Source organism: Streptomyces sp. NPDC058665 (assembly GCF_042714995.1).
Classification (GTDB): Bacteria; Actinomycetota; Actinomycetes; order Streptomycetales; family Streptomycetaceae; genus Streptomyces.
Window position 1 is genome coordinate 1 of record NZ_JBHXRX010000032.1, and the last position, 57,671, is coordinate 57,671.

Annotated in this window: 45 protein-coding genes and 1 pseudogene; 22 read left to right on the forward strand and 24 right to left on the reverse strand. The window is 70.7% G+C overall.

The features are described 5' to 3' along the window. Window positions 1-92: 92 nt before the first annotated feature. The 3 genes from ACFWV8_RS21570 to ACFWV8_RS21580 all read right to left on the reverse strand — a co-directional run bounded on the left by ACFWV8_RS21570 (window position 93) and on the right by ACFWV8_RS21580 (window position 3,070). Window positions 93-815: a chitinase gene (locus ACFWV8_RS21570; protein WP_329377480.1), complete on the reverse strand. Its 723-nt coding sequence runs from the start codon at window positions 813-815 to the stop codon at window positions 93-95. Between the two features lie 217 nt (window positions 816-1,032). Beyond that, window positions 1,033-1,551, reverse strand: coding sequence for a lytic polysaccharide monooxygenase auxiliary activity family 9 protein (locus ACFWV8_RS21575; RefSeq protein ID WP_329377478.1), 519 nt, complete (start codon window positions 1,549-1,551; stop codon window positions 1,033-1,035). A 352-nt stretch (window positions 1,552-1,903) separates the two neighbouring features. After that, window positions 1,904-3,070: a hypothetical protein gene (locus ACFWV8_RS21580; protein ID WP_384204431.1), complete on the reverse strand. Its 1,167-nt coding sequence runs from the start codon at window positions 3,068-3,070 to the stop codon at window positions 1,904-1,906. Between the two features lie 264 nt (window positions 3,071-3,334). On the opposite strand from ACFWV8_RS21580, the gene ACFWV8_RS21585 reads away from it, so the two are divergent. Continuing rightward, window positions 3,335-4,378, forward strand: a complete 1,044-nt coding sequence (locus ACFWV8_RS21585) for a glutathione S-transferase family protein (RefSeq protein ID WP_384204434.1) — start codon at window positions 3,335-3,337, stop codon at window positions 4,376-4,378. Between the two features lie 108 nt (window positions 4,379-4,486). On the opposite strand, the gene ACFWV8_RS21590 is transcribed toward ACFWV8_RS21585, so the two are convergent. Further along, window positions 4,487-5,209, reverse strand: a complete 723-nt coding sequence (locus ACFWV8_RS21590; protein WP_384204437.1) for a Clp protease N-terminal domain-containing protein — start codon at window positions 5,207-5,209, stop codon at window positions 4,487-4,489. 158 nt (window positions 5,210-5,367) lie between these two features. After that, entirely contained in the window at window positions 5,368-6,144 is a 777-nt protein-coding gene (locus tag ACFWV8_RS21595; protein WP_384204440.1) for an SDR family NAD(P)-dependent oxidoreductase, read from the reverse strand. Window positions 6,145-6,258: 114 nt separating this feature from the next. Between ACFWV8_RS21595 and ACFWV8_RS21600 the strand changes: the two genes are divergently transcribed. After that, complete coding sequence (locus ACFWV8_RS21600; protein ID WP_384204443.1) at window positions 6,259-6,849, forward strand: TetR/AcrR family transcriptional regulator; 591 nt, start codon at window positions 6,259-6,261, stop codon at window positions 6,847-6,849. Between the two features lie 36 nt (window positions 6,850-6,885). On the opposite strand, the pseudogene ACFWV8_RS21605 reads toward ACFWV8_RS21600, so the two are convergent. Together ACFWV8_RS21605 and ACFWV8_RS21610 are read right to left on the reverse strand one after the other, a co-directional pair. Then, a pseudogene (locus ACFWV8_RS21605) lies at window positions 6,886-7,771 on the reverse strand (sigma factor). 236 nt (window positions 7,772-8,007) lie between these two features. After that, the gene (locus tag ACFWV8_RS21610; RefSeq protein WP_384204446.1) at window positions 8,008-9,213 is read right to left on the reverse strand and encodes a Cmx/CmrA family chloramphenicol efflux MFS transporter; all 1,206 of its coding nucleotides are present in this window, start codon (window positions 9,211-9,213) and stop codon (window positions 8,008-8,010) included. 665 nt (window positions 9,214-9,878) lie between these two features. Here ACFWV8_RS21610 and ACFWV8_RS21615 point away from each other — a divergent pair. From ACFWV8_RS21615 to ACFWV8_RS21625, 3 genes are all read left to right on the forward strand, one after another. After that, the gene (locus ACFWV8_RS21615) at window positions 9,879-10,247 is read left to right on the forward strand and encodes a DUF952 domain-containing protein (protein WP_384204449.1); all 369 of its coding nucleotides are present in this window, start codon (window positions 9,879-9,881) and stop codon (window positions 10,245-10,247) included. An 85-nt stretch (window positions 10,248-10,332) separates the two neighbouring features. Further along, complete coding sequence (locus tag ACFWV8_RS21620; protein ID WP_384204451.1) at window positions 10,333-14,760, forward strand: HEAT repeat domain-containing protein; 4,428 nt, start codon at window positions 10,333-10,335, stop codon at window positions 14,758-14,760. Further along, entirely contained in the window at window positions 14,757-15,302 is a 546-nt protein-coding gene (locus ACFWV8_RS21625) for an AAA family ATPase (RefSeq protein ID WP_384204454.1), read from the forward strand. The genes ACFWV8_RS21620 and ACFWV8_RS21625 overlap by 4 nt, the downstream gene beginning before the upstream one ends. Before the next feature lie 34 nt (window positions 15,303-15,336). Here the strand turns inward: ACFWV8_RS21625 and ACFWV8_RS21630 are convergent, their stop codons facing one another. From ACFWV8_RS21630 to ACFWV8_RS21640, 3 genes are all read right to left on the reverse strand, one after another. Beyond that, the gene (locus tag ACFWV8_RS21630) at window positions 15,337-16,176 is read right to left on the reverse strand and encodes an alpha/beta fold hydrolase (protein WP_384204457.1); all 840 of its coding nucleotides are present in this window, start codon (window positions 16,174-16,176) and stop codon (window positions 15,337-15,339) included. A gap of 129 nt (window positions 16,177-16,305) precedes the next feature. Beyond that, window positions 16,306-17,544 carry a D-mannonate dehydratase ManD gene (gene manD / locus ACFWV8_RS21635; protein ID WP_384204460.1) on the reverse strand — a complete coding sequence of 413 codons (1,239 nt, stop codon included), beginning with the start codon at window positions 17,542-17,544 and terminating at the stop codon, window positions 16,306-16,308. A gap of 268 nt (window positions 17,545-17,812) precedes the next feature. Continuing rightward, a complete protein-coding gene (locus tag ACFWV8_RS21640) occupies window positions 17,813-18,841 on the reverse strand; it encodes a LacI family DNA-binding transcriptional regulator (protein ID WP_384204463.1) in 1,029 nt (342 codons plus the stop codon). A 272-nt stretch (window positions 18,842-19,113) separates the two neighbouring features. Here ACFWV8_RS21640 and ACFWV8_RS21645 point away from each other — a divergent pair, with 272 nt between their 5' ends. From ACFWV8_RS21645 to tpg, 6 genes are all read left to right on the forward strand, one after another. Next, window positions 19,114-20,478, forward strand: coding sequence for an ABC transporter substrate-binding protein (locus ACFWV8_RS21645; protein WP_384204465.1), 1,365 nt, complete (start codon window positions 19,114-19,116; stop codon window positions 20,476-20,478). Window positions 20,479-20,598: 120 nt separating this feature from the next. Beyond that, window positions 20,599-21,669: a carbohydrate ABC transporter permease gene (locus ACFWV8_RS21650; protein ID WP_384204468.1), complete on the forward strand. Its 1,071-nt coding sequence runs from the start codon at window positions 20,599-20,601 to the stop codon at window positions 21,667-21,669. Window positions 21,670-21,687: 18 nt separating this feature from the next. Then, complete coding sequence (locus ACFWV8_RS21655) at window positions 21,688-22,617, forward strand: carbohydrate ABC transporter permease (RefSeq protein ID WP_384204471.1); 930 nt, start codon at window positions 21,688-21,690, stop codon at window positions 22,615-22,617. A gap of 144 nt (window positions 22,618-22,761) precedes the next feature. After that, entirely contained in the window at window positions 22,762-24,207 is a 1,446-nt protein-coding gene (locus tag ACFWV8_RS21660; protein WP_384204474.1) for a GH1 family beta-glucosidase, read from the forward strand. A 115-nt stretch (window positions 24,208-24,322) separates the two neighbouring features. Beyond that, a complete protein-coding gene (tap, locus tag ACFWV8_RS21665) occupies window positions 24,323-26,479 on the forward strand; it encodes a telomere-associated protein Tap (protein ID WP_384204477.1) in 2,157 nt (718 codons plus the stop codon). Window positions 26,480-26,482: 3 nt separating this feature from the next. Then, window positions 26,483-27,040: a telomere-protecting terminal protein Tpg gene (gene tpg, locus ACFWV8_RS21670; RefSeq protein ID WP_384204480.1), complete on the forward strand. Its 558-nt coding sequence runs from the start codon at window positions 26,483-26,485 to the stop codon at window positions 27,038-27,040. A 31-nt stretch (window positions 27,041-27,071) separates the two neighbouring features. Here the strand turns inward: tpg and ACFWV8_RS21675 are convergent, their stop codons facing one another. Together ACFWV8_RS21675 and ACFWV8_RS21680 are read right to left on the reverse strand one after the other, a co-directional pair. Next, on the reverse strand, window positions 27,072-28,370 hold the full coding sequence (locus tag ACFWV8_RS21675) for an MFS transporter (RefSeq protein ID WP_384204483.1): 1,299 nt from the start codon (window positions 28,368-28,370) through the stop codon (window positions 27,072-27,074). Further along, window positions 28,367-28,855: a MarR family winged helix-turn-helix transcriptional regulator gene (locus ACFWV8_RS21680; protein ID WP_384204486.1), complete on the reverse strand. Its 489-nt coding sequence runs from the start codon at window positions 28,853-28,855 to the stop codon at window positions 28,367-28,369. The genes ACFWV8_RS21675 and ACFWV8_RS21680 overlap by 4 nt, the downstream gene beginning before the upstream one ends. A gap of 263 nt (window positions 28,856-29,118) precedes the next feature. Here ACFWV8_RS21680 and ACFWV8_RS21685 point away from each other — a divergent pair, with 263 nt between their 5' ends. Continuing rightward, window positions 29,119-29,766 carry an HAD family hydrolase gene (locus tag ACFWV8_RS21685; protein ID WP_384204489.1) on the forward strand — a complete coding sequence of 216 codons (648 nt, stop codon included), beginning with the start codon at window positions 29,119-29,121 and terminating at the stop codon, window positions 29,764-29,766. 28 nt (window positions 29,767-29,794) lie between these two features. Here ACFWV8_RS21685 and ACFWV8_RS21690 read toward each other — a convergent pair whose 3' ends face one another. Next, window positions 29,795-31,471: an FAD-dependent oxidoreductase gene (locus tag ACFWV8_RS21690; RefSeq protein ID WP_384204492.1), complete on the reverse strand. Its 1,677-nt coding sequence runs from the start codon at window positions 31,469-31,471 to the stop codon at window positions 29,795-29,797. A gap of 82 nt (window positions 31,472-31,553) precedes the next feature. Here ACFWV8_RS21690 and ACFWV8_RS21695 point away from each other — a divergent pair, with 82 nt between their 5' ends. After that, complete coding sequence (locus ACFWV8_RS21695) at window positions 31,554-32,144, forward strand: XRE family transcriptional regulator (RefSeq protein ID WP_329377427.1); 591 nt, start codon at window positions 31,554-31,556, stop codon at window positions 32,142-32,144. 23 nt (window positions 32,145-32,167) lie between these two features. Here ACFWV8_RS21695 and ACFWV8_RS21700 read toward each other — a convergent pair whose 3' ends face one another. Then, a complete protein-coding gene (locus ACFWV8_RS21700) occupies window positions 32,168-32,824 on the reverse strand; it encodes a TetR family transcriptional regulator C-terminal domain-containing protein (RefSeq protein WP_384204495.1) in 657 nt (218 codons plus the stop codon). A gap of 204 nt (window positions 32,825-33,028) precedes the next feature. Here ACFWV8_RS21700 and ACFWV8_RS21705 point away from each other — a divergent pair, with 204 nt between their 5' ends. Beyond that, window positions 33,029-34,930, forward strand: coding sequence for an RICIN domain-containing protein (locus ACFWV8_RS21705; RefSeq protein WP_384204498.1), 1,902 nt, complete (start codon window positions 33,029-33,031; stop codon window positions 34,928-34,930). A 51-nt stretch (window positions 34,931-34,981) separates the two neighbouring features. Here ACFWV8_RS21705 and ACFWV8_RS21710 read toward each other — a convergent pair whose 3' ends face one another. After that, on the reverse strand, window positions 34,982-35,278 hold the full coding sequence (locus tag ACFWV8_RS21710; protein WP_329377423.1) for a hypothetical protein: 297 nt from the start codon (window positions 35,276-35,278) through the stop codon (window positions 34,982-34,984). Next, entirely contained in the window at window positions 35,275-35,466 is a 192-nt protein-coding gene (locus ACFWV8_RS21715; protein WP_229701224.1) for a toxin-antitoxin system HicB family antitoxin, read from the reverse strand. The genes ACFWV8_RS21710 and ACFWV8_RS21715 overlap by 4 nt, the downstream gene beginning before the upstream one ends. A 190-nt stretch (window positions 35,467-35,656) precedes the next feature. Between ACFWV8_RS21715 and ACFWV8_RS21720 the strand changes: the two genes are divergently transcribed. Together ACFWV8_RS21720 and ACFWV8_RS21725 are read left to right on the forward strand one after the other, a co-directional pair. Then, window positions 35,657-36,673, forward strand: a complete 1,017-nt coding sequence (locus ACFWV8_RS21720) for an alpha/beta fold hydrolase (RefSeq protein ID WP_384204501.1) — start codon at window positions 35,657-35,659, stop codon at window positions 36,671-36,673. Window positions 36,674-36,970: 297 nt separating this feature from the next. Further along, window positions 36,971-37,981 carry an iron-containing redox enzyme family protein gene (locus ACFWV8_RS21725; protein WP_384204504.1) on the forward strand — a complete coding sequence of 337 codons (1,011 nt, stop codon included), beginning with the start codon at window positions 36,971-36,973 and terminating at the stop codon, window positions 37,979-37,981. Between the two features lie 59 nt (window positions 37,982-38,040). On the opposite strand, the gene ACFWV8_RS21730 is transcribed toward ACFWV8_RS21725, so the two are convergent. The 7 genes from ACFWV8_RS21730 to ACFWV8_RS21760 form a co-directional block, all read right to left on the reverse strand. Continuing rightward, window positions 38,041-38,310: a DUF6296 family protein gene (locus ACFWV8_RS21730; RefSeq protein ID WP_329377417.1), complete on the reverse strand. Its 270-nt coding sequence runs from the start codon at window positions 38,308-38,310 to the stop codon at window positions 38,041-38,043. A 98-nt stretch (window positions 38,311-38,408) separates the two neighbouring features. Further along, complete coding sequence (locus tag ACFWV8_RS21735) at window positions 38,409-39,275, reverse strand: helix-turn-helix domain-containing protein (protein ID WP_384204508.1); 867 nt, start codon at window positions 39,273-39,275, stop codon at window positions 38,409-38,411. A gap of 325 nt (window positions 39,276-39,600) precedes the next feature. Then, window positions 39,601-41,223: an alkaline phosphatase D family protein gene (locus ACFWV8_RS21740; RefSeq protein ID WP_384204511.1), complete on the reverse strand. Its 1,623-nt coding sequence runs from the start codon at window positions 41,221-41,223 to the stop codon at window positions 39,601-39,603. Window positions 41,224-41,278: 55 nt separating this feature from the next. Beyond that, on the reverse strand, window positions 41,279-43,654 hold the full coding sequence (locus tag ACFWV8_RS21745; protein WP_384204514.1) for a glycoside hydrolase family 3 N-terminal domain-containing protein: 2,376 nt from the start codon (window positions 43,652-43,654) through the stop codon (window positions 41,279-41,281). After that, window positions 43,651-44,469 carry a carbohydrate ABC transporter permease gene (locus tag ACFWV8_RS21750; RefSeq protein ID WP_384204517.1) on the reverse strand — a complete coding sequence of 273 codons (819 nt, stop codon included), beginning with the start codon at window positions 44,467-44,469 and terminating at the stop codon, window positions 43,651-43,653. Before ACFWV8_RS21750 ends, ACFWV8_RS21745 begins: the two co-directional genes overlap by 4 nt. Then, complete coding sequence (locus tag ACFWV8_RS21755; protein WP_384204520.1) at window positions 44,469-45,422, reverse strand: carbohydrate ABC transporter permease; 954 nt, start codon at window positions 45,420-45,422, stop codon at window positions 44,469-44,471. Before ACFWV8_RS21755 ends, ACFWV8_RS21750 begins: the two co-directional genes overlap by 1 nt. 14 nt (window positions 45,423-45,436) lie before the next feature. Then, a complete protein-coding gene (locus ACFWV8_RS21760; protein ID WP_384204522.1) occupies window positions 45,437-46,735 on the reverse strand; it encodes an ABC transporter substrate-binding protein in 1,299 nt (432 codons plus the stop codon). Window positions 46,736-46,877: 142 nt separating this feature from the next. On the opposite strand from ACFWV8_RS21760, the gene ACFWV8_RS21765 reads away from it, so the two are divergent. Together ACFWV8_RS21765 and ACFWV8_RS21770 are read left to right on the forward strand one after the other, a co-directional pair. After that, window positions 46,878-47,939: a LacI family DNA-binding transcriptional regulator gene (locus ACFWV8_RS21765; RefSeq protein WP_384204525.1), complete on the forward strand. Its 1,062-nt coding sequence runs from the start codon at window positions 46,878-46,880 to the stop codon at window positions 47,937-47,939. A 73-nt stretch (window positions 47,940-48,012) separates the two neighbouring features. Beyond that, window positions 48,013-49,374, forward strand: coding sequence for an NAD(P)/FAD-dependent oxidoreductase (locus ACFWV8_RS21770; RefSeq protein WP_384204528.1), 1,362 nt, complete (start codon window positions 48,013-48,015; stop codon window positions 49,372-49,374). An 80-nt stretch (window positions 49,375-49,454) separates the two neighbouring features. On the opposite strand, the gene ACFWV8_RS21775 is transcribed toward ACFWV8_RS21770, so the two are convergent. Beyond that, the gene (locus tag ACFWV8_RS21775; protein ID WP_384204530.1) at window positions 49,455-52,676 is read right to left on the reverse strand and encodes an alpha-L-rhamnosidase; all 3,222 of its coding nucleotides are present in this window, start codon (window positions 52,674-52,676) and stop codon (window positions 49,455-49,457) included. Window positions 52,677-52,887: 211 nt separating this feature from the next. On the opposite strand from ACFWV8_RS21775, the gene ACFWV8_RS21780 reads away from it, so the two are divergent. The 4 genes from ACFWV8_RS21780 to ACFWV8_RS21795 all read left to right on the forward strand — a co-directional run bounded on the left by ACFWV8_RS21780 (window position 52,888) and on the right by ACFWV8_RS21795 (window position 57,663). Beyond that, on the forward strand, window positions 52,888-54,009 hold the full coding sequence (locus tag ACFWV8_RS21780; RefSeq protein WP_384204533.1) for an ABC transporter permease: 1,122 nt from the start codon (window positions 52,888-52,890) through the stop codon (window positions 54,007-54,009). A 37-nt stretch (window positions 54,010-54,046) separates the two neighbouring features. Further along, on the forward strand, window positions 54,047-55,201 hold the full coding sequence (locus tag ACFWV8_RS21785) for a DUF475 domain-containing protein (protein WP_384204536.1): 1,155 nt from the start codon (window positions 54,047-54,049) through the stop codon (window positions 55,199-55,201). A 22-nt stretch (window positions 55,202-55,223) separates the two neighbouring features. Then, complete coding sequence (locus ACFWV8_RS21790) at window positions 55,224-56,759, forward strand: SDR family oxidoreductase (protein ID WP_384204539.1); 1,536 nt, start codon at window positions 55,224-55,226, stop codon at window positions 56,757-56,759. Between the two features lie 85 nt (window positions 56,760-56,844). Further along, on the forward strand, window positions 56,845-57,663 hold the full coding sequence (locus tag ACFWV8_RS21795; protein ID WP_384204714.1) for a nucleotidyltransferase domain-containing protein: 819 nt from the start codon (window positions 56,845-56,847) through the stop codon (window positions 57,661-57,663). The last annotated feature ends 8 nt before the right edge of the window (window positions 57,664-57,671 follow it).

Here is a 57,671-nt window from a genome sequence, read left to right on the forward strand (position 1 = left end):
CTTATGTTTTTTTTACGCCCCCGGCCCCGGCCGGTGGGGGGCCCCCGCCCCCCCGGGCGGGCCCACCCCTCGTACGCGTCCCAAGGGCCGCGTCAGCAGCTGAGGTTGCCACCCGGCTCCACACCGAGGATTCCGGTGAACTGGGTGTACTTGTCGATACGGCTCTGCACCTGGGCGGGGTTTCCGCCGTTGCATTCGATACTGCCGTTGATGCTGCGGATGGTCTCGCCGAATCCGGCGCCGTTCACGATCGCGTTGTGGGGGGTCATGGTGCCGGGGCCGGTCTGGGTGTTCCAGTACCAGAGGCCGGTCTTCCACGCGACGGCGGAATCGTTCTGCACGAGGTCGGGGTTGTTGAGCAGATCGATGCCCAACGCGTCCCCGGCCGCCTTGTAGTTGAAGTTCCAGCTGAGCTGGATCGGTCCGCGGCCGTAGTACTTGTCGGTGCCGGCCGGGCAGCCGTAAGGCTGTGAAGCGTCGCAGTAGTGCGGGTAGTTGGCGGTGTTCTGCTCGACCACATGGACAAGTCCACCGGTCTCGTGACTGACGTTCGCCAGGAATGCCGCGGCTTCCTGCTTGCGTACGGTGTCACTGCCCGTTCCCGTGAATCCCGGATACGCGCTCAGCGCGGCGTTCAGCCCGCCGTAGGTGTAGAAGGGATTCTTGTTCGGGAACATCTGGTTGAACTGCGACTCGCTGACGATGAAGTCGGCGGCGCCCTCCTCGGCGGCGGACGAGAGAGGGGCGAGCGACGTCAGGGAGAGAGCGGCGGCCGACGCGGTCGCGGCGAACAGGCCGATAAGGCGCTTACGCAAGGGATTCACTCCTTGAAAGGGCCTCGGAGACATGCCGCGGCCCAGGTGTGTGGGGGGTGGGTCGAGCGGCACCGGTGAGCCCCTTCTCGCAGATCAGGGGCTCACCGGCGCGGGGATCGGGCACCGTCCGGCACAGGGAGGGGCACCGGGGGAACGCCCGGCGGTCAGTGCTTCTTCGGCGGAGGGATCGTGGTTACCGGCTCCGCGGGAGAATTCGTCAGCCGCCGATGTTCACGTCGATGCACGCGTAGAACGCGTTCGCGGTGTCGGCGATGTTCCAGACCGCGAGAATCTCCTGCTTGCCCGACAGGCCGCCGAAGTTGACGTTGTGGGTGACCGTCGCTCCGGGCTGCGCACCGCCGTCGTTGAATTCCGCGACCTTCTGGCCGCCGACGAAGTACTGCCAGGTGCTGGTGGAGTGCCGCGCGGTGATCTTCCAGTTGAAGTTCTGGCTGGAGCCGATCGGGGTCACCGCCCAGCCCTTGCCGTCGTCGTCCAGTTCGCTGAAGCGGGAGTTCCCGCCGCTGCAACTGGTCAGGCCCTTGGGGCCTTCCACGCTCTGGGGCTCGTACTTGACGTCACCGCAGCTGACGGTTCCGGCGGCACACTGGGCCTGCCTGCTCGGCGGGTCGGAGATATAACCGTGGGCGCTCGCGGAACCGGCGGGAAGGCTTATCGCGACGATCGGCGCGATCACCGCACCGAGGGCGACGGCCATCTTCCTCTTCGAATGCATACGTACTCCTTCACATCAGGTCTTCCCGCTCCCTACCGGTCCGTGGGGGGACATGAGTACGGTGCGGGCGGGCCTCTCAGGTGTGGGGCCAAGAGGCGCGAAGGGCGGTGGCGTACGGCCTTTCCCGAAGGCACTCATCCACGCGTGCATTCGGCAAAGGTCTTTACCACTTGGCCTAGACCATACAGGCAGTCGCGTGCACGTCAAGAGGCTTGTGTGAACGATCAGTTGGACCGCCGCAGGGCCCGGTCACGGCCGGTCGGGCGGCTGTTCGAGCGTCGCGACGCGACCGTCCCCCGCTCGTGGCCGGTGACAGACCGCGAACGGGGGACGGGGTGTGAGGTGGGGATTCTCAGGCGTCGTAGGGGCTGCCCGCCGCCGGCGACCGCATGGGCACCTCCTCCGTTGTCTTCTGGCGGAGCATCAGGGCGAAGCCGGCGAGCGCCAGTGTGACCCCCGCGCAGCCCACCGCCGCGAGACTCGCCCAGCCGAACTCCGCGCCCAGACTGCTCTGGAGGAGATCGGTGGTGCCGAGGCCCGACAGGGTGTGAACCGCGATGACCCCGACGGCCGTGGCCGCGCTCGCCGACCAGATCCGCGCGGTGTCGGCCACCGCGAGCCAGGCGCCGAACATCAGGCAGAGCACGGTGACGACGAGGGAGACGGCGTCCGCGTAGCCGCCGGACCGAAGACCGGCGAAGTCGGTGGGGAGATGGATCACACCGCACGCGAGCAGCGCGACGGCGGCGGGCCGGCGCAGCCGCGAGCGCAGAGGGGAACGCAGGGCGGACGGGGCCGTACGGTCCCGGTCCCAGTCGCGGGGACCGGCCGGCGGGGCGAGGCGCGGGACCTCGGTCGGGGGGCCGGCCGGGGCGCTCGTCCATGGCGCGACGTGTTCGGGCTCGGGCTCATGCTCCGCCTCGGGGAGGCGAGAGGTGTGGGCCATGGGGTCGGCGAGGCTGACGAGGTTGATGGGGGCAGGGCTCTCGCGACGGTCGTCGTGGTCGTCGCGAGTGCCGGGCTCGCCGGACCAGGCTTCCTCGTCGGGCCGCTCGAACGCTCTGGGCGCCGGCCTCCGGTGGTCCGCGTTCTGAGGGGCGGTCGCGAAGGGTGGCTCGTTCTCGTGGGTGCCGAGGAACGAGACCAGCTGCGCCACCTCCTCGATCGGCCGCCCCACGGCCGCGGCGCGCAGCGTCGTGTCGGCCTCGTCGAACTCGTGCGGCGGCTCGTTGAGCATGGCGACGAGCTGCATGACCTCGTCTATCGGACGCGCCACGGCGGCGACCCGCAGGGCCTCGTCACCGGGGTTGGGCACCTCACCCGTCCGCTTGAGGAGCATCACCAGCGCTGCCACTTCCTCCAGCGGGCGGCACGTGGCGGCAGTCCAGAGCAGCGTGCGTATGGGCTCCTCGCCGGGCTCCGCGAGCGGGTCCCGTGGTCCGGCGGGCCCATGGGCGTCCGGGTCGGGCAGTTCGTCGAAGTGGTGTTCGTTGTTGGCGGGGGTGGGGTCGAGCGGCATGGCGCGGCTCCCTTGCGTCGAACTTCACGGGTACGCACACACCGTGTTGGTCACGGTGCGTGAATAGCACGCACGCGTCGCTACAACAAACCCACACCTGTCCGTGCTGCGCCATCCGGGACGTACTTATGTGCGGCATAAGAGGGTCCGCGCTGCCCGTACCTGTGTTTCCGCGCATGCTGGACACCGTGGGGGAGAGCGGCCGGCCGATGGTCGATGGCCGGCCCCGGGCTCTCCTCAGGGGTCCACCGGGGAAGGATGGTCATGAGCGACGCAACCGGAGCCAGGGAAGCCAAGGGCAGCGAAGGGAACGCGGCGCACGCCAAGAAGCCCTTCAAGCGCTCCAGGAGTCACTTCACCGACCGCATCACGGCCGACGGCCGGGACGGCTGGCCAGTGGAGGCCGGCCGCTACCGGCTGGTGGTGAGCCGCGCGTGCCCGTGGGCGAGCCGCGCCCTCGTCTCCCGGCGGCTCCTCGGGCTGGAGGACGCCCTCTCGCTCGCCATCGCCGATCCGATCCAGGACGAGCGCAGTTGGCGCTTCACCCTCGACCCCGACGACCGGGACCCCGTGCTGGGCATCCGCTTCCTCAGCGAGGCGTACGACGCGCGCGAGACGGACTACCCCGGTGGTGTCAGCGTGCCGGCGATCGTGGACGTACCGAGCGGGAAGCTCGTCACCAACGATTACCAGCGGATCACGCTCGACCTCGCGACCGAGTGGACGGCGCTGCACCGGCCCGGCGCGCCCGATCTGTACCCGGAGTCACTGCGCGACGAGATCGACGAGGTGATGGAGGGCATCTACCTGGACGTCAACAACGGTGTGTACCGGGCGGGTTTCGCGACGAAGCAGAGTGACTACGAGCGCGCGTACCGCGATGTCTTCCGCCGGCTCGACCTGGTGTCGGAGCGGCTGGCCGGTCAGCGGTATCTGGTGGGGGACAGCCTCACCGACGCCGACATCAGGCTGTTCACCACGCTGGTGCGCTTCGACGCCGTCTACCACGGGCACTTCAAGTGCAACCGCAACAAACTGACCGAGGACCCGGTGCTCCAGGCGTATGTGAAGGACCTCTACCAGACGCCCGGCTTCGGCGACACGGTCGATTTCGACCACATCAAGCGGCACTACTACATGGTGCACACGGGCGTGAATCCCACCGGCATCGTCCCGCTGGGACCCGATCTCTCCGGCTGGCTGACACCGCACCACCGCGAGGAGTTGGGCGGCCGGCCCTTCGGGGACGGCACCCCGCCCGGTCCGGTGCCGGCGGACGAGGAGGTCCCGGCGGCCGGACGACCTTGAGGATGACGCCGGTACGCCGCCGGCCCCGGCGCGCTCGCGAGGAGGCGCGCCGGGGCCGGGACGTACCGCTCGGGAATGCCGGGCGGGCACAGCCGGAGCCGGGTCGGATCAGGCGTTCTCCTGTGCGGCGACGATCGCGGCCAGCGCCTCGGAGACGTAGGACTCGGTGGCCGGCTTGTCGATACCGAGCCCACTGAGCACCCCCTTGCCGTCCTCCTGTTCGAGAAGGGCGAGCAGGATGTGCTCCGTGCCGATGTAGTTGTGCCCCAGGCGCAGGGCCTCGCGGAAGGTGAGTTCCAGGGCCTTCTTCCCGCCCGCGTCGTACGGAATGAGGTCGGGCACCTCGCCTACGGCCGGGGGCAGGACGGCCTCGACCGCGTCACGCAGGGCTTCCGCCGTCACGCCCTGCGCGAAGACGGCCAGCGCGCCGATTCCCTTGGGCTCGCTCAGCAGGCCAAGCGCGAGGTGCTCCGTCCTGATCTGGTCGTTGCCGGCGGCGCGGGCCTCCTCCTGGGAGGTCATCACCACCTTCCTGGCCCGGTCGGTGAAGCGGCTGAACCCCTGGCTGGCGTCGAGGTCGGTCCCCTCGTCCTGGGCCTTCGCGACGAACCGCTTCTGGGCCGCCTGCCGGGTGACCCCCATGCTGCGGCCGATGTCCGTCCAGGAGGCGCCGGAGCGTCGTGCCTGATCGACGAAGTGACCGATCAGGTGATCCGCCACATCGCCGAGGTGATCCGCGGCGATGACCGCGTCGGAGAGCTGGTCGAGAGCGTCGGTGTGAACCTTCTTGATGGCGTCGATCAGATCGTCGAGCCGGATGGGATGCGTCATGTGTCAACGGTGGGTTGACAGGACTGAGAGTGTCAACTCGATGTTGACATCTTATCGGCGAGTCCTTCAGCTCGTCGATCCACCGGTTGTGGGCGTCGTCGCCGTTTGCTTGCCGGTGTCCGGGGCTGCCCAGGGTCGCGCCGGTCCGCGACCAGGGCTCACGCGGCGGCGATGACCGCCACGCCCACCCGTCCGCCGTCCACGTCGATCACCGTGCCGTGCACGAACGCGGCCTCGTCCCCGGCGAGATAGACGGCGGCCTGGGCCACCGCGTCCGGCATCCCTATGGTTCCGGCGGGCGTGCCGTTCATCATGGCGGCGGCCGGGTGCGGCCCCGTGTCGCCCGGCTCGGGGGCGCGCACCACCCCGGGTGAGATGCCGTTGACGCGCACCCCGCGCGGCCCGAACTCGGCGGACCAGGCCCGCGTCAGGGTCTCCAGCGCCCCCTTGGTGGCGGCGTATCCGCTGCCCACCGGGATGCCGAGGCGGGCCACCCATGACCCGAGGTTGATGACGGCGCCGCCGCCCGCCGCCGCCATGGCGGGAGCGATCTCCGCGGTGAGGAAGAACGGTGCCTTCACGTTCACCGCGTACACCAGGTCGAGGTCCGCCTCGGTGGTGTCCGGCGTGCTCGCGCCGCCCGTGGTGACGCCGACGTTGTTGACGAGGATGTCGATCCGCCCGCCGAGCGCGCGCGTCGCCTCCTCCGCGAGCGCGCGGCTCGCCCGGGACGTCCCGTCGAGATCGGCGGCGACGAAGTCGGCGCGTCCGCCGGCCGACCTGATCTCCTCGACGACCTGGGCGCCGCGCTCCGCGCTGCGGCCGGAGACGACTACATGCGCCCCCTCGGCTCCGAGGGTGACGGCGATCGCCCGGCCGATATTGCTGGTGGATCCCGTGACGAGAGCTGTCTTGTTCCGCAGGCGTGTGCCCATGACTGTGCGCTTCTCCTTTGGGAGTCGGACCGGGCCAGACTGAGACTGGACCGCTTGGTCCACAATGTAACACGTGAATGGACTGTGCGGTCCAGAGTTGGTAGCCTCGGCGATGTGTTGACAGCCAGAGGTGCCCGCACCAGACAGCGGATCGTGGAGGGCGCGGCCGGTCTGCTGCGCGAGCGGGGCGTCGCCAACGTCAATCTGGACGACATCCGGGCGGTGACGGCCACCAGCAAGAGCCAGCTCTTCCACTACTTCCCCGCCGGCAAGTCCGACCTGCTGCTCGCCGTGGCCGAGTACGAGGCCGAGCAGGTACTGGCGGACCAGCAGCCGATGCTCGGCGATCTCACGTCCTGGGATGCCTGGGATGCCTGGCACCGGCGGATTATCGAGAGGTACGACGCGCAGCGGCAGCGCTGCCCGCTCTCGGCGCTGACCAGCCAGCTCGGCATGGCGGACCCGGCGACGCGCACCATCGTCACCGGGCTGTACGACCGTTGGCACGCCCATCTCGTCGCCGGGGTGCGGGCACTCAAGGACGCGGGAGAGATCGACGCGTCCGTCGACGCCGAGGAGTCGGCGACCGCGATCCTGACCGCCGTCTCGGGCGGCGCGGGCATGCTGATGGCGACCGATCGGATCGACTACCTGGAAGTGGCGCTCGCCCAGGCCCTCGAAGGGCTCCGACGGCGCCCTGCCTGACCGGCCCGCTCACTGCCATGAGCTGACATCCCTCGCTCAGCCGTCCAGGACCGTCAGATCGAGCCGGCCCAGCCGCTCGGGGTCGTTGAGGATGTCGATGGAGGCGATCCTTCCCCCGGAGATCGTGAACGCCATGACCGAGACCGGCTGGCCCGTCCGTGGTCGCGACCACCCCCGCCGCGCCGTTGACGAGCGCCGGCCGCGACACCTCGGCGAACCGGGCCGCGAAGATCGCCCCGCCCGCGACGGCCGCAGCACCGCGCACCAGCCCGCCAGGACGCAGCGTCCCGCCGTCCGAACGCACCACGATGTCCGGGTCGAGCAGCGCGACCAGCCCGTCGAAGTCACCGTCCCGCGCCGCCGTGAGGAACGCGTCCACGACCTCTCGCTGCTTGGCGACATCCGGGTCGGGGGCCGGAGCCGCCCCCCGCACCCGCCGCCTGGCACGGCTGGCGAGCTGTCGCGCGGCGGCCGGGGTGCGGCCGACGACCGGGGCGATCTCGTCGAACGGCACCGCGAACATGTCGTGCAGGACGAAGGCCAGCCGCTCGGCCGGCGCCAGCGCTTCGAGTACGACGAGCAGGGCCAGCCCGACCGAGTCCGCGAGCAGCACCTCGTGTTCCGGGTCCACGCCCGCCGCGCCGCTGATGATCGGGTCGGGCAGCCGTACGGGCTCCTCCAACGGGTCCTCACGCCGTGAGCTACGCGAGCGGAGCATGTCCAGGCAGACGCGGCCCACGACCGTCGTCAGCCAGCCGCCGAGATTCTCGACCTCGCTCGTGTCGGAGCGGTGCGGCTTGAACCACGCCTCCTGGACGGCGTCGTCCGCCTTGCTCAGCGAACCGAGCATCCGATAGGCCACCGCCCGCAGATGGGTGCGGTGCCCCTCGAAGCGCCGCGCCAGGAATTCGTTGTCGTCCATCGCCGTACCTCTCGACCCAACCCGGCGGTGCGTTTCTTCACCGTGTTGACGTGTGGGACACGGCGGGTGTGACGAGCGGCGGCCGATCACCTCACCGATCCCCTCACCGGTCGCCCGCGTGCCCCAGCCGCACCACCTCGGCGGGCGCCGCGGGATCCCACCTCCCGAGCGGCGTGTCCGGGCTGGAGGTGTCTTTGCCGACCGGCACAGGAGCGGCCTTTCGTTACTGAGAGGGTCTAGCTTTTCACCGCGACTGAAGCTGTCGCGAGTTCTGGTGAGCAAACGAGACGGGTGACACCGACCGCGATCAGAGCGAGAACCATCAGCGTCGCGCTCACCCACACCGGTGACCGGAAGCCCAGGCCCGCGTCGATGGTGAGCCCGCCGAGCCAGGGACCGGCCGCCGCGCCGATGTTGAAGGCCGCCGTCGCGAAGGAACCGGCCAGAGTCGGTGCGCCGGGAGCCAGTTGGAACACCTGGGAGATCATCGCCGAACCGGTGCCGAACGCGAGCATCCCCTGGACGAGGACGAGCGCCACCACCGCCACCGGACTTACCGCGCTCAGCGCCAGCGCGCTCCAGCCGAGCGCGAGAGACACCATCCCGGCCAGGACGAAGGCGCTCCGCCGTGCGTCGGCGACACGGCCGGAGACGGTGACGCCGACGAACGAGCCCACACCGAACAGCGCCAGCAGGGCGGGCACCCATCCGTCGCCGAGTCCGGTGACGTGGGTGGCCAGCGGTTCGAGGTAGGAGAAGGCGCCGAACGTCGCGCCCTGGACGAGCGCCATCGTCAGCAGCGTAAGCAGCACGCGCCGGCCGGTGAGGGCGCGCAACTCCGCCCGTAGGGTGGGAGTTTCGGTGCTCGCGACCGAGGAGTTCATGGTCGTCGCGGGCCGTTCGTCCGGCACCGAGGTCACGATCGCGACGAGTGCGGGCAGCGACACGAGAGCCACCGCCCAGAACGCCGCCCGCCACCCCAGGTGTTCACCCAGCAGCGCCCCGGCGGGCACGCCCACCACACAGGCGACGGTGACACCGCCGACCACGACCGACGTGGCACGCGCCCGCGCCGCCGGCTCGACCATCGCGAGCGCGGCGACCAGGGCGACCGCCCAGAATCCCGCGTTGGCCAGCGCGCCGACGATCCGGGTCGCGAGCAGCAGTTCGTAACTGGGCGTCACCGCTCCGATCACATGCGCGGCGACGAAGGTGGCGAGGAAGATCAGCAGCGCGTGGCGGCGCGGCCACTTACGACTGAAGAGCGCCATCAACGGCGCGCCGATCACCATCCCCACGGCGAACGCCGAGGTCAGGAGCCCGGCGGCGGGGATGGACACATGCAGGTCCTCGGCGATGTCCGAGACGAGCCCGGACAGCATGAACTCGGAGGTGCCCTGGGCGAAGACGGCGAGCCCGAGCACGTAGACAGCGAATGGCATGAAGGAACCCCAAGGGAGGCAGCGGAATTGACGTCCTGTCAGGTGATGCGGGGGAGGTGGGCCGCGCCCGTGAGGCGGCATGACGGCGTGTCACGGCGCAGGGGCAACGCGGCGGAGTTCTGCCAACCGCCGGGCAGGCCCTGGGAGTTCACCGAGGGTGGCCGGGACGGACCGGACAGAGCAGGAGACGCGGAAAGGCAGGACTCCGCGAGTGCCGACGTTCAGAGGCGGCCCACACGACGGCGGACCGGCGGCAACAGCCGTACCGAGCACTCACGCACGACCCTCACGGTCGTACTGGTGCCAACTCGACAGCGGATCAGCCACCGGGCGACCGGTGGCTAGAGTCTGTCGGCCTCGGGGCTGGTCATGATCGGCAAACTACCAGCCGCGCCGTGTGGTCTCCACCCGAATAACGATGTGCGGGTACGGCGGCCGGCCACCACCTTCACGCGCGAGCGGCGATGGTTCGTACGTCGTGGCACCGGTACGGAGCGCCGCAGGCGAGACGGCACGGAGACTGGGGCGCACCCCGGCAAGGTGCTCCTGCCTCCTCCGCGCACCGCACGAACGGACCGCGGACACCGAACAGGCGCGGCTGGTCCGTTCCGGTGAGTGCGGCGGTGCGGACGCTCCGGTCCCGTCCGGACAGCTATAACCGCCCCATGCTCTATCACTTCGCGGTACTGGAAAACTGGCTGGCCGATCCGGACCGGCCCTACGCGCCGCCGTCACTCGCCCGCGACGGCACGGTCCACTGCTCCCCGACCGAGGAGGCAGTGCTCATGGCGGTCGCGCGCTTCAACCACGACACGGCCGGAGTCGTCCTGGCCATCGACGAGACACGGGTGGACGTCCCGGTCGACCGGGTGGCACCGCCCGCCCGGTCACCGCTCGCCCAGCGCCCCGGATTCCGGATGGCCCGGCTCCGGGGACCCCTCAACCGTGACGCCGTGGTCCAGGTCATGGACATCGTCCGCGGCCAGGACGGCGAGGGCTGGGCACTGGTCGCGCGGGACAGCTCCGTCACATAGCTGACACCGGCGGACGCCGGGGCCGGTTCCCGGCGGCCGAATCTCCCTGGTGGGGCGATCGACGCCGCGCCTAGGATCGATCGCGATGACCCCGGTGGACGAAGCCCTCGACGAAGCCTTCGACGACGCGCTCCGGCGGGCCGACGTGCGTCGGCTGTCCGTGCTCGTGGACGCTGCCTGCTGCCCGCCCGTCGTCTTCGAGCGGCTGCTCCGGCACGAGGACGCCCCCGTACGGTCGCTGGGGCTGGTGCTCCTCGGAGAGCGGACCGCCTGCGGTGACCCGGCCGAACTCGGTGCTCTGCTGCCCACGGCACTGTCCGTCGCCGGGACCTGGCCGGCGGAGGACGCTCTCGTCCTGGCGGAGCTGTACGCGCGGCTCGGCCCGTACGTGCCGACGCCGTACGCGGTCGCGGGCCGCGCCCCGGCGTGGCGTACGGCCCGGCACCCCGTACGCGTACAGATCGCCTGGCTGCGCGCCGAGATCGCGGGCGACCCGACGACCGTCCGCCGGGAGCCCACGGGCGAGCTGCTTCACCACGCCGTACACGGGACGGACATCGCCGGGGCTCGCCGGCCCCGGCAACTGATCGCGGAGCTGCTGGACAGCGGCGATCCGGTGCTGGTCGGCGAGTCGCTGAGGCTGGCCCGGGAAGGCCTGCACGCCGGAGTCCTGTCGGCCGCGTTCGTACGGGCCCATCTGGCGCGCCTGCTCGACGTCGACGCGGCGCCCGCGACCGTCGCCGCCGCGCTGTCCGAACTCGCCGAGCCCTGGGCGGTGTTGGAGCCCCTGCCGCGCGGTCGCCTGTCCGCCGTGTCCACCCTGTTGAGCGGCGCCGAAGCGACCGTACGACCCGAGGTGGCCGAAGCCGCGCTCACCACACTCGCCCGCTACGGCGAGAGCGGCGCACTGCGCCGGGCCGTCGACGACCCGGACCTGCCGCCCCGGCTGCGCCGCCGCGCCCTGGAACTGCTCGGCTCCCTCGCGACACGCGACGACATCCGCGAGCTGACGGCCGTCGCCACCCGTGATCCGCTGCTCTTCGGCGAGCCCGCCATCGCCTGTCTGCGCGGGCTCCACCGGCGCGGACACTTCGTGACCGCCCCCGATGTCCCCGCCGTGATCGCACTCGTGCTGGCCGACCACGCCATCGCACCGCGCGATGTCGCCACCATCCTGTTCACCTGCCGTCAGGACCTGTTCCGGTTGCTGACCAACGCCCCGGCCGACGATCCGCAGTGGCCGCGCCGTCTCGACCTGCTGGTCGCGCTGGCCGGACAGGGCATGGGGGAGTCCGGTGATGTCCCGGTCGGCGACGCCATCGCCAGGATGCTGGTGGCGACTTCGGTCCCTCGGCCGTTCCTCGACGCGCTGCGCGCGCTGCGGCGCACAGCCGCCGAAGAGGCGGTGCTGACGCGGCTTGAGACGGAGCCCGGGGCCGCTCTCGACACCCTGGAGGCGATCGGGGGAGCCCGGACCGTCGCCGTGCTGCGGGACGGACTCGGGCTCGCGGCGAGCGACGGCGGGGGCGGGGGCGGGGCCGGGGGCGTCATCGCACCCCACCTGCGCGCCGTACGGCACCGGGCACTTGAGCTGCTCTGGCAGCTCACCGAGGACGCGGTGGAGCGCCGAGCCCTCCTCGTACGTCTCGACCCCGCGGACCTCCCCGCGCGGATCGCCGCCGATCTCGGCGGTCCCGACGAGGGCGAACTGGCGCTCCTGGCAGCCCGCGTGGACCGGGCCGACCCGGTGACGGCGCTGTGCGGACTCGCCGCCCACGGCGGCGCGATTACGATCCCGGTCATCGCCGAACTCCTCCTGGACGTGGTGACCGAACTGACGTTGCGGGAGCGCGTGTTGACCGAGCGTCGCCGCGACCGGTCCCCGCAGCCGGACGGTCCGGCCGCAGGAGAGGCGGTCGTGCCCGGTGAAGTCCTTGAAGCCGTACGGGAGTTGGGTCGACGGCTGCACGCCAGGCGCAGGATCCGGCCGATCTGCCTGCTCGACGCCTCCGACGCCGACGCGGCCGGCGACGCGCTCGCCGCGACCATCGTTCTCGATCTGCTCGACCGCCCCGGGCCGACCGACGACGAGCGGGTGATCCTCCTCGAACTGCTCACCAGAATCCCGTATCCGCACACCCGGCCCCGCGTGCATCGGATGCTCCGCCACCGCAGCCCCCATGTGCGCAAACACGTGATCGCGCTGCTCGCCCAGGACACCGAAGGCGACGACGCGCAGGCGCTCTCGGCGAGCCTCATCACCCTGACCACGGCCGACGACATTCAGACCGTACGGCAGGCGCTGCTCGCCCTCGGCCACGCACGCGCGCGCTGGGCGTCAGGCGCCATCGCCGACTGCCTCGACCACCCGAACATGAACATCAAGAAGACCGCGGCGGGAGTGCTGGCCCGAGCCGGCACCGCGGTCGCCGTGCCTCAGCTTCTCAACCGGCTTGCCCGGCACGACAATCCAGGATTCAGGACCGCACTCGTCGAGGCGCTGCGGTCCATACTCGGTGCCGCCTACGAGGCGACAGTGCGCGCCGCCATGGACCGCGCGGAGGAGCCGCGCGCCCGCAATCTGCTGAGCGACTGCCTCGCGGAGTGCTCGGCGGGCGGGGCGGTGCTCTCCGACGTCGACGCACTGGTGACCGGCGGCTGGCAGCCCGCTAGCGCGTTGCGGATCGCCGGACGCCGGGAGCTGCCCCCGCGCCACCTGCTGCACGCTCTGCGGCCGACGCACGCGGACTGGCTCGCCCTTGCCGACTCGCTGCCGGACTCGATGTCCGGCACGCGGCTGGGACTGGTCAGGGTGGCGGTCGGAATCCGGCCGAGCCGGCTGTCCGACGACGAGCGGCGGACCTACGCACGGCACCTCGGGCTTCTGCTCATGTGCCTGACGGACAAGACGACTTCGAGTGCTTCAGGTGCTTCGGGTGACGACGGACGGGACGTCGTGTCCGTCCTCGAAGAAGTGGCACCCACCCTGCGGACGGTGGAGAAGCGGGCCGTCGCCGCGACGGTACGTGCGCTGCCCGGCACCGCGCCCGCGCCGACGTTGCGCCTGCTGCGAGGCTGCGGCGCCGTGCTGGTGCGCGCGGACCTGGACCAGGCGCTCGCCGCGGCGGCCACCGCCCGAGCCGAGGAAGCCGTACTGCGCGAGGCGTTCGGGATCCCGGACGCACCCGCCTCCCCGACCAACTCCCGTGCGGAACTCGCCGCGTTGGCCGACGCATATCCGACCGCCGATCCCGCGACCCGGCCCGCTCTGCTCGACCGGATGACGGCTCTCCAACCCTTGGACGTACCGCCCTGCACCCTCGGGGAGACCGACGCCGACACCTCGACCACGCGGAGACCGAACCGGACGGTGCGCGCGGACGATCTGGATCAGCCACGCTCGGCGGCCCTGCGCGCACGTCTGCTGGACATGCTCGACGCGCCCGATCCGGACCGGCGTCGCACCGCGGCTCTCGCACTGCTCAAGTGGCCGGATCCCGACGTCCGTTCGGCGGTTCTGCGCGCGTACCTCCACGGTCGCGTCGACGTCGAGATCCCGCCCGGCGCCGTACCGGTGGGCGCGCTCGTCGCACTGCTGGGGGAAACGGAGCCGGGCGGGATCCGGTACGAGCGGCTGACCCGCGTGGCCGTACGACTCGGCCCGTCGGCCCTGGAACCGCTCGTACCCGCGCTTCTGGAGCTGTGGCAGCGGGCCCCGGAAGCGGTTCGTCCCGTCCTGGCCGCCGTCCCGGCGGACACGCTCGCCGTGACCATCGCCGATCGCGTCATGGCGGGCGCGTGGGGGTTCCTGGACCTTCTCGCCGGTCGTCCGGTGCTCCGTACCCTCGAGCTCACCGAGATCCGCCGCCGGCTGCGCGCCGATGGCCGGGACCGTGTCGCCGACAGCCTCGTCCTCGTCGAAGGACCGCTGCCCGACCCGGCCGCCGATCGTCAACACACCAACGCACGGGCGCGGTTGACGGAACGGGGAGGATCCACGGGCGGGCCCTCCCGCCCGGATCTGCTGCGTCTGGCCCGTACCGGCAGCCCCGATCGGATTCGCCAGGCGCTCACCCTTCTCGCCGCGGACCGCTCCGGCTCGACAGGCTCCGACGACCCCGAACTGCGCGAGCTGATCGGCGAGTTGCTGCACCACCCCCGGCCTCGTGTCCGGCTCCACGCCCACCGCACATCCCGAGCGCTGTTCGACCGGGCGACGTACCTCGGCCACACGTCGTCGCTCCTGAACGATCCGCAGCCGGACGTGGTGCGCTCGGCGGTCCGCACCCTCGCCCACGCGGGCTGGGAGCCCGCCGTCCCCGCGATCGTCGCCCTGCTCGACCATCCCCACCCGGCCGTACGGGGCGCGGCGGCCGACGGTCTGAAGCACCTGGGCCGTCGGGTGATCCCCGCGCTCCGGCACACGGCCGACCACGCGCGGCCGGACAGGCGCTCCCTCTACACGTCCTTGCTCGACCGGATCACGGCAGCGGAAGAGGAGAGAACAACATGATCGTCTGGGTGAACGGTTCTTTCGGCGCGGGCAAGACGACACTGGTCGCGGAGCTGTCGAGCCGTTGGCCCGACGCGCTGGTGTACGACCCTGAGCAGGTCGGCCTCGTTCTGCGGGACATCGTGGACGTCCCGACCGGGGACTTCCAGGATCTGCCGCTGTGGCGAAGCCAGTTGGTCTCGCTGGCGCTGGGGCTTCTCAGGGAGTACGAGCGGCCGGTCCTCGTGCCGATGACGCTCGTGCACCCGCTCTATGTGAGCGAGGTCTTCGGCGCGCTGGAGGCGGCCGGGGTCACCATGCACCACTTCTTCCTCAAGGTCCCGGCGGACGTGCTGGAGCGCCGCCTCAGGGCCCGGGTGGTCACACACGGTGGCGGCGACCCGGAGCGCGACGCCGCCGGCCTCGAATGGGCCATGGAGAGGATGGTGCGCTGCGTGGCGGCGGTGGACACCATGCCCACCGGGACGATCTTCCTGGACGGCGAGCGGCCGACGGCGGACCTCGCGGACGACCTGCTGAAGCGGGTCGGCGCCGAGATCTGACCCCGGCCCCGACTCCCCGTCGCCCGGCGGGAGTTCAGGACAGGAATGCCGCCGTCGCCGCCACGAACCGCTCGGGATCGTCACGCCAGGGGAAGTGCCCCGCGCCGGGCTGCACGACGAGTTCGGCGTTCGGGAAGAGTCCGGCGAACTCGGTCACGACGGCCGGCGGTGCTCCCGGATCGACCTCGCCCGCGAGCAGCAGCACCGGCCGCTCGAACCGGCCGAGTGCCTGGCGCGTGGACTGAGGGTCGAAAGCACCCTCTCCGGCGAAGACGCCCGCGGCCTCGTCGTTGCGCTGAGCCTCCCCGGCGCTCTCGTAGGCCCGCGCCTCCTCGTCCCAACGGCCGTAGGAGAAGGGCGTAATGGCCTGCCAGGTGTCGGCGGTCGCACGGCCCCGCGTGATCGCCTCCAGCGCCGCGTACGCCTCGGGGAACCACGGTTCGTCGTGGCGGGGCCGTACCGTCTCGCGCCGCACCTCGCCCGGGATCGGGATACCGACCGCCCAGACACTGGGGGTGATCAGCGCGAGCCTGCCGACGCGATCCGGGTGTCGGCCCACGTACAGCGCCGCCAGATTCACGCCGCCGGAGTGACCCAGCAGTTCCATCCGGTCGAGTCCGAGATGCTCGCGCAGCGCGTCCACGTCGGCCACCAGCCGGTCGCACCGGTAGGACGCGGGGTCCGCCGGCACGGCGGACCCGCCCGTGCCACGAGGATCCAGCATGATCAGCCGCCGGTGCGCCGAGAGGCCGCCCAACTCGCCGAGGTAGTCGGACGACTGCATCGGCCCGCCGGGCAGGCAGACCAGGGGAGGGCCATCGCCGTACACGTGGTAGGCGAGCTGCGTGGTGTCAGGTGCGGAGAAGGTAGGCATCGCGCAGACCCTGGCAGCGGCGCCGACCGGCGGCAACCGGGTTTTCGCCGGCCGGGCCCGCTGCGGACACCGTGGCGCAGGCGCCGCTGCGCCCACCCGACTGCGCCCACCCCCCTCCGGTCACCCCGCTCACCAGTCGTGCACCGTGCCGTCCAGCAGCCGGTTCACCGGCAGATACGCGGGGGAGTACGGGAAGCGGGCGGCGGCCTCCAGGTCCAGCTCGACCCCGAGGCCCGGAGCCTCCGAGGGATTCAGCAGTCCGCCGTCGAAGGTGTACGAGGGCCGGAAGACCTCCAGCGTGTCGGCCGAGTGGCGGGTGTACTCCTGGATACCGAAGTTGTGGATCGCCACGTCGAGATGGATCGCGGCGGCCATCCCCACCGGTGAGATGTCGGCCGGACCGTGGATCCCGGACTTGGCGCCGTGCACCGCCGCCAGGTCGAGGAGTTTGCGCAGGGCCGTGATGCCTCCGGCGTGGGTGACCGCGGAGCGCACGTAATCGATCAGCCGCTCGCCGAGCAGCGTCGTGTAGTCGTTCACATGATTGAAGACCTCGCCGATGGCGAGCGGGGTCGTGGTGTGCTGCCGTACGAGCCGCAGCGCCGTCTGGTCCTCCGCCGGGGTGCAGTCCTCCAGCCAGAACAGACCGTACGGCTCAAGGGACTTGCCGAGCCGCGCCGCCTCGATCGGAGTCATCCGGTGGTGGCCGTCGTGGAGCAGGGGGAGTTCGGGGCCGAACTCGTGGCGCACCGCGTCGAAGACCGCCGGGATATGGCGGAGGTAGGCGGCCGTGTCCCACACCTCCTCGAACGGCAGCGGGTGGTCGCCCGCCCCGCTCCCCCCGCCGGTCCGCAGCCCGACCCCGGTCGCGGCGTCGCCGCCGTCCACCCCGTACACCGCGTCCAGGCCCGGTACACCGGTCTGGATCCGGACCGCCCGGTAGCCCTGAGCCAGAACGGCGCGCACGGAGTCCAGCAGCTCGGGGATGTCGCGGCCCGCCGCGTGCCCGTACGCGAGAGCACCGCGCCGGCTCCGCCCGCCGAGCAGTTGGTAGAGCGGCATCCCCGCGGTCTTGGCCTTGATGTCCCACAGGGCCATGTCGACGGCGGCGACCGCGGCCATGGTGACCGGGCCGCGCCGCCAGTAGGCGCCCCGGTACAGGTACTGCCAGGTGTCCTCGATCGCGCCCGCGTCACGGCCGAGCAGGAGCGGGGTGATGTGCTCGCGCAGATAGGCGTCGACGGCCAGTTCGCGGCCGTTGAGGGTGGCGTCGCCGAGCCCGACGACACCCTCGGACGTGGTCACCCGCAGGGTCACGAAGTTGCGGCCCGGGCTGGTGACGACCGTTTCGACGGACTGGATCTTCATGGGCGGTGGCCTTCCTCGGACGGCGGACGGACGGCGGACGGACGGCGAACTGACAGCGAACGGACGGCGGGCACAAGGGGTTTCGGCTCGTCGAGGGTACGGGGCGAGGGCCTTTCGATCTTTTACGGCTCCGACTCCCGCCGGCCCCGGCCCGCCGGGGCGCGGTCGCGGCGGTCGACCACCGCGCCGGCCCCTGCCCGCGCCGGCCCCGGCCCGCCCCGCGCCGGACCGTCCCACCTCGCCCCGCCCCCGTCACGCGGACCCCCCCTCACGCGGAGTCGCGCAGGATCAACGTCGTTGGCAGCACGAGCTGTTGGTGGGCCGTGGTGGGCTCCGCGATCTCCTCCAGGAGCAGCCTCGTGATCGAGCGGCCGATCGCCTCGATGGGCTGCCGCACGCTCGTCAGCGCCGGTGTCGTATGCCGGGCGATGACCGAGTCGTCGAAGCCGATCACCGCCACGTCCTCGGGCACCCGCCGCCCCCGCTCACGCAGTTCGGTCAGCGCGCCCACCGCCATCACGTCCGACGCCGCGAACACGGCGTCGATGCCCGGGGCGCGGTCGAGCAGGTCGCTCATCGCCGTACGCCCGCCCTCCTCGGTGAAGTCCGAGACCGCGACAAGGCGTTCGTCCACCGGCAGGCCCCGCTCCGCCAGGGCCTCGCGCCAGCCCCGGAGCCTGCTGTTGCCGACGTCCATGTCGAGCGGTCCGGTGATCGTCGCGATCGTGGTGCGCCCGCCGTCGATCAGGTGCCGTACGGCCGTCGCGGCGCCGCCGACGTTGTCGGAGTGGACATGGCTCAGGGACTCCTCGGGCGAGCGCCGGCCCGCGAGGACCGTCGGCATCCGCATCTCTTCGAGCAGGCCCGGCAGCGGGTCGTCGTCGTGGATCGACACCAGCAGCACACCGTCCACCCGGCGGGCCGCGGCGAAGCGAGTGAGCCGGTCGAGTTCGCGCCGGTCGCGGACCAGGATGAGCAGCAACTGCATCTCGGTGTCGGCCAGTTCCGTACTCACGCCGCGGATCACCGACGAGAAGTACGGCTCCGCCGCCAGCCGGCTCTCCGACTCGGGTATCACCAGCGCGAGGCAGTCCGTCCGGCTGGTGACCAGGCTGCGCGCGGCCGGGTTGGGTATGTAGTTCAGCTGCGAGATGGCCGTCTCGACCGCGGCGCGGGCCTTCGCGCTGACGCCGGGCGAACCGTTGACGACCCGTGAAACGGTCCCACGGCCCACCCCCGCAAGCTCGGCGACGGCTTCAAGAGTTGGCCGCTGACCTTGCTGTTTACGGCTGCTCATCGCTTCTCCTGACTTCTGCCCGCGAGGGCGGTCCGGTTCCTTTCCACGCAGGGCACTCGGCCCGCGACGTACCGTCCCGCCCCACTCGGTGCCGGACATCTCCGGGCAACGGAAATGTCTTCAACTCTTGACACGGTGCGACGTACTCCGCAGAGTCTTCCACAACCGACTGGGAGCGCTCCCACTCACTTGTTCGCCGGATGACGGGCCCGCGTCCGGTGTGTTCACCGAGTCACTTTTCGGCGCGTCGAGCGCCCGCAAGGAGGAAGCACATGGGCACCGCCCGTCATCGCTTCGGATCCGAAATCTCCGCTCTTCCCTCCCGTGTTCCGTCCCGTTCTCCGAACCGCTTCCCCTCGCTCGCCGCCGTCGCGGCGGCCGGTCTCTCGCTCGTGCTCGTGGCCGGTTGCGGAGGAGGCGGCGACACCGGCGAGGCGAAGACGAAGGACGGCAAGACCGTCATCAGCGTGGGCCTCTTCGGCGTCATGGGGTTCAAGGAGGCCGGGCTCCTCGACCAGTACATGGACGAGAATCCCGACATCCTCATCGAGGCCGACGTGGCCGGCGACGAGCAGACGTACTACACGGCGCTCCAGACGCATCTGGCCGCCGGCAGTGGCCTCAAGGACATCCAGGGCATAGAGATAGGCCGGGCCAAGGAGCTGGTCGACACCCGGGCGGACAAGTTCGCCGACCTGTCCAAGACGCCCGGTCTCGACCACTACCTGCCGTGGAAGTCGAGCCAGGTCACCACGGAGGACGGCAAGTTGCTCGGGCTCGGCACGGACATCGGTCCGATGGCGGTCTGTTACCGCAAGGACATGTTCGAGCAGGCGGGGCTGCCGACCGAGCGCGCCGAGGTCGAGAAGCTGTGGGCGGGTGACTGGTCCAAGTACGTGGACGTCGGCCGGGACTTCAAGAAGGGCACCAAGAACAAGAAGCTCGCCTTCATGGACAGCTCCAGCGGGCTGTTCAACGCGATGATCTACGGCGACGAGCAGCAGTTCTACGACAAGAGCGGCAAGCTCATCTACAAGGACAACCCCGTGGTCACGGACGCCTGGGGGCTCGCGGCCGACGCCGCGGAGTCCGGACTGACCGCCAAACTGCGGCAGTTCCAGCCCGGCTGGGACCCGGGACTGGCCAACAGCACGTTCGCCACGACCGTCTGTCCCGCCTGGATGCTCGCGCACATCAGTGAGAAGGCGGGACCGGCGAACAAGGGCAAGTGGGATGTCGCCAAGGCGCCCAAGGGAGCCAACTGGGGCGGCGCGTTCCTCGGGGTGATGGAGAACAGCCCCGTGAAGAAGGAGGCGACCGATCTCATCGCCTGGCTGACCGCACCCGAACAGCAGGCGACCATCTTCGAGAAGCTCGGCAACTTCCCGTCCTCGAAGACGGCGCTGGACATTCCGGCCGTGGCCAACGGCAAGTCCGAGTACTTCAGCGGCGCGCCGATCGGCCAGATCTTCGGCGACGCGGCGAAGGAGATCCCGGACGAGCAGGTACTCGGGCGCAAGGACGGCACGATCAAGGACGCGTTCTCGGCAGGCCTCCAGCTGATCGAGGCGCAGGGCAAGAGCCCGGACGAGGCATGGAAGACGACGGACGAGCGCATCGAGAAGGCCACGCGCTGACCCGTGGGGCCGTCCCGGCAGCCGGTCCGGAGTGACCGGCCCGGCCGCCGGGACGCGCCCCCCCCGCGCGCCCCTGTTCCACCGAACCGCCCCACACAGACCTCATGGAAGGACGCCCGCGTGGCCACCTCCACCCCGGCAGCCCGCACCGACGGGCAGCCGCCCCCGCCCCCGGACGGCTCCGCAGGGAAGGGCGCCGGCCGCGACGGAGCCGCCGGCCAGTCGCGACGCAACATCCTGCACCGGCTGGACGTGCGAGCGGTGCCGTACGCCTTCATCGCCCCGTTCTTCGTGATCTTCGGGGCCTTCGGCCTCTACCCGCTCATCTACACCTTCTGGATCTCGCTGCACCGCGTCGAGCTGTCCACCATGGACATGATGGAGTGGCGAGGACTCGCCAACTTCACCGAACTCATCGACGACGACCGGTTCTGGAACGCGCTGACCAACACCTTCACCATCGGTGTCATCTCCACCGTCCCACAGCTGCTGATGGCGCTCGGTCTCGCCCATCTCCTCAACTACCGGCTCCGTGGCTCGACGTTCTTCCGGGTCGCGGTCCTCACCCCGTATGCCACCTCCATCGCCGCCGCCGCGCTCGTCTTCACCATGCTCTTCGAGCGTGACTTCGGCATGATCAACTGGGGACTCAGCTTCTTCGGGATCGACAATGTCGACTGGGAGAACCAGAAGTGGCCCGCCCAGTTCGCCATCTCCGCCATCGTCATCTGGCGCTGGACCGGCTACAACGCCCTGCTCTATCTGGCGGCCATGCAGGCCGTACCGAGGGATCTGTACGAGGCGGCGGCCATCGACGGCGCCTCACGCTGGCAGCAGTTCCGCCAGGTGACCATCCCCGGCATCAGCGCCACGATCGTCTTCACCATCGTGCTGTCCACGATCGGCGCGACCCAGCTCTTCGGCGAGCCGCTGATCTTCGGCCAGGGTCCGAACGGCATCAGCGGGGGAGCGGACAACCAGTACCAGACACTCGGGCTGCTCCTCTACGAAGAGGGCTGGAAGAACTACCAGATGGGCCGCGCCGCGACGATCGCCTGGGCGATGTTCCTGATCCTCGTCCTCGTCTTCGTCCTCCAGCGTGTCGTCAACGGAATCAGGACGCGCCGAGCGGCAGGGGCTCCCAAGGGCCCGCAGAAGAAGGCCAAGTCCACGCCGTCCGCGACGTCCTGAGCAGGGAGCAGCAGCCGCATGACCATCGACACCGCACCCGTCCTGGCGGACGCACGCGACCGGGCCCCCGAGGCCCCGCCGCCCTCCGGCCGCTTCCGGCTCCGCCGCGCACTGCGCCCCGGCGCCGGCCGTACGCACCATGCCGGACCACTCGCCTACCTTCTGCTCGGCATCGCCGCGCTCATCTCCCTCTTCCCGCTCTACTGGACGGTGGTGGCGGCCTCCACCGACAACACCCGCGTCGCGCAGACCCCGCCTCCGTTCCTGCCGGGGCCGAACCTGCTCAAGAACCTCGGGATCGCCTGGCAGGACGCGGCGATGGGCAAGGCGATGGTCAACAGCCTGATCGTCGCCGGCGTCATCGCGCTGTCCACGGTCTTCTTCGCCACCCTGGCGGGCTTCGCGTTCGCCAAACTGCGCTTCAGGGGGCGCAACCTTCTCCTGCTGCTGGTCATCGGGACGATGCTGGTGCCGCCGCAGCTCGGAGTCGTACCGCTGTTCATGATGATGGCCGAGCTGGGCTGGGGGCAGACGCTCCCTTCGGTCATCTTCCCGACGCTGGTCAGCGCCGTCGGGGTGTTCTTCATGCGGCAGTACCTCAAGGAGGCGCTGCCCGACGAACTCATCGAGGCGGGGCGCCTGGACGGCGCGCACTCGCTCCGTATCTTCTGGAGCATCGTGCTGCCGATCGCCCGGCCGCCGATGGCCGTCCTCTTCATGATCACGTTCGTGCACGCGTGGAACGACTTCTTCTGGCCGTTCATCGCGCTCGACATGACCAACCCCACCGTCCCCGTCGCGCTCACCCAGCTCAGTGCCGGCTACGTGCGCGACCAGTCCGTGATCATGGCGGGGGCGCTGCTGGGCACCCTGCCGCTGCTGGCGATGTTCGTCGTCTTCGGCCGCCAGATAGTCGGCGGGATCATGCAGGGAGCGGTCAAGGGCTGATCTCTGCCCGCACTCCTCCGGCGATTCCCCCTCGCCCCCGCAGGGCCCGAGCCCGTACCCCGGGTTCCGCCCCCGCGCGCCTCGGCGCGCGAAGGCCCAACCCTCCGCACACGGAACACAGTTCAACTCCTGAAAGGGACCCTCGTGGCCACATCCCCCTCCGTACGAGTCTTTCCGCCCGAGTTCCTCTGGGGCACCGCGACAGCCGCCTACCAGATCGAGGGCGCCGCACGGGAAGCCGGCCGCACCCCCTCCATCTGGGACGTCTACTCCCGCACCCCCGGCAAGGTCCGCAACGGCGACACCGGTGACATCGCCGCCGACCACTACAACCGCTGGCGCGAGGACACCGCCATCATGGCCGACCTCGGAGTCGGCGCGTACCGCTTCTCGGTCTCCTGGCCGCGCGTACAGCCCACCGGCAGCGGACCCGCGTCCCAGGAGGGCCTCGACTTCTACCGCCGGCTCACCGACGACCTGCTCGCCAAGGGCATCGAACCGGTCGTCACCCTCTACCACTGGGACCTTCCCCAGCATCTGGAGGACGCGGGAGGCTGGCCCGAGCGCCGTACGGCCGAGCACTTCGCCGAGTACGCGGCCCTCGTCGCCGACGCGCTCGGCGACCGCGTCAAGACGTGGACCACACTCAACGAACCGTGGTGCAGCTCGTTCCTGGGCTACGGCTCCGGGGTGCACGCCCCCGGCCGTACCGACCCCGTCGACGCCCTGCGCGCCGCGCACCACCTCAACCTCGGCCACGGGCTCGCGGTCCAGGTCCTGCGCGACCGGCTCCCGGCGGACGCCCGGCTGTCCGTCACGCTCAACCTCCACCACGTACGGCCCCTGACCGACAGCGCCGCAGATGTGGACGCGGCCCGCCGGATCGACGGACTCGCCAACCGTGTCTTCACCGGGCCCATGCTCGACGGCGCGTACCCCGAGGACGTCATGGCCGACACCTCGTCCCTCACCGACTGGTCCTTCGTCCAGGACGGCGACACCGCGCTCATCCATCAGCCGCTGGACTTCCTCGGTGTCAACTACTACTCACCCACGCTCGTCTCCCACCACGAGGGACCGGCCGCCCACGGGTCGGACGGCCACGGCGCGAGCGACCACAGTCCGTGGCCGGCCGCCGACAACGTCGCCTTCCACCAGACGCCGGGACCCCGGACCGCCATGGGCTGGACGATCGACCCGGACGGCCTCTACGAGCTGCTGATGCGGGTGCGGCGGGACCACCCGGAGCTGCCGGTGATGATCACCGAGAACGGCGCGGCGTTCGACGACTACGCCAACCCCGACGGCGAGGTCCACGACCCGGAGCGCATCGACTATCTGCGCGACCACCTCGCCGCCGTACACAGCGCGATCGAGTCGGGGGCCGATGTGCGGGGCTACTTCCTGTGGTCGCTGCTCGACAACTACGAGTGGGGGTACGGCTACAGCAGGCGCTTCGGCGCGGTGTACGTGGACTACGCGACCCAGCGGCGTATCCCCAAGGCAAGCGCCCACTGGTACGCCAAACTCACCCGCAGTGGCAGTCTGTCCCCGCTCACCTCACCGGACGCGGTGACCGACGGACGGTAGAACCTCCGCACGCGCGCTACGATCCGGTTCATGTACCGGATCGTCATGGCCCCGCGGCACCGCGTCACCCGCGTCGACAGGCCCCAGGGCTGACGCGCGAAGGAGCGAGTGCCGCATGCCCAGGAAGCCCGACCCCGTCGACGCCCTCCTCAAGTCGGGGCCGCGCCGCACACATCTGCCGGAACCGGCGGAACGGGCGAGGCTGCGCGGCGGCTACGGCCTCACCCGGGCCGAGGTCGCCGCGGCGCTCGGCGTGACCCGGACGACGGTCGCGGGGTGGGAGACGGGCCGCAGCGAACCACAGGGCGCGACACGCGCCGCGTACGCGAAGCTCCTGGAGGGCATCGCGGCCCAACTGGCGTCAGCGGAGCCGGAGGCGGAGACGGTCCCGCAGTCGGCTCAGGCTCCGGCTCCGGCGCGAGAGCCTGAGCCGACACCGGAATCGGCGCCCTCCCGCCCGGCGGTCGCCGACCGGCCGTCGGGCCGGCCGAGGCCCGCACCCCGGAAGCACGCCCCCGCCGCCCAACTCGCCGCACCCGAACCCCAGTTCGCCAACGGCCCCCTCGCCGTGCTCGACGGCGACGGCAACGCCTACTGCGTCGGCGGCCTCGTCCTGGAATGCCCGGCCAAGGACATCCCCGCGCTCGTCGAATGGGCCCTCACCGACGCCCGGCTCGGCGCGCCCCGACTGCACCGCAACGGCAGGGACTCCGACCCGCTGATCGTCCTCACCGAGTCCGCCGCGCTGCGCCTCGGTCTGCCCGCCGTACTCGAAGACCGGCGCGGGCTGCGCCTGCCCGACGACCACAAGGTCAACAAGCAGATCACCAGGGCGAAGTGGACCCTGACCAAGCGGGGCTTCGGCCCGTGGGCCCGTATCTACCGCCCGGCCCGCGAAGGACGCCGCCAGTGCGTGCAACTGGCCGTCCTCCCGTGGGACGCGCTCGATCCCCGCAGCTGGTCGGGCACCGCGACCCTGCCGCCCGCCGAACTGGCCCACGTCCTCGGCACGTACGCCGCCCGGGTCATCACCCCGTGCGGCTCCACCGCGGTCTCCGGCCTGGAACTGATGACCGCCCTGCGCCCGCCCACCCGGCCGGTGAAGGACGCGGCCGGCGACACCTGGGTGGCGGGTCCGGTGCCCGGCTCCCTCACCCGGGCCGTGGACCCCGCGCCGGCCGAGGCGCCGGACGAGCATCCCGTCGTCGCCGCGCTGTACCCGCGCGGCCACCGGCGCACCCCCGACGAGGTCATCGACGAGGAGGCCCACGACTGGATCCGCGACCCGCAGTTGCTCACCGACGCCGAGTGCGCCAGGAAGTACGCGGTCGGCATCGACGTGAACACCGCGTTCCTCGCCGCGGCGAACCGCCTGCCCGTCGGCCTCGGGGAGCCAGTCCACCTCGCCGCGCCGGACTTCGACAAGTCGCTGCCGGGCAGCTGGCTGATCGACCTGTCGGGCATCGAGATGGACCCCCGCCTGCCGTCCCCGTTCACCGCGCGCGGCAGCCGCCCGACCGGACCGGCCTGGTATGCCACGCCGACGGTCGCGTACGCGCACGAACTGGTCACCACCTACGGTCTGCCCGTCACGCTGAGCCCCGTCGAAGCGTGGGTGCGGCCGGAGAACGGCCCGTACCTGGACCCCTGGTACAAGCGCCTCGCCGACGCCTACAAGACGACGATGGCCGAACTGGGCGTCACCGCCGACCTGGACGAGCACGCCTTCCTCGCCGCGATGGAGAACCACAAGGGAGCCGATCCCGCCCTGGCCGCCGTCCTCTCCGCGATCAAGTCGACCGTCAAGGGCGGTATCGGCAAACTCCGCGAGCGACCGCAGGGCGCCGCCTACCGGCCCGGAGAGCGCTGGCCCGCACTCGAACGCCCCACCTGGCGGCCCGACATCCGCGCCGCCGTCATCGCCACCGCGCGCGTCAACATGCACCGCAAACTCCTCAGGACCGCTGCGGCCGGCGAGTCCGGACCGCCGCCCGCCGGCCGTCTGTACTTCGCGGACGACGCGCTCCTGCCGATCGCGCTGCTCTCGGACGGCGTCGTCTTCCTGTCCGACAGCCCCGGCCCGCTCGACCTGCTGCCGCGCACCGCCGAAGGGCGGCCGGCCCCGGGCGCGTTCCGGCTCGGCGTCAGCCCCGGCATGGTGAAGCACGAAGGCACCAAACCGCTTCTCTGGGCAGCCCAGTTGCTGGACGAGGGCCTCAACCCGGCCCGGCACATCAAGGACGGCGTCGACGCCGTCGCCGAGGGGGAGTGAGCCGTGGGCATCGTCGGCGACAGCATCACCAAGGCAGCGGAGAACACCGCGACCCGCCCGATCCCGAAGACGGCGGGGGCGCGGATGAGGTTCCTCGTGAAGAAGGAGAAGGGCTCGACCCGCGCGGTCGCCCGCAGGCTCGGCTGCACCCAGCGCACGGTCGAGCGTTACGTCAGGGGGGACCTCAAGCGCCCCCGGCCCGCGCTCGCCGAACGGCTGGCGGCAGAGGTACGGAAGGACTGGCAGCCCCGCGTCCGTAAGGAGGCGATGACAAAGGCCGCCACACAAACGGGGATCGTGGTCGAGACCCGCGCCCGCTTCGGCTTCACGGCGGCGGTGGGGTCCACCGACGACCCCAGGATGCGGCGCGTCACGGAACTGCTGCCGCCCCAGATCGCGGCCCGGCTGCTGGCCGCGCGGGAGACGGGGGCGAACGAGGGGGACCTGCGCGCCATCGTGGCCGAGGGGCTCCAGGAGCGGTACTTCAAGGACAACGGCCGCCGCGCGACCGGCCTTCAGGTCGAGTTCACCGATCTGGACTACATCGAGATGAGCCTCTGAGCTCCGGCCTTTCCCTGATCCGCGTGCTCGGTCAGAGTGCGGAGCCGGTCGGTTCGGTGGCGGACGATGCGGGTGCTTCAACTGGTGCTGGTGGTACGGGGGATGGTGGGCGGTAGGCGCGCAGGGGTGCGTTGACCGCTGCCACGAGGGCGACCAGCAGGGTGGCGAACAGGCCGCCGGCCACCAGGGAGAAGGAGGCGGAGGTGGCCGACGCCACAAGGCCGCCGCGGAAGTTGCCGAGTTCGGGGCCCGCGACGCCGATGACATGTTCCACGGAGGAGACCCGCCCCCGGTACGCGTCCGGGGTCTCCAACTGGACCAGGGTGCTTCGGGTGATCACCGACACGGTGTCGGCGGCCCCGGCCAGAGCCAGACAGCAGAGTGCCGACCAGAGCGGCCCGGCCAGGCCGAAGCCGGCCAGTGCCAGGCCCCAGACCCCGGCCGCGATCAGTTGGACCAGGCCGCCGCCACGCCGTCGGGTCAGCGTGCCGGAGAGTAGACCGGCCATGATCCCGCCGACCGCGACGGCCGAGAGGAACAGGCCGAGGGTCCGCGGATCACCGCCGAAGCGCGCCTCGTTGACCAGAGGGAAGAGCGCGACCGGCATGGCGAACACCGTCGCGGCCAGATCGGTGGCCAGCGACCCCCAGAGTGTCGGACGCCGCAGAACGACCCCCCAGCCGCCGCGTTCGGCCCGGCGCCGGCCACTCGCCGTGCCGGCGCCCTCGGGGCGCATGGGCGGCAGACGTATCACCGCGAGCGCCGAGATCGCGACGGCCACGGCCTGGGCGGCGTAGGCGCCGGCGAAGTCCCACCGGGCGATGATCAGCCCGGCCAGCGCGGGCCCCGCGAGCATCCCCGCCTGGAAGGAGACGTTGGTCAGCGCGAGCCCGGCCGCGACCTGGTCGGGTGGCAGGAGCCGGACCGGGAGAGTACGGCGCGCGGGCGCCCCGAGCCCGGCGCAGGCGGCTCCCGCGGCGACCAGGGTGAGCAGCAGCAGGACGTTCCGGTTGTCCGCCAGGGCCTGGGCGCACAGCCCGGCGGCAGCGAGCAGTTGGCCGCCGGTCGTGGCCCGTACGACCGTACGGCGGTCGACCGCGTCGGCCAGCGTGCCGCCGAGCAGCCCGAACAGCAGCGTCGCCAGACCGGAGACGAGCCCGATGGCGCCGGTGCCCAGCGGGCTGCCGGTCAGATCCCAGACCTGGGCCAGAACCGCCACCGTGGACATCTGGCTGCCGAGTTGGGAGGCCGCGGTGCCGATCCACAGGTCGCGGAACGGCCCGCCGCCGCGAAGCGGGCGGGTGTCGAGGAACCGGCCGCGCCCCTTCACCGCCGCGGCTCGACGAGGTGGTCGAGCACCCGCTGCCGCATCGACCGGCGCTCCAGCGCCCGCCGAAGCTCCTCGACGGCGGTCGTCAGCGCGTAGGGGATCTCGGCGTCCAGCTCGGCGACCGTCGCATGTGTCGCCCGCCACTCCGCCTCCAGGAACGGCACGAGCGACCGGCCCCGCTCGGTCAGATCGATCCGCCGGGTACGGGCGTCGGCCCCCGGCTCGGAGGTCACCAGACCTTCCTTGCGCATGGCGTTGAGGGTCTGGCTGATGGCCGAGTGCGAGCGGTCCAGGGACGCCGCGAGCTCGCGGATGGTGAGCGGCCCGGTATGGGCGAGGCGGATGAGCGGATACGCGAACCGGGGCCGTACGCCCTCGATGCCGCGCGCGACATAGACCTGCTCGATCTCGGCGTCCATGGCGGCCAGCAGCTTGTGCAGCGGCTGCCAGGGATCGGGCACCGCCGTGGGGTCGGAGGATGTCATAGCGCTAATATAACAGCGCGGTGATAATTCGGGTACGGGCCCGCCCGCCGTACGCCCCGGCCGTCTTGACCATGTGCCGCACGGGGCCGACAGTGGCCGGATACGCGTCGATCAGCCCCGTAGAGAACGCGCCCGGCTCCAGGGCACTACCAGTGGATCGTGATGGCCGAGGAGACCCAACTCGCCCTGGCCTGGCGGGCGGACGACCACCGCCCCTTCACCCGCGCGTATGTGGAGGCGGCACGCTCGACGAGGCCCGCCGCATGACGGCGAACACGCCCGGGACCCGGTCCCGGCCCTTCGGTGCCGTGCTGTGCGACCTCGACGGCGTCATCCGCCACTACGACCACTCCGAGGTGACGCGCCTTGAACGGGCGGCGGGCCTGCCGGAGGGCACCACGGCGTCCGTCGGATTCGCCCCGGAGAACGACCTGCCGCTGCTCCTCGGGCGGATCACCCGCGAGGAGTGGGCCGACTCCATCGTCAAGGGGCTCCTGCCGCGCGTGTCGCCGCACGAGGCCGAGGCCCTGGCGCACGCGTTCAGCTGGGCCGGCTTCCGTGCCGACGAGGCGGTCGTGGATCTGCTCCGGCGCGTCCGCGAGCACTGCCCGCTCGTGCTCGTCACGAACGCGACGTCCTGGCTGGACGACGACCTCGCCCGGCTCGGGCTGACCGGGCTCGCCCACAGTGTCGTCAACAGCGCACGTGTGGGCGTGGCCAAGCCGGACCGTCGTATCTACGAGATCGCCGCCGAGCGCGCCGGCGTGTCCCCGGACCGCTGCCTCTTCGTGGACGACAGGCAGGAGAACGTGGACGCCGCCGTCGCGCTCGGCATGACCGGAGTGCTTCACCGCGGCGCCGCCGATCTGCGGACGGCGCTGGGCGGGCAGGACCGACAACATCGCCCTTGACAGGACCCGAGCGGTCGGCCCGGCGCCCTCACACGCGGCGGCGGACCTTCACGGCGTTGTCCGTACGCGTGGCCGGCTGCCCGTCCGGAGCGGTCTGGATCCGCTCGTGCTCCTCGCTGAGCAGCAACTCCCACTCCCCGTCAGGCAGTTCGAGGGACTCCACGACCTCGTCCGGCGTCGGGAGATGCACCTCCGGGTGGGGGTTGGTCTCCCACGGCGGGAAACCGGCGTGCCCGACGATCAGAATCACCCCGCCCGGCGCGACAGCGGACGCGGCGGCCCGCAGGATCTTCTCGCGCGGCATGTCGTCCGGTGAGTGCAGGAACTGCGCCGAGACCAGGTCGTACGTCCCGGTGGGGAACGACGCCCCGAAATCGTGCCGCTGCCAGTCGATGCGCTCGGCGACACCCTCGTCCGCCGTCGCGGCGTGCCGCCGTGCCTTGGCGAGGGCGACCCCTGAGATGTCACAGGCGGTCACCTGCCATCCCCGGCCCGCGAGCCAGATCGCGTCGGCCCCTTCGCCGCAGCCCAGATCCAGAGCCCGGCCGGGCTTCAGCTCGGCGACCTCCCGGACAAGGACCGTGTTCGGGTTCCCGCTCCAGATGCGTTCGCTCTCTCCGTAACGCGAGTCCCAGAACTCCTCACTCGTACCGCCTTCGGCGTCGTTCTCCGCCGGGGTCCGACCGTGGGCCATCGATGTGTCTCCTTCACCAAGTCGGTCTCGCGTGTTGTCACCGCCCTGCCTCGCCGCCACCGCGCGCCGCGTCTCCTCGGCGATCAGGTCCGCGTTGATCGCCGCAGCCGCCCGAAGCCCGGCCGCCGCCGAGCCGATCACGTTCTCCGTCGGATCGGCGACATTGCCCGCCGCCCACACGCCGGGCACGGATGTCGCGCCCGCCGGGTCGGTGGGGATGGCGCTGCCGACCACCTGGCCGGCCATCTCCCGGTCGACCGCCGTGATCCCCAGCCCCGCGAGGACGCCCCCACGCGCCGTGAACAGCGGCGGAACCACCACCGCGCGGACCGGAATCACCCGCCCACCCGCCAGCGTGACCCCGCTGAGTCTGTCGTCCGTCACCTCCAGGGCGGTGACCTCGCCGTCCACGACGGCGATGCCGCGCGCGGCCAACTGCTCGTACTGTTCGTCGTCGAATTCGGGCGCCGTGTGCCGGAACAGCGTCACGTCGTCGCTCCACTGCCGCCACATCTGCGCCTGGTGCACGGCGAGCGGACCGGTCGCCAGGACGCCGATGGGCGCGTCGCGCACCTCCCACCCGTGGCAGTACGGGCAGTGCAGCACCTCGCGCCCCCAGCGCTCGGCGATGCCCGGGACGGGCGGCAGTTCGTCGACCAGCCCCGTCGTCACCAGCAGCCTGCTCGCCCTCAACTCGGCCACCGCCGCGCCCTCTTCGAGGACGAGACGGAACCCTTCGGCCACCGAGCCCTTGACCGCCGTCACCCTGGCGGACATGAACTCGCCTCCGTAGCCCGCCACTTCCTCGCGTCCCACGGCCACCAGCTCGGCCGGGGCGATGCCTTCACGTCCCAGATAGCCGTGGACATGGGACGCCGGGGCGTTGCGCGGCTCGCCGGAGTCGATCACCAGCACCGAACGGCGTGCCCGCGCGAGGGTCAGCCCCGCGCTCAGCCCGGCGGGCCCGCCACCGATCACCACAACATCGAAATCTACTTTTTGTGCCTTCATGCGAAGCACCTCCATCTGCCGGAGATGGTCCGTCCACGCCCACCGTTTGACAAACTTCCTTGCCGAGGTGGCAAATGGGACCATGGCTGACGACGACCTCTCGACCGTCCTGAAGGGTGTGGGACCGCGCCTTCGCGCCCTGCGCCGCGACCGCGGTACGACCCTGACCTCGCTGAGCGAGTCGACCGGGATCTCGGTCAGCACGCTGTCCCGGCTGGAGTCCGGCGGCCGTAAACCGACCCTGGAGCTGCTCCTGCCGCTCGCCAAGGCGTACGGCGTGCAGCTCGACGAGCTGGTGGACGCGCCCCCGACCGGCGATCCCCGGGTCCACTTGCGGTCCTTCACGCGCTACGGCATGACCTTCGTACCCCTGACCCGCCATCTCGGCGGACTCCAGGCGTACAAGCAGATCATGCCGGCCGGCCCGCCGCACACCGGCGAACTGGAACAGCGGACGCACGAGGGCTACGAATGGCTCTACGTCCTGGCCGGCCGGCTCCGGCTGCGGCTTGGCGAGCACGATCTGGTGCTGGGCGTCGGGGAGGCCGCCGAGTTCGACACCCGCACCCCGCACGGATGGGCCAACGCGAGCCCGGAAGGGGTCGAGTTCCTCACGATCTTCGGCCGGCAGGGGGAGAAGATGCACGTACGCGCCCGGCCCGCAGAGAAGTGAACCCGGACCTGCCTGACTGAGCGTCAGTTCTTCGCGGGCGCGATGGACGCCAGCAGCGACGACACCACGCGCTCGGTCGACGCCGCCATGTCCACCGACCCCGGCGAGAGCAGCCACTGCACCTGGAGCCCGTCCATCACGGCGATGATCGCGTTCGCCACGTTCTCGACATCCAGGTCCTCGCGGGCCTCGCCCACCTCGGCCGCTTCGCGCAGCGCGTCCACCACGAAGGCCCGCAGCCCGGTGTACCGGTCGCGGAAGTACTCCTGCGCGGGGTGGTTCTCGGTGACGCTCTCCGCGGAGAGCACCGCGTACAGCCGTACGATCCCCTCCCGTTCGGCGTTGCGGCGCGAGGTGTCGATCAGATGGCGCAGGAAGGCGAGACCACGGGGGCGGTCGGGGCCGAGCTGTTCTATGTCGGTCTGGTCCCGCAGTTCGAGGACGCTCGTGAGCAGCAGCTCCTTGGACCGGAAGTAGTGCAGTACGCCCGCCTGTGTGAGGCCCGCGCGATCCGCGATCTCCGCCAGCGACGCGTTGTTGTAGCCGCGCGCGGCGAACGTCTCCATGGCGATACGCAGGATCTCCTCGCGCCGCTGCCGCGCCCCCGGACTGCGGGGTGTCCGCGGCTGGGCAGGCCCGGCCGCCGCGCCGCCCCGTTCCCCCGCTCGTCTGTTGCTCACCGGGCGCAGTCTACGGCTCTCCCGATCACGCCCACGGTCCTGGCCCCCGTCCGTTGGCCCGCGTGAAACAAGTTCGGCGCGATGACTTACTAAGTACTTAGTAAGCGTGCTTTCATTTCGCCGATGCGCCACCCGGCCGCGGCACGGGACGCCCCGGGCCGCAGGCGATTCGTTCGACACACGAACCGGCAGGAGCCCCCACGCATGCGAAGAACCCTGCACAGAAGCGTCGTTCGCAGAGCCGTCGCCGCCCTCAGCGTGCTCACGCTGGGCGGAAGCCTCGGACTGACCGCGTCCGGTACGGCGCAGGCCGCCGACCCCACCGCCCAGGTGTGGATCACCACCGCCGACGGAAGCCGCAAGCTGGCATCGGACGGCCAGATCACCTTCAACTCCACGCCGCAGGCCATCGACATCAACGTCAACCAAGGTCAGCGCGAACAGCAGTTCACCGGTGCGGGCGCCTCCGTCACCGGTGCGGCCGGACATCTGATCAACCAGCTTCCGGCGGCGCAGAAGAACGCCCTGATGAACTCGCTCTTCTCCGCCCAGGGCGACGGCATCGGCATCAACTATCTGCGCCAGCCACTGGGCGCCACCGACTTCAACCAGGGCGCGGCCTACACCTACGAGGACAACCAGGGGGACTTCAATCTCGGCCGTGACCACGAGGCGATCATCCCCGTGCTCAAGCAGGCCGTCTCGATCAACCCCGGCATCCGCTTCATGGGCAGCCCCTGGTCACCGCCCGCGTGGATGAAGACCAACAACAGCCTCAACGGCGGCAGTCTGCGCACCGACCGCTACCAGCAGTACGCCGACTACCTGGTCAAGGCGATCCAGGGATACCAGCAGCAGGGCCTCCGACTCAGCGACCTCACGGTCCAGAACGAGCCCGAGTTCGCGACGAGTTACCCCTCGATGAGCATGACCGCGTCCGAGCAGGCGGCGTTCTTCAAGGTGCTCGACCGTACGCTCACGGCGGCGAACCTGCCGACCAACCTCCTCGCGTACGACCACAACTGGGACCACCCGAACTACCCGCTCCAGGTCTTCTCCGAGACCCCGGGCATGAACCGCGTGATCGGCGCGGCGTTCCACTGCTACGGCGGCCAGCCCACCAGCCAGTCGCAGATCAGGCAGGCCGGCAAGCGGGTCTTCTTCACCGAGTGCTCGGGAACCGACAGCGACAACCCGGCCACCACCTTCGCCGACACGCTGAAGTGGCACGCAGAGAACCTCGTCGTGGCCAACATGCGCAACGGCGGCGAGACCACGATCATGTGGAACCTCGCCCTGAACCAGAGCGGCGGCCCTCACCAGGGCCACTGCACCACCCGCTGCAACGGCGTGGTCGAGATCAACGGCAGCACGGTCACGCGCAACGCCGAGTACTACGTCCTCGGCCATCTCACCAAGTTCGTCAGGCCCGGCGCCACGCGCATCGGCTCCACCAGCCAGGGCACGGGCGGCGTGCAGAACGTCGTCTGGCAGAACCCGGACGGCGGCAAGGCGGCGTACGTCGTGAACGGCGCGGGCGCGGCCCGCACGTTCTCCGTCACGGACGCCGGACGCTCCGCCACGTACACGCTGCCCGCGGGCGCCGTCGCCACCCTCGTGTGGACCGGCACCGACACCGGCAACCCGGGCGACGGCTCCATCGACCCGGCGAAGTGGTACCAGGTGGTCAACAGCGGCACCAACGCCTGCCTCGACGCGACCGGTTGGGGCACGGCTGACGGCACAGGACTCCAGCAGTGGTCCTGCTCGGCGCCCGTGGCGAACAACCAGACCTGGCAGTTCCGGCCCACCAGCGACGGCTACTACCAGGTGGTCAACCGGCACGCCGGCAAGGTGTGGGACATCGACGGGGGCGTCGGCGCCACCGGCGACGGGGCCCGCGCGCATCTGTGGAGCTACACCGGCGGCACCAACCAGCAGTGGCAGCCGCAGCGGATCGGGACCACCGACCGCTACCGGTTCGCCGCGAGACACAGCAACAAGTGCCTGACCGTCAGCGGCGGTACGGCCAACGGCGCCACGCTCACGCAGCAGCCCTGCACGGAGGCGGCCAACCAGACCTTCCGGCTGGCGGCGCAGGCGTAGCACTCCATATAAGCGAGAGCCGGTGAGCCCTGACTGAGGGCCCGCCGGCTCTCAGAGATCCAGCACCGCGCGCAGGGCCTGGCTGATGCGCTCCATCACCGCCGTGTCGACAGGGCCGAGCAGCTTCGCGCCGTCGAAGCGCGTGACCCTCAACTGCTGGAGGTTGACCGCCACGGCCGTGGACGGCAGCGGGTCGTCGATCACCACGGACATCGCGGTGTCGGGGTAGCGCCCGGCATCGTGCAGGACGACCGTGAGCACCGCTCCGTACGCCTCTTCCAGACCGTCGAGGGAGACGATCAGGACATTGCGCCCGTCGCCGAGCGTCCAGATCTCGCCACGTTTCACAGGGCGTCGCCCTCGCCGCCCAGGTCCTCGCCCAGGCCGAGCGAGGCGAGCCTGCGGGCGGAGTCGAGTACGGCCTGCCGCTGGGCGGCGCGCACGATGTAGGCGTTGAGGGACAGACCGGCAGCGGCCGCCCCCGCCTTGATCGATGCGTTGATCTCGTCCGGGATACGGAGCGTCATGGCGGTCATGCGACCGACCATAGCAACCGGACGGTGGTTGCACCATGTGGTGTCACTTTCCGGGCCGGGGGCGAAGCGTCCAGGATCTTCGCGGGGCACCACGGTGACCGGGTGATTTGCCGGTCCGGCAAGTTCTCTTGGCGGGCCCGTGGCGGTCGCCGAATGATGGTGGCGGAAACGATCACCCCGAGGAGGAGCCATGCCGGACCCCGTCACCCCGCCCGCCGCAGCCACCACACCCACCACGCCGGGCGCCGAACACCGTCTGGTGGACGTCCCCGGTGGCCGTATCCACCTGGTGGAACAGGGCACCGGCCCGCTCGTCCTGCTGGTCCACGGCTTCCCCGAGTCCTGGTACTCCTGGCGCCACCAGCTTCCCGCCATCGCCGCCGCCGGGTATCGCGCGGTGGCCATCGACGTACGCGGCTACGGACGCTCGTCGAAGCCGTCGGCCGTCGAGGACTACCGGATGCTCGCCCTCGTCGCCGACAACGTCGCGGTCGTACACGCGCTGGGGGAGGAGACGGCGACGATCGTCGGCCACGACTGGGGGTCGAACATCGCCGCCGACTCCGCCCTCCTGCGCCCCGACGTCTTCACCGCCGCCGCGCTGCTCAGCGTCCCGTTCGCGCCTCGCGGCGGCCCCCGCCCGTCCGAGGTGTTCGCGGGGATCGGCGGCGACGAGGAGTTCTACGTCAGCTACTTCCAGACGCCCGGCCGCGCGGAGGCGGAGATCGAGCCCGACATCCGCGGCTGGCTGGCCGGCTTCTACGCCGGGATCTCGGGCGACACCATGGCGCCGGAGTCCGAGGGGAGCCTCTACTTCGTGGCGCGGGGCGGCAGACTCCGCGACCGGTTCCCCACAGGGCCCATGCCGACTTGGCTCTCGGAGGCCGAACTCGACCACTACGCGGGCGAGTTCGAGCGGACGGGACTGACCGGAGCGCTCAACCGCTACCGCAACATCGACCGGGACTGGGCGGACCTGGCCGCCTGGCACGGCGCCCCCCTCACCCAGCCCTCGCTCTTCATCGGCGGCGAGCGCGACGCCTCGCTCGCGTGGATGTCGGACGCCGTCAAGGCCTACCCCACCACCCTGCCCGGCCTGGTCTCGTCGCACATTCTCGAAGGCTGCGGGCACTGGGTGCAGCAGGAGCGCGCCGACCAGGTCAACCGCCTCCTCACCGAGTGGCTGGACGCCCTGTCGGCGCGCTGACCCCCGCGACGGGCGGTGAGCGCCCGGGGTGGTCCAGGCCGACGGGGCCGGCCCGGTCGGTGCGGATCACCCGAACGGCCGCATCCCCGCGCGGCGCCGGGCCCGCGTGGCGTGGGCCGTCCGGCGGACCGGAACGGGCGCCGCCGACGGCCGGGTGCGAGGCACGGCCGGGCGTTACCCACGGTCCGGGGGCAGTCACCGATGGGGTGTCCACGAAAGGGGACAGATCAGTCAAAAGGGCGAGAATGATGGGACCGAGCACGCTGATCAGTCCGATCAGGTCAAGGAGTGAAGTCAGTGGAGAACGCCGACGTCCGGCCGACCGGGCCCGCTCTGCCGACGGGCCGTGGTGACCTCAGTTACGGAGTCGTACGTGCCCTGCGTGGCCGCCCCGGATCCGGGACCCCCCTGCCGCCGACCGGAACAGCCGACGATGCCGCCCCTTACGGCGAGGACCTGCACCTCGCGCTCTATCTCTGTTACGAACTGCATTACCGCGGATTCTGCGGTGTCGACCCCGCCTGGGAATGGGATCCGGCTCTCCTCGCCTTCCGCGCCGACCTCGAACGCCGATTCCTCGACGCGCTGCGCACGGACACCAAGCGCCGCACCGACGTCGACGAGGCCCTCGCCGACCTCCTGGTCGAACCGCCGGACGGGACAAGCGCGTCCCACTACCTCAAGGACGAGGGCGAGTTGTGGCATCTGCGCGAGTACGCCGCCCAGCGCTCCGTCTACCACCTCAAGGAGGCCGACCCCCACGCCTGGGTGATCCCCCGGCTCCGGGGCCGGGCCAAAGCGGCGATGGCCACGATCGAGTGCGCCGAGTTCGGCGGGGGGAGGGCGGATCGAATACATTCCCGCCTCTTCGCCGGACTCATGACGGACCTCGGTCTGGACACGACCTACGGCCGGTACGTCGACGTGGCGACGGGGGAGATGCTGGCGAGCGTCAACCTCATGTCGATGTTCGGCCTCCACCGCGCGCTCCGCGGCGCGCTCGTGGGGCACTTCGCCGCCGTCGAAGTGGCCGCGTCGCCCGCGTCGCGCCGGCTGGCGGAGGCGATGCGGCGTGTCGGGGCGGGGGAGGCCGCCGCGCGTTTCTACGACGAGCATGTGGCGGGCGACGGAACGCACGAACAGCTGGTCCGCCGCGAGGTCGTCGGCGGGCTCCTGGACGAGGAGCCCTGGCTGGAGACGGATGTGGCCTTCGGCGCCGACGCCACGGGCGTACTCGACGCCCGCCTCGCCGAGAAACTGCTCTCAGCCTGGGGCGACGGCCTCTCCGCCCTGCGTACGCCCCGCTGAACAGCTCCGCGAAAGCCCCTGGCCCCTCAGTGATCCGTGAGGGGGCGGGGGCTCGTCCTCTAGCCGAGTGACCGCGCCGTCACCGGCGTGCTGGGCGCCTGCTGGCCGCCGCTGGCCAGCATCCGCACCTCGCCCCGGTCGCTGATCTCCGCGCGCACGATGCCCGTCTCGTCCTCGTAGACGGGAAAACCCCCCGCCCCCGCCCTGGACGTGCGCCTGACCGTCACCACGTCCCGTTCCGGGGTGTCCGGCCCTGGGGCCGTGAGATCGGCCGGGTCGGTGGGGGCGGTCTCGTCGAACACCAGCTCATAGCGTTCCGGGTAAGCCATGGGGGCCTCCTCCCGCGATAGGCACCACCACCCATCGTCACCCCGTCGGCCGATCCCCGCCTCTGCTCCGGAGGCCATGGCGCCGGGGTCACACAGGGTCACAGCCCGGCGCGGAACTCGGACAGCAGCTGCCTCGTACGGCTCGCGGACTCCGCGTGGGCCACCATCCGGTCCATGGCCTCCATGTGCTCGGAGACCTCACCGTCCTCGTCCAGATAGAGCGCGCCGGTCAGATACTCGATGTAGACCATGTCCCGCACCTCGGGGACACCGAAGCGGAACAGCACGAAGGGGCTGTACGTGCCCGGGTGATGCCCCGCGCTGAACTCGGCGATCTGCAGCGTCACGTTCGGCAGCTCGGTGGCTTCGAGCAGCCGGTCGATCTGCGCGCGCATCACATCCGCGGAACCGACATGCCTGCGCAGCACCGTCTCGTCCATCACGGCCCAGAAGACAGGCGCGTCCGCGCGGGTCAGCAGCGACTGGCGCTCCAGCCGGAGTGCGACCTGCCGCTCCACCCGGGCCGGGTCGGAGAACTGCTGCCCCAGGGCGCCGGCGGTCAGGATGCGCCGCGCGTAGTCCTCGGTCTGGAGCAGTCCGGGCACGAAGTGCGGCTCGTAGCAGCGCATGGTCTTCGCGGCCTCTTCGAGACTGACGTAACCGCTGAACCAGTCGGGGAGCACATCATGGAACCGCTGCCACCAGCCGGGCTTGTTGGCCTCGTCGGCCAGCCGCAGAAAGACGTCTATCTCGTCGTCCGGGACGTTGTACGCGGGCAACAGGATCTGCAGATACGGAACCTTGAGCCCGACCTCCGCCATCTCCATCCGGCGGACGGTCGCCGCCGTCACCCGCAGCAGCTGACCGGACTGTTCCCGGCTGAGCCCCGCCTTCTCGCGCAGGGCCAACAGCTGTCTGCTCAGCACGATCTGTCCGATCGTCGGAGCCGACCGTGGCTCGCTCATCGCGCACCCCCGAGCACTGCCGCAGCCATGACCGACAGTCTGCCACAGCAACTCACCGCTACGGCAGGTCTGTTGATCTTTCGCGGTCTTCGGGCGGCCGGGGTGACCGTCGTGCTCCTTGGTCTCAACGTCCTCAGCTCGTTCCGGGATCTTGGCCGCGCGGGCGGCCGGGTGGGGCTCGCGGACGTTCGCGTGCGTTCGCGTACGTCCGTGTGTGTGTCCGTGCGTACGCCCTGGCCGACGACGCGGTGCGGGCATGCGTGACAGCATGTCGCTCCGGAGTCCCTGCCACCAGAGGGCGAGGCTCCGCTTAGGGGGTGTCTTTTCACGCGGGCGTCAATCCCGGGTCACCGGCCTCCGTGACGAACGACGCCGCCCTGGTCAGCGCCGATCCCGGCTCGGTCACGGAAGTCAGCGTGTTGAAGGTGACCGTCGCCCGTTCCTGGGTGAGCGCGAACGTGGTGTACCCCCGACGGCCGTTGTAGTACTTCATATGCGGGTTGGCGGAGGTGAGGCTGGACCAGTTGGACGGTTTGTCTACGCCGTCCATACCGCTGCTGACCGATGTTGTGGCGATCTCCGTCCCCACGACGCGGGACGTCGGGTCGTCGAAGTCCTCCTTGAGATCGAAGCCGTAGCCGACGTGCACATCGCCGGTCAGGACCATCAGGTTGTCGAGGCCGGCCGCCTTCGCACCGTCCAGGACGCGCTTGCGGGAGGCTGTGTACCCGTCCCACGCGTCCATCGACAGCTTGAAGTCGGACCTCGGCACGTCACGGCGCTGGGCGAAAGTGACCTGCTGGGCCAGCAGGTTCCAGGTCGCGTTCGAGTTCTTCCAGCCGTCGAGCAGCCACCGTTCCTGCGTCTCGCCGGTCATCGTGCGCCTGGGGTCCTTCGACTCCGGGCCCGGGACCTGCCAGTTGGCGCCCTGCACCTGGTTGGAGCGGTACTGGCGGGTGTCGAGGATGTCGAACTGGGCGAGCTGTCCGAAGTGCAGCCGGCGGTAGAGCCGCATGTCGGGTCCCACGGGCTGCTGCGGAGTACGCAGCGGCTGGTTCTCCCAGTAGGCGCGGTAGGCGGCGGCCCTGCGGAGCAGGAACTCCTCCGGCGGTACGTCGTTCTCGGGCGTCTCGTCCGCGTAGTTGTTCTCCGTCTCGTGGTCGTCCCACGTGACGACGAAGGGGTGCGCGGCGTGCGCGGCCATCAGGTCCGGGTCCGACTTGTAGAGGCCGTAGCGCAGCCGATAGTCCTCCAGCGTCACGGTCTCGGAGTCGTAGTGCGCGGGAAGTTGGCGGTCGGTGTACTTCCGCTCGCCGCCCGCGGCCGTCACCGCGTACTCGTACAGATAGTCACCGAGGTGCACGACGACATCGAGGTCCTCGGCTGCGAGATGCCTGTAGGCGGTGAAATAGCCGTGGTAGTAGGCCTGGCAGGACAGCGTCGCCAGTCTGAGCAGGGTGGTCGGGGCCCCCGCGGCGGGGGCGGTACGCGTGCGGCCGGCCGGGCTGATCCACGTACCGGCCCGGAAGCGGTAGTGGTAGAAGCGGCCGGGCGACAGCCCCGGTACCTCCACGCGCACGCTGTGGTCGAACTCGGGGTGGGCCGTGGCCGTACCGCGCGCGACGATCAGAGCGAAGCGCTCGTCGTACGCGACCTCCCACTCCACCTCGATCCGCTCGGCCGGCAGGCCGCTGTCCGCCGTGTACGGCTCGGGCGCCAGCCGGGTCCAGAGCAGGGCCGTGTCGGGCAGCGGATCGCCCGAGGCGACGCCCAGCGTGAAGGGATCCTTGGTGATCTTCCGGGGATTGAGCCGGCGGGCGGTGGCCGCGCCGGCGGCCGGCATGTTCGCCGCGAAGGCGAGCACGGCCGCGGCGCCGGCGCGGGTGACGAACTGACGGCGGTTGATACGGCGGGCGGCGGCGCGGAATTCGGGCAGATGATTTCCCATGGTGACGAGTCATATGCCCTGTTACGTACATCCCCTGACCCCGCATCAGGGTGATCTATTCCTCCTCCTGGCCTATCCGGGCATGCAGCGCGCGGGTGTGGTCCACCTCCCGTACGGCACCGGTCAGCGTCACCCGGGCGGTAAGCCGGGTGTCCGCGCTGGAGGCGCCGAGCCGCAGCTCCAGCTCGCCAGGCTCCACGATCCGGCGCCCGTCCCGCCCGGTGAAGGAGGCCAGGTCGGCGGGGGCGACGGCGCTGATCCTCGCCGTCTCGCCCGGCTCCAGCGGCACTCGCAGATAGCCCACGAGCCGCTGGACCGGCTGCACGACCGAGGCGACCGGGTCGTGCAGATACAGCTGCACCACCTCCGTACCGGGCCGGGGCCCGGTGTTGCGCACGGTGAACGACAGCCGCAGTTCGCCGTCGGTCGCGGCGGCGCTGTCGGCGGTCAGCCCGGACCACACGAACGAGGTGTACGTCAGCCCGTGCCCGAACGCGAACGCGGGCGTCGGATCGACACTGGACGAGTCGCCGGCCCGCGCCAGCCGCGCCGCCAGATAGGTGGACGGCTGAGCGCCCGGCCGCCGCGGAACGCTCACCGGCAGCCGGCCCGACGGCTCGACCCGGCCGCTCAGCACCCCCGCTATCGCCCGCGTGCCCTCCTGCCCGGGGAAGAAGGTCTGCACGATCGCGGCCGAGGCGTCCACGGTCCCGTCGCCCAGCGCGTACGGCCGTCCCGCGACCAGCGTCACCACCACGGGCGTACCGGTGTCCAGCAGGGTGTCGAGCAACTGCTGCTGCACGCCCGGCAGGGCCAGCGACTCCGCGTCGCAGCCCTCGCCGCTCGTACCCCGGCCGAAGAGCCCCGCCCGGTCGCCGAGCGCGGCGACGATCACGTCCGCCCCGCGCACCGCCCGCAGCGCGGCGGCGAATCCGTCGGTGACCGCCGAGTCGACGGCGCAGCCGGCCGCGGTGACGATCTCGCACCCGGGGAACTCCGACATCAACGCCTGGAGCAGCGTGGGCAGCTGAACCCCGGCCGGGGTGCCGGGATGCTGGGACCCCACATGGACGGGGAAGGAGTAGCAGCCGAGGACCGCTGAGGGCGTGTCGGCCTGGGGCCCCACGACCGCGATCCGCGCGGGCCGGTCCAGCGGCAGGACCCCGTCGTTGCGCAGCAGGATCACCGATCGCTCCGCGAGGCGGCGGGAGATGTCCCGGTGCGCGTCGGTGTCCAGGTTCACGGTGTCGCGCAGCCGGTCGGGCGCGTCGAGATCGGCGCCCGCGAGGGCGGGCGGCAGCGGGCTCCAGTCCGGGTCCAGCAGCCCGAGCTGGGCCTTCTGCGTCAGCACCCGGCGCAGGGCCCGGTCGACCACCTTCGTCGTCAACTCCCCTGCGGCGACGGCCTTCCGCAGGGGCTGCCCGAACGTCTTCACGGTCGGCAGCTCTACATCGACCCCGGCGGTCAGCGCCAGGGCCGCCGCCTGCCCCCAGTCGGCGGCCACCCCGTGCAGGGACTTGAGGAACGCGATGCCGAAGTAGTCGGCCACGACGGTGCCTTCGAAACCCCAGGTGTCCCGGAGCAGCCCGGTCAGCAACTGCTCGTCGGCCGCGGCGGGCAGACCGTCGGTGTCGGTGTACGCGTGCATCACCGACCGTGCGCCGCTCTCCCTGAACGCCATCTCGAAGGGCGGGAGCATGACGTCGGCGCGCTCTCTCGGCCCCATGCTCACCGGGGCCAGATTGCGGCCGGCGCGGGAGGCCGAATAGCCGGCGAAGTGTTTCAGAGTGGCGACCAGACCGGTGGACTCCAGCCCCTGGACGTACGCGGTGGCGATGCTCCCGACCAGATACGGGTCCTCGCCGATGGTCTCCTCGACCCGGCCCCACCGCGCGTCGCGCACCACGTCAAGCACCGGAGCGAGGCCCTGGTGGACACCCACCGACCGCATGTCGCTCCCGATCGCCGCCGCCATCTCCCGGACCAGTGCGGGATCGAAGGCGGCGCCCCAGGACAGGGGGACCGGATAGGTGGTGGCGCCCCAGGCGGCGAAGCCCGCCAGACACTCGTCGTGGGCCATCGCCGGAATACCGAACCGGTTGCCGGCGACGATCCGTTCCTGACTGCGCATCAGGGACAGTGCTCCCAGGGCGGGATCGACGGGGACGGTGCCGAACGGCCGGGTGAGCTGGCCGAGTCCGTGCGGGATCAGGTCGTCCAGGGCGGGCGGCTCGTCCATGTCGTGCTGGTGCGGGGCGACTTCGGCGCCGTCGGCGGATGCGCCCGCCCACAGGCCGTACAGCTGGGCCAGCTTCTCCTCCAGGGTCATGGCGGCGATCAGCTCGTCGACGCGGGCGCTACGGTCGGCCCGGAGCCGGTCCCCGGCGGCGGTCTCGCTCGCGGGGGCGTCGGTGGTCACGTTGTCGGTCACTTTCCTCCGACGCCCATCAGCCCCTGGACCAGGGCCCGCCGGGCGAACAGGTAGACGAGCAGGACGGGCACGGTGGACAGCACCACGGCGGCCAGCAGGCCCGGGATCTCGACGCCGTGCTGGGTCTGGAAGTCGTACAGACCGAGGGTGATCACCTTGGACTCCTCGGACTGGGTGAGCACGAGCGGGAAGAGGAACCCGTTCCACGCCTGGAGCGCGGCGAACACCACGACGGTGGACAGCCCGCTCTTCGACAGCGGCACGACGAGCTGGAAGAACACCCGCCGTGCGTCCGCACCGTCGATGGCCATCGCCTCGAAGAGGTCGTCGGTGATGTCGCGCATGGTGCCGGTCAGGATGAGCACACAGACCGGCATGCAGAACGCGGCCGTCGGCAGGATGACGCCGATGAGGTTGTCGTAGAGACCCGCCTCACTGATGACGTAGAACATGGGCACGATCACCGCCTGCGCGGGGATCGCCAGCCCCAGCAGGAAGAGCCGGAAGACGCCCGACGTTGCGCGCCCCCGGTTGCGGACGATCGTGAACGCCAGCGGGGGGACGAGGAGCAGGACGATCGCGACCACACTGGCCGTCACGATCAGGGTGTTGAGGAAGTAGCGGCCGAACCCGTTCGAGAAGTTGTCGAGGTAGTTGTCGAGCGTGAAGTGGTCGGGGAAGACCAGCGGGCCGCCGGCGTTGTAGTCCGGGCGCGACTGCACCCCGGCGCCGAGCATGACGTACAGCGGCAGGCCGACGACGAACAGCCACAGCGTGACGCCCACGCCCGCCAGGTAGTTGGGGCGGCGCCTCATCACATGCCTTCCTTGGTGCCGGCCATCTTGTCGTAGCCGGAGACCCGCACCACGACCAGTGAGATGGCCGTGGCCACCAGGACCAGCAGCAGCGCGATGGCCGCGCCCGCGCCGAACTCGAAGCCCTTGAACGCCTTTTGATACATGTAGTAGGCGCTGATGGTGGTGTCGGTGCCCGGTCCGCCCTGGGTGAGGATCAGCACCGTGTCGAAGGTGGTGAGCCCCCCGACGACCATCAGGATCACCGACGTGATGACGGAGTTGCGCAGCTGCGGCAGGGTGACGTGGAAGAACTGGCGCACCCGCCCCGCGCCGTCGATCTCGGCCGCCTGGTAGAGAACCGCGGGGATCGCGCGCGTCGCGCCCTGGTAGATCAGTGCGTGCAGCGGGGTGTACTGCCAGGCGCTCACCAGCACCAGTACGGAGATGGCCCCCGTACGGCTGCCGAGGAGGTTGCCGTCCCCGAAGAGCCAGGCAGCCTCCGCGGGCACCCCGAAGTTCGGGTCGAGCAGGGCCCGCCACAGCACCGAGACGGCGGTCGCCGACAGCAGCAGCGGGACGAAGAAGACCGCCGACAGCACGGCCCGGTTGCGCTGCGGACCCGCCGCCCAGACTCCGAGCAGAATGCTCAACGGGGTCTGGACCAGCACCCCGAGGACGGTCAGCAGCACGCTCAGCCACAGACTCTTGATCATCACCGGGTCGTGGAACAGCGTGACCCAGTTGTCGAAACCGGCGAACTCCGGTGCGCCCAGGCCCGACCAGGTGGTGAAGGACAGGACGGCCACCAGTACCAGCGGCACGACGGCGAACAGCGCGAAGAACAGGACGGCGGGCAGCGCCCAGCCGATACCGGGCCTGCCGGTCCTGCGGCGGGCCGCGGGACCGGTCGGCCCCGCGGTCCGGGCCGGCCGGTGCCCGTCCTTCGCTACGGGAGTGGTGAGGGAAACCATGAAGGACGTCCCTCTCAGGCGGTCGTGAGGGCTTGCATGGCCTTGATGAAGCCGTCCGCGTCGAGCTGCCCGTTGAAGAACTGCTGGACCGCCACATAGATGGGCGTCATGTTCTTCGGGGGATACGCCTGGTCCCACGAGAGCTGGAACGCGGGTGCCTTCTCCACCAGGTCGTACTGGTACTTCAGGTACTCCGGGTTGTCGGCGGAGTCCAGGAACTTCGCGGTGTTCGTGGTGGTCGGCAGATTGCCGATGGCGAGCTGGGACTCGACGAACTCGTCCGAGTACATGAGCTTCAGGAACTCGGCTATCGCGTCCGCGTGCTTGGTCGACTTGCGCACCGAGTAGAAGTTGTTGGTGTTGCCGACGAGGTTGGCCGCGTCGCCCTTGCCGCCATCGACGCTCGGGAAGGCGCCGTAACCGAGCTCGTTCTTGGCGAAGTCGGGGTCCGCGTCCTGCTGGGTGGAGTACGCCCACGACCCCATCAGCTCGAACGCCGCCTTGCCGCTCGCCACCAGGGCGGGGGAGCCGCCGTCGGTGAACTTGACCGAGTCGTAGTTGGTGCCGAAGGCGCCCGCGTCGATGAGTTCCCTCAGCATGCCCAGCGCCTTCTCGCTGTCGGCGCTCGCCCAGGCATCCTTGTCACCGGCCAGCGCCTTCTTGAACAGCTCGGGGCCAGCGACACGGTCGTACAGATACTCGAACCACATCATCGTGGTCCACCTGTCGCCGCCGCCGAGTGCGATGGGCGTGACGCCCTCGCCCTTCAGGGTCTTCACGGCGGCCAGCAGATCGTCCCAGGTGCGGGGTGTCTCGACGCCGGCGTCGGCGAGGACCTTCTTGTTGTGGAAGAGGAGCACCGGCTGGGTGCCGCGCATCGGCACGCCGTACGACTTCCCGTCGACCTGCGCGGTTTCGAAGACCGACGGGAGGAAGTTCGACTTCAGCCCCGGCTCGTTCTTGATCATGTCGTCGAGCGGCAGCAGCAGGTCCGCGTCGACGAAGGGCTTGATGCTGCCGCCGCCCCAGTTGAAGAACACGTCGGGCGCCTGCGGGGTGTTGATGACCGTCTGGAGCTTCTGCTGGTAGTCGGCGCCGGGAACGGTGTCCAGGACCGCCTTGACCTCGGAGGTCTTGTTGAAGGTCGCGACGATTCGCTCCTCCACCTTGTTCGTGGCATCGCCGTAGACCAGTACGTGGAACTCGTCCGCACCGCCGGAGGAGGAGTCGCCGCCGCAGGCCGCCAGGCCCAGACTCAGAGCCAGCGCCGCGCCGCCTGCGACGGCTCGACGGAACCGTGCTCGTGTCTTCATCGGGTCGACCTTTCGAAAGTATCGGGAATCTGATCGAAAGTCTCTGTGGGGTGCGACGGTAAGGTCCGCTCAAGTGCCGGTCAACATCGCTGTCATCACTCGGCGAAACCGTTACACAAGGCCGTGCTTTATCCTTCAGTCCATGCCAGATGACAGGAGTACGGGGCGGGTCACCCTCGCTCAGGTGGCCACCCAGGCGGGTGTTTCCCTTTCGACAGTTTCGAAGGTCCTCAACGGGCGCCCCGATGTCTCCGCCCCCACGCGGGTCAAGGTCGAGGAGCTGCTGGAGGCGCACGGCTACCGGCGCGCCTCGGCGTCCCTCCCCGAGGCGCCCCTCATCGAGATCGTCTTCCACGAGCTGGACAGCGCCTGGTCCATGGAGCTCATCCGGGGCATGCAGAACGTCGCCAAGAGCGCCGGCGTCAGCGTCGTACTCACCGAGACCGGGACCCGGCACTCCCCGGGAGCCGAGTGGGTGGAAGGCGTCCTGCGCCGCCGTCCGCTCGGTGTGGTGCTCGTCTTCTCCACCCTCCCCGACGAGCTCAAGAAGAAGCTGTGGTCACGGGCCATCCCGTTCGTGATCATCGACCCGGCCGGCGACCCGGAACCCGACGTGCCCTCCGTCGGGTCGGCCAACTGGGCAGGCGGGCTCGCCGCCACCCGCCATCTGCTCGACCTCGGGCACCGCCGTATCGCGGTCGTCACCGGCCCCGAGGACATGCTCTGCTCCCTCGCGCGCCTCGACGGCTTCCGCTCCGCCATGGCGATGGCCGGTGTGAAGGTCGCCCCCCGCCTCGTGCGGTTCGGCGACTTCCATGTCCAGGCCGGCTACGACCACGCGATGGAACTGCTCAGGCTGCCGGAACCGCCGACCGCCGTCTTCGCCGGCAGCGACCTCCAGGCGCTCGGCGTACTGGAGGCCGCGCGGGTGCTCGGCGTCCAGGTGCCGGAGGACCTCTCCGTGGTCGGGTACGACGACATCCCGCTCGCCCAGTGGTCGAGCCCCTCCCTCACCACCGTGCACCAGCCGCTGGTGGAGATGGCCGAGGAGGCCGCCCAGATGCTGCTGCGGCTGCGGCGCGCGTACCAGAGTGGCGGCCCCCGGCCGGACGCCCGCCCCGACCAGGCCGACACCCGGATCGAGTTCGGCACGCGCCTGGTCGTCAGGAACAGCACGGCGGTGGTGAAGTCCGCGACCGAGTGAATCCGTCCGTGAGAGAAACCTGACCCGGGGAAGGTGAAGGGCGACCCAGCACGACCGGGAAAGGACGGACACCGTGGCACGACCGAGGATTCTCGTAGTGGGAGCGGGCTTCGCGGGGGTGGCGTGCGTACGCCGCCTGGAGCGGAAACTGGTACCGGGAGAAGCGGAGATCTGCCTGGTCACCCCGTTCTCGTACCAGCTCTATCTGCCCTTGCTGCCTCAGGTGGCCGCAGGAGTCCTGCCCCCGCAGTCGGTCGCGGTGTCACTGCGCCGCAGCGGGAAACACCGCACCCGGATCGTCCCCGGCGGGGCCATCGGAGTGGATCCGGAGGCGAAGATCTGCGTCGTCCGGAAGATCACCGGCGAGATCGTCAACCTCCCCTACGACTACATCGTGCTGGCCCCCGGCAGCATCACCCGCACGTTCGACATCCCCGGACTCGTCGACAACGCGCGCGGCATGAAGACACTCGCCGAGGCCGCCTACATCCGCGACCACGTCATCGCGCAACTCGACCTCGCGGACGCCAGCGTGGACGAGAAGGAGCGCGAGGCGCGGCTCCGCTTCGTCGTGGTCGGCGGCGGCTACGCGGGCACGGAGACGGCCGCCGCGCTGCAACGCGTCACCAGCAACGCCCTGCGGCGCTATCCGCGCCTGGACCCGAAGCAGATCAAGTGGCACCTCGTCGACATCGCCCCGAAACTCATGCCGGAACTCGGCGACAGGCTCGGCGCCACCGCCCTCGGCATCCTCCGCAGGCGCGGGATCGAGGTCTCGCTCGGGGTGTCCGTCGCCAAGGCCGCGCCCGACGAGGTGACGTTCACCGACGGCCGGGTGCTGCCCTGCCGCACACTCATCTGGACGGCCGGTGTCGTCGCGAGCCCGCTGGTCGGCACGTTCGACGCCGAGAAAGTACACGGCCGGCTCGCCGTCTCGCCCGAACTGCGGGTCACGGGCCTCGACGGCGTGTTCGCCCTCGGCGACGCCGCGGCCGTGCCGGACCTGACGAAGGGCGGCGACGCGATCTGCCCGCCGACCGCACAGCACGCGCTGCGGCAGGGCCGTAAGGCCGCGGACAACGTCATCGCCACCGTGCGCCGGCAGCCGCTGCTGCGGTACGAGCACAAGGACCTGGGGCTCGTCGTCGATCTCGGCGGCAGGGACGCCGTCTCCAAGCCGATGGGTGTCGAACTGCGCGGGATGCCGGCCCAGGTCGTCGCCCGCGGCTACCACTGGTCGTCCCTGCGGACCAACGTCGCCAAGGCGCGGGTGCTCACCAACTGGATGCTCAACGCCGTCGCCGGGGACGACTTCGTACGGACCGGGTTCCAGGCGCAGAAGCCGGCCACGCTGCACGACTTCGAGTACACCGACGTCTATCTGACACCACGTCAGGTGCGCGAGCACGCACGGGCGCTGACCGCGCGCGGCTGACGCGAAGCGGGCGGATCCGGGCGGGTACGGGAAGCCGCCCGTACCCCGCCGGGCCGGTGGGGACCACCGGCGCCCCGGGATCAGGCGGTGAACCGGTGGCGCCCCGACCCCACCGCGTACACCGCGCAGCCGTCCTCCATCCGCAGGAACCTCGCGCCCTGATGTCTGACGTCGCCCGCCTTCCGCGCGGGCACCCACACCTCCGCCGTGGTGTTGGGCGGCACCGAGCACTCCAGCTCGAAGCCGCCGCGCCCCGACTCCCAGCGGGTGGTGATCGGCCCGTACACCGACGCGTACCGGCCTCCGGCCCGCCGCACCTCACCACCGGGGCGCGGCCTGATCACGATCTCCTTGAACCCGGGCCGGCCCGGCGCGATGCCCGCGACGTTCGCGTACATCCACTCGCCGACCGAGCCGTAGGCGTAGTGGTTGAAGGAGTTCATCCCCGCGTCCTGGAAACTTCCGTCCGGCCTGATCGAGTCCCAGCGCTCCCACATCGTGGTCGCGCCGTTCTCGATCTGGTACCCCCAGCCGGGGAAGGTGCGCCGGTGCAGCAGCCGGTAGGCGACATCGTTGTGGCCGGTGGCGGTGAGCACCGGCAGGAGCCGGGGCGTGCCGAGGAAGCCGGTCGACAGATGCCAGTCCTTCGCCTCGATCAGCGCCACCAGCCGGTCGGCGGCGGGCTTCCGGGCCTCCTCCGGCAGCAGATCCATCGACAGGGCGAGCACATAGGCCGTCTGCGTGTCGCCCTTCACCCTCGCCTCCGCCGTCACGTACGCCGCCCGGAAGGCGTCACGGACCTGGCCGAACAGCGTCTCGTACGGCGCGGGATCCTTGCCCAGCACCCGTGCGACGCGGGCGGTGAGATCCGCGGCGTGCGCGAAGTAGGCGGTGGCGATGACGTCCTTGGGCGTCTCGTCCTCGATGTTGAGCCAGTCGCCGAAACCGTCCGCCGGGCGCAGAAAGCCGTCGCTGTGCTCGCGCAGATACTCCAGCCATCTGGGCATCGAGTCCCAGGACGCGTCGAGAATCCGTTCGTCACCGTACGCCTGGTACAGCGCCCAGGGCACGGTGACCCCGGCGTCGCCCCAACCGGCCGACCCATCACCGACGTTGCCGATGTCCGGGGCGACATGCGTGAACGAGCCGGCCTCGGTCTGCGCGTCCCGCAGGTCCTGGAGCCACTTGGTGAGGAAGCGGGCGGACTCCATGACATACGTGGCGGTGGGGGCGAAGACATTGATGTCACCGGTCCAGCCGAGCCGTTCGTCCCGGGCCGGTGTGTCGGTGGGGATGGAGAGGAAGTTGCCGCGCTGGCCCCAAGCGATGTTGCTGTGAAGCTGGTTGAGCATGGGGACATCGGAATCGAACTCGAAGGTGAACGGCGCGGAGGTGTGCATCACCCTGCCGGTGACCGCGCTCGCGCGCGGCGTGCCAGGGAAGCCGGTGACCTCGACGTAGCGGAAACCGTGGAAGGTGAAGCGCGGCTCGAACGTCTCCTCGCCCCCGCCCTTGAGGGTGTAGGTGTCGGTGGCGCGCGCCGTACGGAGGTTGGTGGTGTAGACCGAGCCGTCCGGGTTCAGCACCTCGGCGTGCCGCAGCTTCACGGTCGTGCCCGCCTCGCCCGACACCCGGAGCCGAACCGAACCGACCATGTTCTGGCCGAGGTCGAAGACGAAGACCCCCGGCGCGACGCGGGTGACCTTCTTGGCGGGGAGCTCCTTCATGATCCGCACTGGGCCGTCCAGCTCCGCGACGATCTCCGTCTCCACGCCGTCGACCGGCTCGGCCGCGAGCCAGTCGGCGTCGTTGAAACCGGGTGAGGTCCAGCCCCTGGTCTCCAGCCGGGCGTCGTACTCCTCGCCCGCCTGCATGTCGGCCGAGACGATGGGCCCGGAAGCGGCGCGCCAGCCGTCTCCCGACACGACGCGCTCGCTCGTCCCGTCCTTGTACGTGACCTCCAACTGGGCAAGCAGCGCGGGCCGGTCGCCGTAGTGGTGCGGTCCGAACATGCCGAGATTGCCGCCGTACCAGCCGAGCGCGAGATGCGCGCCGAGCGCGTTGGCGCCCCGCCGGACCAGCGCGGTGACGTCGTACGTCTGGTACTGCACCCTTTGGCGGTAGTCGGTCCAGCCGGGCGCGAACTGGTCCTTGCCGACCCGCTGTCCGTTGAGGTGCGCCTCGTAGTGGCCGAGCGCCGTCGTATGGAGGCGGGCGCTCGCGACCGGCTTGTCGGCCAGCCGGAAGGCGTGCCGCAGCTGGGTGGCGGGGAAGAACGCGGGCGCCACCCTGCCCCATGGCCCGGAGCCCCACGCGGGGCCCTTCTTCGCGGTGGACCAGGCGCTGTCGTCGTAACCGGCCTGCTGCCAGGGGCCGGACGGCTCCTGGTTCGTCGTCCGCCAGGCGTCGTCCGTGGGGACGGCGGTGGTGCCGTCGGCCGAGGTGAGTTCCAGTACGGCGATGAAACCGGCCGGACTCGCACTGGCGTTGACCGCGGACGCCGCCACGACGTTGGCTCCCGGGCGCAGTTGGGCGGTGATGTCGACGACGGCCGGACGCCGCCAGTTCTCGGCGGGCCCGTCCGGTTCGGTCCGGCTCACCTCGGTGCCGTTCACATGGACGGTGTACGCGTCGTCGGCGCCGACCACGAGCCGGGCACCGGTGACACCGGCCGGGACGTCGACGGCGCGGCGGAACCAACGGGTCCCGGCGGGCAGGTTGTCGGTGGGTTCGCCCTCGGGGAACCAGATCCAGGACGAGCCCTGGAGGCTGGGTGCCCCGGCGAGCGCGGCCGGTGCGGCGATCCACCGCGCGGACCAGGCCGCCGTGCTCATCAGCCCGGTCTCCCACCAGGCGCTCTCGCTCCAGCCGGACACCTCACCCGCGGCGTTCCAGACCCGGACCGACCAGTGATACCGCGTCAGGGGCTTGAGCGCGGGCCCCGCGTACGGCACCAGCACCGACCGGTCCGACACCACCTTGCCGCTGTCCCACACGTCAGGCTCACCCAGCCTGTCGGGACGGGTGGCGACCCGGACCTGGTACGCGCTCTGCGCCTGGCCGGGCGCGTCGGACAGCAGGGGCCAGCTGAGCCTGGGCTTCGGGGAGTCGAGCCCCAGCGGATTGCGTACGTACTCGACGGTCGGCGCGCTGACCCGGAGCGCTCCGGGCCGGGCCTGGCCGGCGGCGGCGCCGGCCGATGTCCCATCGGCGGCCTGCGCCGACGGTGCGGCGGCCGTGGCGAGGGTGGTGCCCAGTGCGGCTGCGGTCGTGGTGGTGAGCATGCGGCGTCTACTGATCACGTCAACCCCAGAAAGATTCGACAATGAATCGATTCACTGGAGTGAAAGTAGGGGCGCCCCCTGGGTCGGTCAAGGAGTCGCGCGCATATTGCCCTACTGGACAACGGAATTGGGCGTCATCGATGAACCCTTTCAGTTCTCAGTGACCCGGTGCCGCTTGTATGGGGCGCCGATGACGGGGGTGGCGATATGCGTGGTTTACGGTGCTTTCATGGCCGGGAGCAGTGGGACCGACGGGAGTCACGGGAACGGTGCCGACGGGAGCTCCGGCGGCGGGGGACCGGAGCCGGCCCGTGGCGGACGGCCCGGTGTCGCGGAGAGATTCGCGGAGTTCAGGAACTCACCCTTCCTGCCCGCCCTGGTGATTCTCGTCATCGCGGCGGCCATGGCGGGACTGTTCGCCGGCTCGTACACGTATGCCATGGCCAACCCGACCCCGCGCGAGATCCCCGTCGCCGTCGTCGGCGCCCCGTCGACAGCCCAGGAGGCCGCCTTCGTCAGCGGTATGGAGAAGGGGCTCGGCGCCTCCCTGGAACTGCACCCGTACGGCAGCGGGCCCGCCGCCCGGCGCGCCGTCGAGGAGCAGCGGGTCTTCGCGATCCTGACGTTCCGTCCGGCGGGCGTCGGCCTGGCCGTGGTGAGCGCCGCCGGAGCCTCCGTCGCCGAACTGCTCGCCGAGACGGCGCCGCACGTGGCACGGGCCACCGGGGTGCCGGTGCGGGTGACCGACATCAAGCCGCTCCAGAAGGGTGACCCGCGCGGGCTTGCCCTCTTCTACATCACGCTCGCCTCCGTGATCGTCGGCTTCCTCGGGGCGCTCCAGCTGAGCATCCACGCGAAGGAGCTCAATCCGGGGGAGCGGATCGGCTTCATCGCCGCCAACGGACTACTGGGCGGATTCGCCATCGCCGCGGGCGTCGACTGGCAACTGGGCGCGGTGGACCTGCCGTTCGCCGAGTCGTGGCTGATCCTGGCGCTCACGATGTTCACGTCCGGGATGGTCTTCACCATGTTCAACACCCTGGTCGGGCGCTGGGCGGTGCTCCCCACCTGGGGGCTGATGGTGATCCTCGGCAACCCGTCGTCGGGCGGCGCCGTGTCGTGGCCGCTGCTGCCCTCGCTCCTCGGTCATGTCGGCCGCTGGCTCCCGCCGGGCGCTTCGGTCAACGCGCAGCACGCGGCGGTGTACTTCAGCGACGACCAGCGGGCGTTCCCCTTCCTCGTACTGGCGGGCTGGGCGCTGCTGGCGACGGGGGTGTTCTGGTTCCTGCGCGACCGCCATCCCGGCGGCCGGGTGTCGCGAAGTGGCGCTTTCAACGCGATGCCTGGCTGAAGATCGCCTAGCATGTTCGCGGAAGGCATGGTGAGTCGTGGTACTGAAAACATTCGGCTGGGCGTTCGGCTTCACCGCTCTCGGCCTCGCGGCGGCGGTGTTCTACGACGGCTGGGCCGCACTCGGAGTCGTGGCGATCCTGACCGTGCTGGAGGTCTCGCTGTCCTTCGACAACGCGGTCATCAACGCCGGGATCCTGAAGAGGATGAGCGCCTTCTGGCAGAAGATCTTCCTCACGATCGGCGTCCTCATCGCCGTGTTCGGCATGAGACTCGTGTTTCCCGTCCTCATCGTCGCGATCACCGCCAAGCTCAGCCCCGTCAAGGCGGTGCAGTTGGCGGTCAACGACAAGGACCGGTACCAGCAACTGGTCACCGACGCCCATCCGTCGATCGCCGCCTTCGGTGGCATGTTCCTGCTGATGATCTTCCTCAGCTTCATCTTCGAGGAACGCGACATCAAGTGGCTCGGCTGGATCGAACGCCCGCTCGCCAGGCTCGGACAGTTCGAGATGCTCTCCGTCTGCCTCGCGCTGATCGTGCTGCTGATCGCATCCATGACGGTCGCCACCAACGCCCACCAGCACGGCGGCGCACACGCCGACAAGGCGCAGACGGTCCTCACCGCCGGGCTCGCCGGCCTCATCACGTATCTGCTCGTGGGCGGGCTCTCCAGCTTCTTCGAGAACAGACTCGCCGAGGAGGCGGACGCGGAGGCCGAAGCGCAGGTCATCCCGCAGCGTGAGCCCGGTAAGGAGACGGCGTCCGGTGGGCGCGGCAACGGCGGTCCCTCGATCGGCGCCGTCACGGGCAAGGCCGCCTTCTTCATGTTCCTCTATCTCGAAGTCATCGACGCATCCTTCTCCTTCGACGGAGTGATCGGCGCGTTCGCCATCACCAACGACATCGTGCTGATGGCGCTCGGCCTCGGTATCGGCGCGATGTATGTCAGGTCGCTCACCGTCTACCTCGTCCGCCAGGGCACGCTCGACGACTACGTCTATCTGGAGCACGGCGCGCACTACGCGATCGGCGCGCTCGCCGTCATCCTGATCATCACCATCCAGTTCCAGATCAGCGAGATCATCACCGGCCTCATCGGTGTCGTCCTCATCGGCTGGTCCTTCTGGTCGTCGGTCCTGCGCAACCGGCGGATCGCGGCGGGCGAGGCGCGCCCGTCGGACATGGCCTGAGCCGTACCCCACGGAGGACTCCATGACCCACGCCGACCCGGCGCCCGCCCCGGACCCGGCGCCCGCCCTCCACTGCCTGGTGACCGGCGCCACCGGCTACATCGGCGGCCGGCTCGTGCCGGAACTGCTGGACGCCGGGCACCGGGTGCGCTGTCTCGCCCGTACGCCCGAGAAGCTGCGCGACCACGTGTGGGCAAGCCGGGCCGAGGCCGTACGCGGCGATGTCACCGACGCCGGCTCGGTCGGCGACGCGATGCGGGGCATCGACGTCGCGTACTTCCTGGTCCACTCGCTCGGCACCGGTTCCGGCTTCGAGCGGACCGACCGCGAGGCAGCCCGGATCTTCGCCGAACAGGCCCACGCGGCGGGCGTCCGGCGCATCGTCTATCTGGGAGGTCTGGCCCCCGTCGGCGTACCCGAGCGGAACCTCTCGCCCCATCTGCGCTCCCGTACCGAGGTCGGGCGCATCCTGCTCGGCTCGCGCGTCCCCACCACCGTGCTGCGTGCCGCCGTCATCATCGGGTCCGGCTCGGCGTCCTTCGAGATGCTGCGGTATCTCACCGAACGCCTCCCGGTGATGGTCACACCGAGCTGGGTACGGAGCCGAATCCAGCCCATCGCCGTACGCGATGTCCTGCGCCATCTCGTCGGCAGCGCCCGGATGCCCGCCGACGTCAGCCGCGCCTTCGACATCGGCGGCCCCGACGTCCTCACCTACCTGGACATGATGCACACCTACGCCGCCGTCGCCGGACTCCGGCGTCGGCTGATCGTGCCCGTTCCGGTCCTCACCCCGGCCCTCTCCAGCCAGTGGATCGGCCTGGTAACCCCCGTACCCGCCTCGATCGCCCGGCCGCTCGCCGAGTCCCTCCGGCACGAAGTCGTCTGCCACGAGCACGACATCGCGCGGTACGTCCCCGACGCACCCGGCGGGCCCCTCGGCTTCGAGGAAGCGCTGGCCCTGGCGCTCCGGCGGATCCAGGACGCCCAGGTGACCACCCGCTGGTCCTCCGCCTCCGTCCCCGCCGCACCGAGCGACCCGCTGCCGACCGACCCCGACTGGGCGGGCGGCAGCCTCTACACCGACCACCGCGAACTGACCGTGGACGTCGGCCCCGAGGCGTTGTGGCGGGTCGTCGAAGGAATCGGCGGCGACAACGGCTGGTACTCCTTCCCGCTGGCCTGGGCCGTACGGGGCCGGCTGGACCGGCTCGTCGGCGGTGTCGGGCTGCGCCGGGGACGCCGCGACGCCGCACGGCTGCGGGTCGGCGACTCGCTGGACTTCTGGCGCGTCGAGGAGATCGAACCGGGCCGGCTCCTGAGGCTGCGCGCCGAGATGCGGCTCCCGGGACTCGCCTGGCTGGAGATGCGCGTCGAGCGCGACGAGCAGGGCCGTACCCGCTACCGGCAGCGCGCCCTTTTCCATCCGCGCGGGCTGCTCGGGCACGCGTACTGGTGGAGCGTCGCGCCGTTCCACGCCGTCGTCTTCGGAGGGATGGCGCGCAACATCGCACGGGCGGCGAGCAAGGATACGGCTGCGCCGGTCCTCGACGGGTAGCCGCGCGGCGACCGACCCTCACGCACTCCGGGGAACTCGCTCGCCGACGCCCGTCCGACTGTGCACACTGGCCTGCGTGGATCGCATGGTGGAGATCGCGAATCGGCTGGCCGAAGTGGGCGGAGTCGTCGGGGTGTGCCTGGGCGGCAGCCGGGCGACAGGAACGCACCGTCCCGATTCCGACTTCGACCTGGGCCTGTACTACCAGCGGCCCCTGGACACCGCCGCCCTGCGGCTGCTCGCCGCCGAACTGGCCGATGAGCCCGTGGAGGTGACCGAGCCAGGCGGCTGGGGACCATGGGTGGACGGCGGTGCCTGGCTCACCGTCGACGGCCACCGCGTCGACTGGATCTACCGTGACCTGGACCGTGTGCGCCGAATCTGGGAGCAGTGCCTGGCCGGGCGGTTCGAGATCGGTGCCCAGGCCGGTCATCCCCTGGGGGTGTACTCCCACGCCTACGCCGGTGAACTGGCCGTCGGGCGCGTACTCGCCGACCCGGACGGCGAACTCCGAACCCTGCGGGAGCGGACCCGCCACTATCCGGAGCCGCTGCGCCGGGCGCTCATCGACAACGCCCGCTGGGAGGCCCCGTTCATCCTGGCCGGTGCCCGCAAGGGCGCGGCGCGCGGCGACGCCTTCCATGTCGCCGGCTGTCTCTTCCGCGCGGTCGGAGTCCTCGTACACGCCCTCCACGCCCATGACAGAAGCTGGGTGCTCAACGAGAAGGGAGCGGTCCGGGCCGCCGGACAACTCGCCGTCGCCCCAGCCGACTTCGCCGAACGGGCACACGCTCTGTTCTCCGCGCTCGGCTCGACACCGGGCACGCTCACCGCCGCGCTGGACGACGCGGAAAGGCTGGCCACCGAGGTAGTCACCGCGGTCCACGATACGACCGGGGATTGACCCGGTTC

Excerpts from the sequence above, each read along its gene's own strand:
- ACFWV8_RS21625 (WP_384204454.1), top strand. The coding sequence starts at position 14,757 with ATGATCGTCTGGGTGAACGGTTCTTTCGGCGCGGGCAAGACGACACTG.
- ACFWV8_RS21655 (WP_384204471.1), top strand. The coding sequence starts at position 21,688 with ATGACCATCGACACCGCACCCGTCCTGGCGGACGCACGCGACCGGGCC.
- ACFWV8_RS21645 (WP_384204465.1), top strand. The coding sequence starts at position 19,114 with ATGGGCACCGCCCGTCATCGCTTCGGATCCGAAATCTCCGCTCTTCCC.
- ACFWV8_RS21790 (WP_384204539.1), top strand. The coding sequence starts at position 55,224 with ATGACCCACGCCGACCCGGCGCCCGCCCCGGACCCGGCGCCCGCCCTC.
- ACFWV8_RS21730 (WP_329377417.1), bottom strand. The coding sequence starts at position 38,310 with ATGGCTTACCCGGAACGCTATGAGCTGGTGTTCGACGAGACCGCCCCC.
- ACFWV8_RS21685 (WP_384204489.1), top strand. The coding sequence starts at position 29,119 with ATGACGGCGAACACGCCCGGGACCCGGTCCCGGCCCTTCGGTGCCGTG.
- ACFWV8_RS21720 (WP_384204501.1), top strand. The coding sequence starts at position 35,657 with ATGCCGGACCCCGTCACCCCGCCCGCCGCAGCCACCACACCCACCACG.
- ACFWV8_RS21765 (WP_384204525.1), top strand. The coding sequence starts at position 46,878 with ATGCCAGATGACAGGAGTACGGGGCGGGTCACCCTCGCTCAGGTGGCC.
- ACFWV8_RS21575 (WP_329377478.1), bottom strand. The coding sequence starts at position 1,551 with ATGCATTCGAAGAGGAAGATGGCCGTCGCCCTCGGTGCGGTGATCGCG.
- ACFWV8_RS21680 (WP_384204486.1), bottom strand. The coding sequence starts at position 28,855 with ATGACATCCTCCGACCCCACGGCGGTGCCCGATCCCTGGCAGCCGCTG.
- ACFWV8_RS21615 (WP_384204449.1), top strand. The coding sequence starts at position 9,879 with ATGCTCTATCACTTCGCGGTACTGGAAAACTGGCTGGCCGATCCGGAC.
- ACFWV8_RS21795 (WP_384204714.1), top strand. The coding sequence starts at position 56,845 with ATGGTGGAGATCGCGAATCGGCTGGCCGAAGTGGGCGGAGTCGTCGGG.
- ACFWV8_RS21760 (WP_384204522.1), bottom strand. The coding sequence starts at position 46,735 with ATGAAGACACGAGCACGGTTCCGTCGAGCCGTCGCAGGCGGCGCGGCG.
- ACFWV8_RS21715 (WP_229701224.1), bottom strand. The coding sequence starts at position 35,466 with ATGACCGCCATGACGCTCCGTATCCCGGACGAGATCAACGCATCGATC.
- ACFWV8_RS21585 (WP_384204434.1), top strand. The coding sequence starts at position 3,335 with ATGAGCGACGCAACCGGAGCCAGGGAAGCCAAGGGCAGCGAAGGGAAC.
- ACFWV8_RS21595 (WP_384204440.1), bottom strand. The coding sequence starts at position 6,144 with ATGGGCACACGCCTGCGGAACAAGACAGCTCTCGTCACGGGATCCACC.
- ACFWV8_RS21705 (WP_384204498.1), top strand. The coding sequence starts at position 33,029 with ATGCGAAGAACCCTGCACAGAAGCGTCGTTCGCAGAGCCGTCGCCGCC.
- tap (WP_384204477.1), top strand. The coding sequence starts at position 24,323 with ATGCCCAGGAAGCCCGACCCCGTCGACGCCCTCCTCAAGTCGGGGCCG.
- manD (WP_384204460.1), bottom strand. The coding sequence starts at position 17,544 with ATGAAGATCCAGTCCGTCGAAACGGTCGTCACCAGCCCGGGCCGCAAC.
- ACFWV8_RS21755 (WP_384204520.1), bottom strand. The coding sequence starts at position 45,422 with ATGGTTTCCCTCACCACTCCCGTAGCGAAGGACGGGCACCGGCCGGCC.
- ACFWV8_RS21690 (WP_384204492.1), bottom strand. The coding sequence starts at position 31,471 with ATGAAGGCACAAAAAGTAGATTTCGATGTTGTGGTGATCGGTGGCGGG.
- ACFWV8_RS21735 (WP_384204508.1), bottom strand. The coding sequence starts at position 39,275 with ATGAGCGAGCCACGGTCGGCTCCGACGATCGGACAGATCGTGCTGAGC.
- ACFWV8_RS21590 (WP_384204437.1), bottom strand. The coding sequence starts at position 5,209 with ATGACGCATCCCATCCGGCTCGACGATCTGATCGACGCCATCAAGAAG.
- ACFWV8_RS21580 (WP_384204431.1), bottom strand. The coding sequence starts at position 3,070 with ATGCCGCTCGACCCCACCCCCGCCAACAACGAACACCACTTCGACGAA.
- ACFWV8_RS21780 (WP_384204533.1), top strand. The coding sequence starts at position 52,888 with ATGGCCGGGAGCAGTGGGACCGACGGGAGTCACGGGAACGGTGCCGAC.
- ACFWV8_RS21740 (WP_384204511.1), bottom strand. The coding sequence starts at position 41,223 with ATGGGAAATCATCTGCCCGAATTCCGCGCCGCCGCCCGCCGTATCAAC.
- ACFWV8_RS21695 (WP_329377427.1), top strand. The coding sequence starts at position 31,554 with ATGGCTGACGACGACCTCTCGACCGTCCTGAAGGGTGTGGGACCGCGC.
- ACFWV8_RS21750 (WP_384204517.1), bottom strand. The coding sequence starts at position 44,469 with ATGAGGCGCCGCCCCAACTACCTGGCGGGCGTGGGCGTCACGCTGTGG.
- ACFWV8_RS21610 (WP_384204446.1), bottom strand. The coding sequence starts at position 9,213 with ATGCCATTCGCTGTCTACGTGCTCGGGCTCGCCGTCTTCGCCCAGGGC.
- ACFWV8_RS21620 (WP_384204451.1), top strand. The coding sequence starts at position 10,333 with ATGACCCCGGTGGACGAAGCCCTCGACGAAGCCTTCGACGACGCGCTC.
- ACFWV8_RS21640 (WP_384204463.1), bottom strand. The coding sequence starts at position 18,841 with ATGAGCAGCCGTAAACAGCAAGGTCAGCGGCCAACTCTTGAAGCCGTC.
- ACFWV8_RS21630 (WP_384204457.1), bottom strand. The coding sequence starts at position 16,176 with ATGCCTACCTTCTCCGCACCTGACACCACGCAGCTCGCCTACCACGTG.